Here is a 57,671-nt window from a genome sequence, read left to right on the forward strand (position 1 = left end):
GAGCTCGAACATAAGCACGCATTTTTCTTTTTGTGATATTAAGTTTTGGTTGTTGACATGGGGGAGTCCACATAAGCTTTTGCACTACATGCAATGCAATGGTGACCCAGGAAAGTGGGCCACCAGCAGTGATGATACCGTTATCATCAATTAATTCACTTGCCCATACCGCATTCGCCTTTGGGAATCGTTGCTTTAATTCATCATGTAACCACCACGTGGTAGTGCATTTTCGGTTATTAAGTAAGCCCGCCTCTCCAAGTGCAAATACACCGCTACAAGAGCCACACATGAGCGCTCCTTTTTTATATTGTGTAGCCAACCATGAGCAGGTAAGCTTATCTGTAGTGGTTTGGGGTGGGTGTCCTTGACCATTTGGAATAAACCCCGGTACCAACACTGCATCGCAATGCTTAATTGAAGCAAAATCAGAGTCGACCTCAAAATTACGCCCATGCCCGTCAGTTATCGGCTGCCCATCATGATTCGCCAAAATCACGTTTGGGTGCCACTCCACCTTCGAAAGTGCTCCATCTCCAGACTTCTGCACAAAATGCAAACCACTTAATGCAAAGATATCAACCATGCCCATTAGCCCTGATGGTAAGGCGTTATTCACTGAAAGAATCACAATTGTCGTCACCCATACACTCCAAACAAGTAATGGCAAATATTGCATGCATGATGTCTTTTTTGTCACTACTGGTCAAGCTGCGCCAAACCCTACAATGGCACCTCGATTTCAACATAAGGGGAATCTATGAAAACTTTCAATCCTATGCGTAAAGCAAGTATTTATCTAACTGTATTTCTATTCATTTTAATGAATGCGTCTATATCACGCTCAGAAGTACCAAAACAGGAGACTATCATGAAAGAAGCAACCTATATTCCATTTGAGGCCAAGTCTGGACAAGACAAAGAGCTAACTGCTTTTCTAAAGGAAGGCGCAACACTGGTCGCGCAAACTGAACCCAATACATTGTATTGGTATGCGCTTAAAAAAGACGATGGCAGTTTCGGAATTTTTGATTTTTTTCCAAATGAAGCGGGCCGGTCAGAGCACTTTGCAGGGAAAGTAGCAGCCGCATTAAATGCCAATGCAGATACGCTCGTAGCGCATGGTTGGGATAAGGGGGTTGTTGCTAATATTTCTAACTTTAGCGTTTTATCCTATAAAGAACCTGACACAGACTTAGAAAATGCAACAAGCGCAACTTATATATTGTTAAAAGCCCAACCAGGAAAAGAGCAAGAATTACAGCAGCTATTAATCGGAGCCGCACCTGTTGTCGCAGAAACTGAACCAAAAACGTTGTTATGGACATCACTTAAATTAGATAGCAACACTTTTGGTATTTTTGATACCTTTACCGATGAGAGTGGAAGAGAAGCTCACTTTGCCGGGAAAGTTGCTGCTGCCCTCAAGGCCCAAGCGGATGATCTTGTCGTTGGCGGCTGGGATAACGGTGTTCTAAACAACATTCATAATTTTGAGATTATTGCAGAAGCTGGCAAATAATTTTGGTCTTCTAGCTTGTTTGCTCACAATTAGCCTAATCGGGTAGCCGGAGGTATCTAGCCTCCAGCCCCCACAACACCCTGCATGCGGCTCCGCACAGGGCGTTTCATTTAGGGTAGTGAAGCGCAACTTATGGCCAAGGTAGGTCATGAGTAAATCGTGATTAACGCGGTCAAAGAACTTAGACAGATCAACATCCACGGCGAAACGACGTCCCGTTTTGATAATGCTGATTACCCGCTTCACGGCTTGCTGCCCATTTCGATGTGGCCTGAACCCAAAACTATTATCTGAGAAGGTTGGGTCGAAAATAGGCGTAAGGACTTGGGCAATCGCTTGTTGGATAACACGGTCAACGATAGTTGGGATCCCTAATTGACGTTTTCCGCCATCAGGTTTGTCAATCTCAACGCGTTTCACCGGTGAAGGTTGGTATTGGCCTGAGCGAAGCTCAGTCATAACACGTTTCCAGTTTCCGGCGTTTGCCCAAGCGGGGAAGTCATCAATGGTCATGCCATCAATGCCAGCGGCCCCTTTGTTGGCTCGAACCTGCTTCCATGCCGACACAAGATTGGAAGGCTGGAGAAAAAGTTCGAGTTGATCTGCGCTAAAGGCTGGCTGCTCATCAGTACGCTGAGTCACGTCACTACCGGACGGCATTCGTGTGTTCAAGTCTGACAAGGCTCCTCCTTTATTCTAAATGTTTCTTGGCGCGTTGTGCAGCAACTTGGCCGTGTCCCAGCCATTACGCTGGGCATTTGGCTACTATGCCGTCTGCTGACTTCTGCTCTATCACCGCCACAGTTACCTGTAACAGCGCTATCGGTTTGCATCGAATTCGCTCGCAGTGGATGATGCGTTTCCTCTGCGCCAAGGCACTTGTATACCAGAGCCTTACTGGTATTCACCGATCGCTCTTAGAGCAGATCTCCCCAGATAAGAGCATGAACTGTCTCTGCACTGCTGCATCATTTACGGTGGCCGTTAGATCACATGGTTTCGTTGTCTTGTGCCAACTCACCTTCAGCCTACGCCTCATATGATGTTCTTGTTCATCAGCTCGCAGATTTGCTAGCGGCTTCCTCCAGACTATCTCTCACGATTTAGCCCTTGCCATTCGCTAGTAGTTCGCGTTGAATAACAGTGTGTTAAACAACGGTGATCTTCCTACAGAGGACTTTCACCTCATTAGTTCATGCCCATGCTGGGCGTACACAAGGCGCTAAAGTTCGCTTCCTTCGGTCTCTCGGACGCATACATGTGGGGCGGCTTCGCCATTATGCCCCACGCGCCTGCGCCCTTCATTGAAAAGCTATGAAGTGTAGAATCATTTAAGAGGACTTTTTATGAAACTCTACCCTTATCAAACGATACAAACTGTAAACCTACCAACTCTTTTGTTCGCAGCTAGAGCTCTTGGTATTTTCGCCTATATATTTTCTTTTTTTACTGTTCTACTATGGGGCGCAGCTTTCGCTGTCGATCCTAGAGTCAGAGAAACTTGTTTACTTGTTAGCATAGGCACATTTTCCGCTACTATTTGCTTTTTAGTTATTAGCGGGTTATGCGCTGCCGTTGTTTCTTGCGAACAAAAATACACTCAAGGATAGAACGCTACACAACAAACCAAGCCAGCGGGATACAAGCACATACGTTCCCGTAACTTCGCTTTGTATTTTGGCCTACGTATTTTTCCTATAAGCAGGGTGTTAGCCTCCCCATCAAAGAAGTTGAACAACAATGAATGAAAAAATACTGAGCCTCGGTGAGAAGTGCCTTAGGCTATCCCAGAATGTTCTTTTCTTTTCTTTTATTTGATTCAATGCGTTAAGTGGTATCTACCGAATGTACAAATCGTGTTAGCGTAGAATCTAGGAAATATGTCAAACAAGACAAGGAAAGTTATATGTTTTATAAAGCGTCGCTATTTTCACTCTGCTTACTGTCTGCCGGCTCCTTTGCCGATACCATTTATGGCACGGTAGAGCTTACGCACTTAACACCCACTCAAGCAGAAAGTACGTGGCAAAGAGAAAATCAAGTTGTGCCTCGCTATCCAATGAAGCTAGCACAAAAAAGCATTGCAGGGTGCGGCATTTTTAAAGTTAACGTTGATGCTGAAGGTACCACTAAGAGCATTACATTAGTTAACTCGGTACCTAAAAGGGTTATCGAAAAACCTGCTGCTAGAGTCATAGAGGAATGGGACTGGACGCTGGTAGAAGGAAAGTCGGCTGCGAGCGAAGAAAAGCTGATTCGATTAGATTTTTGTTTGGGCGCAAGCTCTGAAGAAGAAGCCCATCAACTGTGTAAGCAACAAGCCAGCATGGCGTGCGAGTAGCGCTTTAATGCCCTTTTCAAAGAGCATTGTTTGCTTACCAGCAGTATTTCGAAAGAGGTCTGCCCGTTGGAATTAAAAACCATTGGTTTGTTTGTTATTACTGCACTTGCTGAAATTATTGGGTGCTATCTGCCCTATTTATGGTTGAAAGAAGATAAGTCCATATGGTTGTTAGTACCAGCGGCTATATCGCTCGCGCTTTTTGCTTGGCTGTTATCACTTCACCCAACCGCTGCCGGGCGCGTATACGCGGCTTACGGTGGTGTTTATATTTTTATGGCTATTATGTGGCTTTGGCTTGTTGATGGTGTGAAGCCAACGTTATGGGACTTGGTGGGCACCTTTGTCGCTTTGATTGGTATGGCGATAATTATGTTCGCACCAAGAAGTCATGGATAAAAGTCTTGCTTTCAATAAATAACGAAGAAAACGCGATGAAGATTACCTTTGTGACAAGTACGAACCTACCAAGGGCTGCTGAGTTTACCTTTAATAACATGCGCGATTATTACGCTCAGTTTGCGCCTGATTGGGACGCCGAAAAAGTGCTTGGGGTTACCGCAGAGCTCATTAATTACGACATTCAAGTAGACAGCGAAACGGTGGGGGTTATGCGCCTTCAATACGACGGTAACACCTGTATATTGCGCGACCTTCAGCTCATACCCAACTCACAGAATAAAGGCATAGGTAGTGCTGCCATTGAAGAAGCAGAAAGACTAGCGTTAGAGGCCAATACTAACTCGCTTGACTTACGAGTATTCAAAGTTAGCCCTGCAGTTTCGCTTTATAAAAAAGTGGGATTTATCATTAAAAGTGAAGACGACCGCTTTTTTAACATGACTAAACCCTTAGGCACTTAACATACGGGCTTGTACCGCCGTCTATTCAGGATGTACCTAAAAGCCAAAGCACATGAAGATTATTATTGATGATCTCACCGGAGGAGAAGTGCTAGCGCTTTTAGAAGAGCATCTGTCTGATATGTATGCTACATCGCCACCTGAGAGCGTACATGCATTAGATGTTAAAGCACTAAAAGCTTCGAACATTACTTTTTTTAGTGGCAGGAAGCAGCAACAGCTTGCGGGCTGCGTCGCTATTAAAACCCTTGATACACATAGCGTCGAGCTAAAATCTATGCGCACAGCCAAACCGTTTAGAGGGTGCGGTGTAGCGTCTCAGTTATTACTTTTTGCCCTAGAACATGCGAAAATGAAAGGGTTTAGTTCGGTAAGTTTAGAAACAGGAACGCAAGACTACTTTTTAGCGGCCAGAACCCTATACAAAAAGTTTGGTTTTGTTGATTGCGGTCCATTTGGCAGTTACTCATTCGATCCCAACAGCCACTTTATGACCCGAGCGCTTTAATTTAGTATTTTAAGAGAATTCCACATGTCGTTACCTCCTTGCCCGCATTGCCAATCAGAATATGTATACGAAGATCAGCCTCTACTTATTTGCCCTGAATGTGGACACGAGTGGAACCCGAACGAGGTAGAAGAGGAAGTCTCAGCAAAAGACTTCAACGGAACACCGTTAGTAGCCGGCGACAAAATTACGCTAGCAAAAGATTTAAAGGTAAAAGGCAGTTCATTGGTACTTAAAATCGGCACCAAAGCCGTTATCCGACACGTGAAAGACGCCAAAGACCACCAGCTAGATTGTAAAGTAGACGGCGCGGGTGAAATGATGCTGACTGCGCAGTTTGTTAAAAAGGCATAGACGGCCTTTATTGAAAAGCTGTTCCTCCTGTCGGTGCGCTCGCCTTTTTGTTGTTTAGCGGGCGCGCTAGCTATCCCCTGCAATTTCCTGTTAAAAGTTTGCGACTTCGTTGATAATGGTTTCAGTAAGCAAGCTAATCGCTTTCGATGACACTTTCTGAGGGTTAACTAAACAAACACCCACATGCCCAAGCTCGGGTAAACTTTCCGAATTAGATAAAACGTGTAGACCAGGCGGCACCGAACTTTTTGCAAGAACGGTTATGCCCAGCCCTTCGTTAATGGCCGTTTGTATGCCGTTTAAGTCAGCAATGGTATACACCACCTGCCACGGTTTTTTGATAGCCGATAACAGATTGGTTGCTCGCTTGCGGTAAATACACGGCGACGGTGCAGCAATAATAGGCAATTTAGCAGGCACGCTATTTACAAAGCGCTGACTCCCCACCCATACCAGTTGATCTGAAATAATGTAGCCATCTTGCTGAGGATCTGGTGTTTCTTGTAGCGAAAGAATTAAATCGAACTGGCTTTTAAGGGGCTCACTAAGTAAGTCTTTACTTAGCGCACAATGCACCTCTAGCGATATTTCCGGGTAGGTTTGCGTGAACCGTCGAATGATTTTAGGCATAAGCGTTGTGCTAAATTCGCTGGGAATGCCTAACCGAATATTTCCCGTAACCTGCGGCTTGCCGAATTCGGCCATCGCCTGGTCGTTAAGTGCCACTATCTTTTCACCATACGACAATAAGCGACTACCAGCGCCAGTTAGTGCCAAGCGATTTTTGTCGCGGGAAAATAGCTTTTCCCCAATCATTTCTTCTAGTTTTTTTATCTGTAAGCTAATGGCAGGCTGTGTGCGCTGAAGCTGCTCGGCACATTGTGTATAGCTACCCGTCTGTGCAATAAGTACGAACGAACGCAGAAAATCTATCGATAAGTTTTTCATTACTTTGCTTTACACCTCTTTGTTAGCTTTGCCTGCTGTTTTGCCTTGTTAGTGCCAGAACTGCTCACAAGGCTATTTAATAAAGTTATAATGCCATATTTTTTATTAATTTTATTTATTCTTTTTACGCTCCTAGTATCAGATACAAAATAATGACATTTAGGAGCCAGCATGAACCCACTTAACCAGCACCTTCACGAACAAGACCCAGATATCGCAGCATTTATTGCGCAAGAAAACAAACGCCAAGAACACCACATTGAACTGATCGCATCGGAGAACTACACCAGCAAAGCTGTTATGCAGGCGCAAGGCAGTCAGCTAACTAATAAGTATGCAGAAGGCTATCCAGGCAAGCGCTATTACGGTGGCTGCGAGGCGGTGGACAAAGTAGAACAGCTTGCTATCGACAGAGCTAAAGCATTGTTTGAAGCTGACTATGTGAATGTGCAGCCTCACTCTGGCTCTCAAGCGAATACTGCAGTTTATATGGCGCTATTAAACCCTGGCGATACCATTCTTGGGTTGAGCCTTGATCACGGTGGGCACCTTACACACGGTGCAAAGCCTAACTTTTCGGGAAAACTATACAACGCGATTCAGTATGGCTTGAACACAGAAACTGGTGAAATTGATTATGACCAAGTAGAAGCCTTGGCTAAAGAACACAAACCAAAAATGATTGTAGCGGGCTTTTCCGCTTACTCTCGCGTGGTCGACTGGCAGAAGTTTAGAGACATCGCTGATAGTGTAGGCGCGTATTTACTTGTAGATATGGCACATGTTGCAGGCCTTGTTGCGGCCGGTGTTTATCCCTCGCCAATTAACGCCGCACACGTCGTTACTACTACTACCCATAAAACACTGCGTGGCCCTCGTGGCGGGCTTATTATGTGTAAAGCAAACCCCGAGCTTGAAAAGAAATTCAATTCATTAATTTTCCCTGGCATTCAGGGTGGCCCACTTATGCACGTTATTGCCGCAAAAGCGGTAGCGCTTCAAGAAGCCATGACAGCAGAGTTCCGCGCTTATCAAAAGCAGGTAGTTATTAATGCACAAGCTATGGCTAATGTATTTATGAAGCGTGGCTTTGACGTCGTATCTAATGGAACCGACAACCACATGTTCCTGCTAAGTCTTGTAAGCAAAGGAATGACGGGGAAAGAAGCCGACGCGATATTAAATAGCGTGAATATAACGGTAAATAAGAACACAGTACCCAACGACCCGCAGTCACCATTCGTTACCAGTGGCATTCGAATTGGTACACCTGCGGTCACTTCACGCAATTTTAGTGAAGAAGACTGTGCTCAATTAGCCCATTGGATTTGTGATGTGTTAACAGCGCCAGAAGACAATGCAGTAGTACAGCAAGTGATAGATAAAGTGGCAACGCTAACAGCGGCTCGCCCCGTTTATACTAAGTAAAACCTAGTACTATACCGAGCGAACTCGTGCGTTGCAGGTAGCCACCATTACCCGCCACACGAGTTTGGCTCGCTCGTTAAAATTGCTGATTCTTGCTGCCCCCAAAGATGAAGTTCGCGCTCAATATCGTAAGCATTGTGCCAGTGGATAGTTTGCGGCGCTTCTTTTGGACAGCCCCACATTGCCGCACTCATAAGTGAAAGCAGCACGATACGCTTACCCCATGATAAAAGGGTTGAAGGAAATGGTTTTTTGCCACGCACCAGGCTGCGAACTCCTCAAACGATATCATCTACTGTATAGATGAGTATTGCGCTTGGGCTCGCATAAGTGCGCGTATTTTAAATAGTTTACTAACGCGAAACTTGCGCAGCACCTAAAGTGCTTTGCGCTCTCGTTACGGTAGGAAGTGGCTAGCTAAACCACTTCCACCATATAAACACCATTAGAAACCCAAATAGATAGATTAGGCCTAAATAGCTAAGTAGCTTCACTACCACGTTTGGTGCCGCGTCTTGATGAAGCTTGGTTTGTGCCACGAGCTTATGGTTAAGCCAGGCAAACATTGGAGTAGTAATAAAGGCCAGCGTCATCGCAAAGCCTAACATTGCCAATAGCGCAGATTTAAAGAACAACACAATAATAAAACTCGCCACTGCCATGAACAGTAAGACCGGCGTTACCAGCGTATTTCGTGCGTTTTTGTCTTTGTTAAAAAGAAGCGCTATTGCTTCAGCAACCACCCTCGCATACCCATCGTAAACGGTTAGCGCCGAGCCAAATATGCACAAAAATGCAACCAGTGCGATAAGCCAATGCGCCCACTGTCCAATGGTTGATGAGTACATACTAATTAGCTGATGGGAAAAGCCGATGCCGCTGGTACTTACCTCTGTACCGCTGCCATACAAAATTAATGCACCTAAGCCCAAAAACAACAATGCGAGTAGCACCGTCACAACATAACCTAAATTAAAATCGAACAGGGCCGACTTTGGCGTTACGGCTTGCCCTTTGCACTGGCGCTTTAACCAAAGTGATGTAATGGACGATATTTCAATAGGCGCGGGCATCCACCCCATTGTGACTACTAAAAAGCCTAATGTAGCGAGCGTCCAAGGCGAAGGCGGTGCCACGGCAGGTGCTGGTGAAGCAGAATAATTGCTTAGTGCCACCACGAATACGGCGACAGTCGCCACAACAAGCACGCCCATTATGCCTTTGGCGATATTGTCCAATCCTTCAAAATGCCCAGCGAGTAAAATGATTAAAATAAGTGCCAAAACCACTGAAGCGGACAGCGTTATGGCGATATCGAAAGGAATAAAATACGACAATAAGCTTGCAGCAAACAACAACAGCGCTGCAGCATTAACCACCGACGCAATGGCATTCAAACCCAAGGCAACGGCTAAATATCGTCGCCCCATTCCCAAGTACCCTTGCTGAAGGGTTTGTTTTGTGCTGATGGTATAGCTAACGCCTGCTCTAAAGAATGGGTATTTGAGTAAGTTAACTACCAATATAAGCAGCGCTAACTGCCAACCAAACTTCGCCCCCGCTTGAGTTGATGCCACTAAGTGACTACCGCCTACCGCCGCTGTTGCCATAAGCACACCCGGGCCGAGCAATTTTAATAGTGCAATACAACGGGCAAAAAACGATGTTTCAGCTGAATACGACAAGGCAACCTCTAAATGGGCATTTCAAAATAGCCGTTAACCATATCAGTAATATAATAAACAGAAAAGAGAGTACGTGCTCATCTGAAAGGCTTATGGTGTAAGCAGCTGTACCCAGTTTACGCGAGCTATTTCGCCGGAGATTTTAATAGGTATACAAAGCGCCGGTAAATACCCCCTACATCAGTATTATGTGCACTGAAGTATATAGATTATTTTTGTTATCGCACTGCCCTTTTAGTTTAATTTACTATGCCTTTGGCGTTTAGCCAGCGGGGGCTTTTATATAGCCCCTTAGGCCTGAAACGCCAGCTAACGTCTGTCAAAATTCACTTTTTTCTGCGGATGCTGATAGTAGCCTTCTTTTAGAAGGCGTTTAAAGCGGGTCAGTTTTCCGTCCAGCGTTAACTCTTCTAACCCTTTATTAAATAGCGACAAAATAAGCTGACTGTCACTTTCGCCTTTAGGCACTAACAGATGCGTGGTTACAGTTGAGATAAACGGCTTAATGGGCATCACATCTCTGCGGTCGCCACTATCGAAATCACGCTGAAGCAAGTACCATCCGGTTAACTCATCAATGGGAAAAACGTCAATTTTACCGTCAATCAGCGCCTGTAAATTGTCTTTGTCTGTGGCACTTTCCACAACATTACTGCTGCTTTTAATGTAAGCGGCAAGTTCATCGTTGTATAAATACCCTTCTGTTACGCCCATCTTTAGGTCTTTTAAGTCGCTTAATTCAGCCCAAGTATCAGGGCCCTTTTCAGCATTAACATAAAACACCAAACTTTCCGCACTAATAGGGTTACTGTGGAAAAACTCACTTTCCCGGGCGCGCACAAAATTGCCGTATGAGATGGCGTCGTATTCGCCTTTCAGCGTTGCTTCAAGCGCCTCTTCCCAAGGTAAAGATACAAACTCAACCACAACGCCCGTTTCTAAGAACGCATCAGCGATAATGTGATTGATATAACCGTCGTGCTGCATGTCAGTTGACGTATAAGGGGCATACTCTGTGGTCGCTATTCGCAGTTTCATCCACGCATGGGCAAAACTTTGCATTGGAACTAGCGCTAGTATAAATGTCGCTATTAATAGTAATCGCATGTCAAAGTCCTGTTAGTGATTAGAAGTAAATACCAAGGTTTATGTTCAGGCGGTGGGTAGTTTCTTGTCTACCACCTAAGTCGAGTCCCACGCCCGGACCGCCTGAGAACCACATGTTTTTGCCTTGGATACTATCTACATATACAAACAATTTATCCCAGCCAAAGCTACAGCCATTTATCCACTGCGACGAGTTTTTCCCTTCACTTCCTTCACCTTTTGCCACGCTGTACTCTGAGTAACAAGTAAGTGATTCTATGTGAGTAAACTTATAAGGCACAGAGTACACAAGGTTTGCTGAATAGGTTTTACCGTCGGCCGCGGCTAAGAACGGGAAGGTGAAAGAGGATAGCGCTATGCGATCATTTGCTTGCCCTTCTGGTGCAGCCAAATCGTATTCATAATCGATATACTGCAGTTCGACCTTGAGGTCGCCTTGGGTATGACGCATATGCACGGCATAGGCATTCATATCACCATCGTCCAGGGTATCCAGGTTTAAGATGTTGCCGTATTGGTAAGACACGCCAATATCGGTAGTGCCTCCGCGAATAAAGTTTGCCGTGTAGTTAGCGCGTAAATTATATTGGCCGTCTTCTTTATTTCGATATTCACCGTCGTCCGCCACGTCGAACGAATAGCGCCCAAACTCAGCGGCATCGTTGTACTCGTCGTTCATAAAATAGGCGGCTTGAAAATCCCAGTTGCCCCAATCATGGTTTATTTTAACCCCAGCATCGTAATCATCTTCGAAGCCAAGATAATAATTTACCGAGAACCAAAAGTTGTTACTGGCAAAGGGCTGCAAACCAAACGGTGTTTGGGTTATACCTGCGGTAATTTCGGTTTGCTCATCGAAATGATAAGTCAGGTCGGCGAACCTTACTGTGTTGAAATCGGTGTTTTCGTACCATCGATATTCGGCTTTATAGCTAAATTGATCTGACTCACCCGACACGCCAAGTTTGAATGATTCAAATTCGAAACCATCTCTAAACTCGGGAATTTGCCAGTCTTGATGCCCGTAGTTAACCCTAACATGACCGCTTAAATTAAAGGGAAGTTCGTCAGCATTTGCGAAGCTTGAGGTGCACGAGGCTATTGAAACTAAAGAAAATGCGGATAGTAGCTTGTTCATTACTGTTCCTGTATTGAATTTTTGGCGGGAACCCTTTGCTAAAAAATGCCTCTAAGAAACACGAGGGGCGTTCAAGCGCTCAGGTGTATCGCGCACCAAAATAAATCCTTCAGTACTAACAATACTGAGCAAACCTTAAAAAAAGATCATTTGTTAAAGTCACACTTCTGTGAAGTGACTCATGGAAAGTGAAGTGCTATGTATGCGCGGTAGATGCAGAAAATTTTACTGTAAACGTCAGGTCTTATCTACTAATTGGTCGCCACTTGTACAGCGAATAGGGGAATATGTGAACATAGCGTGCCAGCTTTACGACTACATCGAAATTGCCTGTATGTATGGGCTTGAAGTGAGCGTGGTGTTAAAAGACGGGAATACGATAAACGGTACAGCACTGACCACAGTTATCGATAGACACAATGACGTGGCCACAGAGTGTATCCAAATGTCCATCGACAAAACCAAGCAAAATATTGCGCTTAATGAAATCGCTCAACTTCACGCAATAACTGACAACCCGCATTTCAGCTCAGTCAGCTTTTAGGTAGTATGCGCAGCTAACTTAGCTTAACTTTCAAAGTGAGCCTGATTTATGACGCTAAACCTCTCGGCCATTACTTTTTTTGTAGACGACTACGACAGTGCCATTGAGTACTTCACCACGGTTTTAAACTTTACCTTAACCGAAGACAAAGTAACCGGCGAAAACTCGCGTTTTGTTCTGGTAACCCCACCTCACAGCGCTACGAGCTTGTTGTTGGCGCAAGCGAAAAATGACACAGAAATGGCACTCATTGGCAGGCAAGCCGCCGATAAAGTATTTTTAATTTTGAATACTGACGACTTCTGGCGCGACTACAATGCCATGCAAAGCAAAGGGGTGGCGTTTTTAGAAACCCCTCGAGAAGAAGTGTATGGTACGGTAGCCATCTTTAGAGATAAGTTTGGCAATAAGTGGGATTTGATCCAAACCACCTAATTGCACTTTATATAAGTACGCCTTGTCGTTGTGATATTTTTTCTGCAAGGCTTTAAGTGAATAGTGTAAGGAAGTAGAGGAGAAGTAGCACGTGCAGGCCATGAAGCGTTCCATTATTGCTGATGTTGTTGCAATAGCGGCAATAGCACTGTTGGTCACTACGACGTTTTATTGGATAGAAGCAAGGCGCGAAGTCATAATTCTCTGCGATAATTTTACGCCTGGCGTATCGAAAAAGAGTGTCGAACGCCAGCTAGATACTGCAAACTTATTGTTGTGGGATACAGAGTTTGTTGCAAATGGCAGCAAAATTGAAGCATATAGCCCTCTACACTTAGGCATTATGAAATGCAGTGTAGAGTTTAATAAGCAAGATATTGTTGTATTCTCTATTGTTGAGTAATCAAACTCCCTAACAGCTTCCTCTACTTTTTGCGTTCTATGTGAACCAGGTTGGTGCAACGTTTACATCGACGCAACACCCTATTCACCGGTGCGCTAAAAGTCGTAAAGGCAAACTTACCTTCCGCCATTTATCGCACCGAGTTAACTTTTCATCTAGCTGTAACCCACTGCGTTGTAAACGTATAATTACGAAGTGTCTTCTTAACGCAAACTTTTTCTTATGCAAAAAACAAAACACAGTGTCATCGAGGATGTTTTCGCCCTGATAAGTGCCGGCTTGTTTGTTGCTTTTGGCGTATATTTATTTCAGTCTCAAGACTTAATGGTAGGTGGCGCGGCAGGCTTAGCGCTGTTAGGTACTTATGCCGTAGATATAGACTTCGGCTTGCTATTCTTTCTGATTAACTTACCGTTTTACACCCTAGCTTGGACGCAAATTAGCAAGCGTTTCACCATTAACACCTTTATATCCGTCACCACGGTTTCTGTACTAACTGAGCAAATTCCAGCGTTTGTGGATATTAGCCACGTAAATCCATTTTTCGCGGCGGTATTTGGCGGTATTTTAATTGGTGTAGGTATGCTGATGATGTTTCGTCATAGCTCAAGCCTTGGTGGCGTTGGTATTATGGCGTTCTATTTACAACAGCGTTTCAATATTAGAGCCGGTACATTCCAGCTAACCGTAGATAGCTGTATATTACTTAGTGCTCTGTTTTTCATCGCTTGGCCTTTAGTGCTAATTTCAATTTTAGCGGCATTTTGTTTGAACATGGTTATTTCGCTTAACCATAGACCAGAGCGTTACTTCCCAGTGCAAGGCGAATCTGAATCAAAAAAGGCAAACGCTGAGTCAAACAACGCCGATACCAATCACATGGAAAATCGTGCTGAAAACAGCCTAGAACAGTGCTTAGACAGCGAGCTTCGCGCACAAAACGGCTAAATTTACTCAGCCAGTCTTTGCCATTCGGTCATAAATTTTCGCTGTTACTCCCCTCAAAAAGAGACAGCAGCGATGATTAGGGCAACAAATAAAAAGCCCGGTTAGGCACAACCTAACCGGGCTTTCTTGTATCTTTTATTTGTATTCCTAGACGCCTACAACAAACCTATTGCTTCTTCTGAACAGGTCTTGACGGTCGACTTACTACTCCACGGTTCACTCTTGGACGAGAAAACGAAGTACGCATACAAACCTCACTTATGAGTTGTTGCTCAGCACAGTTGGAGGCGAAACATTCACCGCAATCCCGCAACCAAGCCGATACAGTATAGGCTCAAAATGGGGGTAAAAGTCTCATTCTTTTAATGAATAGTGCTTTATTAAAACTTATATGCGGTCTAGCCAAACTGGCACTGCTTTGATAACTAAAGGTATTTTACAATGCGCGGCACGCGTTGAGAAACGCGGGTCATTAATTCGTAGTCGATAGTGTCAGCATTAGCCGCAACTTCCTGAATTGGCACATTATGCCCCCAGAGTTCAACTTCATCGCCCACCGCGACGTTGTCGATATGAGTTACATCGATTGTGATCATGTCCATAGAAACGCGGCCAGCTAAATAGGCGCGTTTACCTCTAATCATTACCGGCGTACCGTTTTTGCAGTGTCTTGGATAGCCATCGGCATAACCAATGCCAACGGTTGCAATTTTGCTGGGCTTACTTGCTACCCAGGTTTGACCATAACCAATTCCCTCACCTGCAGGTATGGTTCGTACCGCTAATACACTGGAGCGAAGTGTCATGGCAGGGTAGATTTCAATGTCGAGATTTTGTGAGGTAGAAACGGCACCGCCATAAACCCCCACACCTAAACGGTTCCAAGCATTTCGACTTGCAGGCCAGTTTACCGTGGCGGGAGAATTAGCCACGCTGGATGGCAAGTCCAATTTACTCGCTACTTGATTGAACGCATCGATTTGCGTGTTGGTAAAGTTATTATCTAAATCGTCAGCGCACGCAAAGTGCGTAGCAATAACCGTTTGCTCGCTAAGTAAATGATTGTACTTATCAGCAATCCCTTCGATATCGGAAAGGGCAAAACCCAACCGGTGCATGCCGCTATCCACTTTAAGCCAAATATGCGGGCGCTGCTGTTCGGGGCAGCTTTCTAACCACGTAAGCTGTTCTTCGCAGTGCATAACTAATATACAGTTATGCTGAAATGCCATTTGGCACTCTTTTGCCTGATGTGCCCCTTCTAACACCACAATAGGCGCAGAAATTCCCGCGTCGCGAAGCGCAATGGCTTCTTCAATTATTGCTACGGCAAAACGCGAAGAAACATGCTGAAGAATGCGCGCAACATTTACTGCTCCATGACCATAAGCATCGGCCTTTACTACCGCCATAGACTGACTTGAGGGCGCTAAAGCAGCAAGGGCTTTAAAATTATGTAAAAGGGCATCAGCATGAATGATAGCTTGCGTTTGTCGGCTCACAGAAAAACACGTTCCTTAAATGTTTAATGAGAAAGAATATCGAAAGCCAAAGTGTACCACGAGAAACGTATTAGCTGCGCAGGATTAATAATGAAAAACGTACCATCTAACGCAAGGTTTCTTATGGCATAAAATACCGTTATGCTTTGCGCTAGCTCATTATCACAATTTCGTTGCCCCAAGGTTTTCAATGTCTTCGCACAATTCTTCTACTTCAGAATCATCCGCCAACGCCAGTATTAAAAATACAGTCAGTACTGACATTCAAGCGGCAGGTAATAAACCTACTGTTAACGAATTAGCCCAGTCACTGAATAAAATTGTTTCAGAAGGCAGAAACCCAGACACCCTCGATATAGACACGCTAAGCACAGAAGGCATTCTTGCCCGCATTAACAACGAAGACGCGAAAGTGGCAAACGCAGTTACCTCGCAAATTCCGCAAATTGGAAAAGCGGTGGATGCTGCAACCATTAGCATTAAAAATGGTGGCAGGCTTATTTATATAGGCGCGGGAACCAGCGGCAGGCTGGGCATACTTGATGCGGTAGAGTGCCGCCCCACGTTTAGCGTGCCTGATGAACTGGTTGTTGGCGTGATAGCTGGCGGTGAAAAAGCCATTCAGCACGCCGTAGAAGGTGCAGAAGATGACGTCGACGCGGGGCGTGCTGATCTTGTAGCGCTGTCCTTAAACCACAACGATACCGTTATTGGTATTTCGGCAAGCGGTCGTACACCCTATGTAAGTGGCGCACTGGAATATGCCCGTTCGCTTGGCTGCTTTACCGGCGCTATTGCATGTAGCCCTAACGCCGCTATTTTTACCCATGCTGATGTAGCTATATGCCCAGTTGTTGGCCCTGAGGCACTTACTGGCAGTACGCGCATGAAGTCGGGTACGGCGCAAAAGCTAATTCTTAATATGATTAGCACCAGCACAATGATTAAGCTGGGGAAAACCTATCAAAACTTAATGGTAGATGTGAATGCCACTAACGAAAAACTAAAAGCCCGTGCGCTTCGCATTGTTATGCAGGCTACGGACTGCAGTGAAAATGCTGCTTTAGCAGCGCTTAGTGCGTGTAACAACAAAGCTAAAGTTGCTATTTTAATGGTATTAACGGGGCAATCTGCCGAGCAGGCCGCCGCTCAATTAGATGCTAGCGGTGGATATTTACGTTCCGCCGTGAATAAAAGCGAATAAGCACGGTAGCCTAATGCTATGAAAGTTTTAACTTCGGTCACATTTAACAAGGTTTTTAGACGCCTAACGTCGAGCGCATTCATTGCAGTACTTTCTCTAGCACTAATTAGCTTATCGCTTAACGGCTGTGCACAGCAAAGCTTATCTACACATGTATATACAAGCGATGCAGGTGGCAACGCGAAGCAGCCTACACTAGGGGATAAGCAGCCTGTATCAAGCACTAAGCAGTTTACTGTTGGCGCTGAACGCTATTCGAAATACCTGCCCTTGCTAGCAGGTAAACGGGTTAGTTTGGTGGTAAACCAAAGCGCGTTGGTTTCGAGCCACAGCGCATTGCCTTCTAGCATGGTTGAGCCTGAAGAGCGCGAATCGAGCAACAGCTTGGCTGCACAAAAAAATAAGATAAAGACAAGCCAGCGCAATCAGCATCTGCTTGATGCCCTACTTCAACGCAGTGTTAATGTTGTAAGTATTATGTCACCGGAGCACGGATTTAGAGGAGAAAAAGGCGCTGGCGAAAAGGTAGATAGCAATATTGATGCTAAAACCGGTATACCTATTCACTCCCTTTACGGCCCAACCAAAAAGCCTACCCCCGACATGTTGGATGGCATCGATGTGATTGTTTTCGATATTCAGGATGTAGGCGTACGCTTTTATACCTATTTAAGCACCTTGCACTATGTGTTGGAGGCGGCCTTTGCGCGTAATATCGACGTTATCGTGTTAGATAGGCCAAATCCTAACGGCCGTTATGTTGACGGCCCAGTACTTCAATCTGAATTTTCGTCGTTCATTGGCTTGCATCCTATTCCCGTCTTACACGGTATGACCTTGAGCGAACTTGCTCAAATGATTGTGGGGGAACAGTGGTTAGATATTGACGTGAGCAGTTATGACAACGCTAAGCTTACCGTTGTCCCAGTGCAGGATTATCAACGCACTGCACATTATTCATTGCCCGTAGCCCCTAGTCCTAATCTGCCAAACGATTTATCGATACGCCTTTACCCAACGCTGTGCTTTTTTGAGGGCACCGACGTGAGTATAGGTCGCGGCACTGACTTTCCCTTCCAACTTATTGGCCACCCGTTTGTTGAGTTTGGTAAAACCAAGATACCGGTAAATGCAAATAGTGCAGCGCCCCACCCCAAACATGAAAATACTCTGCTAAGTGCACATGTCTTTTCTTATGCTGATCCTACGATCTTGGAAGGCTCTGACTCTAAGCAAACAACTCACAAGCGCTCACCAATTAGTGGCTTGGATATCGCTACATTGATAGACGCCTATTCTCGTTTTTCTGAATATAACAAGATGGTCAGCGCCAGTGATGCCTCTGAAGAAACTTTCTTTACTCGCCCAGATTTCTTCGACAAATTAGCGGGTACCGATGCGCTACGATATCAAATTCAAGCCGGTAAAACGCCTGCAGAAATTCGTCAGAGTTGGCAGAAAGAGTTAAGCAAATTTAGAGAAAAACGAAAAGCATACCTGCTTTACGAAGACACGGATTGATATACAGATAAACGCCTTTAGCCTTGAGGATTTGAGGTTTCTTATCAAGGTAAATGTGGAGGAAGCGTTAGCGATGCCAAACTTAACATACAAAATGTAAGTAAATACTCACACCCAAATAAATACAGGTTTATTGGAGGCTAAAAAAGTTAGTAAAAACTAACCTTCTTCATTTTTTGTTTTTACCAAAGCTGCGAGCTGAGCTTCAGCGGTGGCTTTTTGATGTTTAAGCTCATCTCTGTTTTCGCCTTCACTATCAGCTAGTTTTGCATCAATATCGGCGATCGTCTGCATCAGCGTTTCTTTACTTTTTTCTTTTTGCTCGGCCTCTTCAGCCTTGTCAAAAATAACGTCTTCAGGAGATGCTTCTTCTTGTTTAGTGTGTCCAGGCGATTTAGCTATCATTTTCAAGCCGTCGGGCTGGGGACGTTGATTCATAAAGCTAGGAGAAATAATTTCAATATCGGCATTATGCAAAGCGTCGAGTACGGCTTTGTGAAGCCGTGAGCGCGCGCTCAGCAAACTCTTCACTTCAGTTAGTAGACCTGAAATGCGATAACTTACTGAAAAGTCGCCTAGCCCAACCACTTGTACAAATGGCTCTGACAGCTGGGCATTTTCAGCTGCCACAAGTAAGTGCTTTTCAATAATGCTGTGATGAATATCGTAACCTAAGCTGATATCCACACTAACAATTGCGCCAGACGCTCTGGTCACAGAAATGGGCGAATTCACCATCAGTGTATTGGCAAAGGCAATAAGCTCTCTGCTCTCAGTCTGAATTTCAACATCGAGCAAGCCCATTTCGGTAACACGACCGCTGTAGCCTTCTACCTTGATAAAGTCACCCACTTTAAACGGACGGTTTACACGAAGTACAATCCCTGCCATCAAATTCCCTACCATGGTGGTAGAAGAAAAGGCAATCACACCTGATATAAGTACGCCGATAAGTGCAATAACCTGATTTCTAGTACTCTCACTTACAGGGAGCGTCATCGCAATTACGACAGCTCCAATGATAGTAAGTACCAACATTCCTACTTGGCGAGGTAACTTCTGCTCACTAGTAAGATGGCTCTGCTTGGCTAGCAGAAGGTAGTGCAGTGCGATGAGCGCACTTATTACCAATACAATAGCGACTAGGAGCGGAACAAAAGGGAACAACGCACTTAATACCGAATCGACTAATGAAGTTTTCGTAGCGCCTGATGTATTTGTTGTATTCACGGTATTTCCTTTTGAAATGGCTTTTGAATTGGCTTTTGAAATGGCTTTTGGCTTGGCTCTTAGTTCGCACTTAAATGGGCAATATCTTTGGTTTTGGTCTCTGCTTTCGCGTGGCCACCTATTTCAACGAAACAGGTGAACGTCCCTCAGCGAGCGCGCTACCAAGTAATACATCTACCAAAGCATTAAGACCATAGCTCGTAACGTGCTGATTTTCTTTGTCACTTTGCTGTGTAATGTTCACCGCATAACTAAATGTAGCAACAGCAACATCGGCTAGCTCTTTCACGTCATGCGCTTTATATGGCATGCGCAGTGGAGCAAAGACCACGGTTTTATTCTGTGCTTTCGCAGCAACCATTATTTTTTTGCTAAATGCCATCACCTCAGTCTCGCTTGCGCGTTGTTTCACATGCTCAGGTAAATCGAAACCTGCTAATTCATAGTTAGCATGGAGCGGACTAATATTACCAACCACCAGCACGTCAGCTTGTTTTAATAAATTCATTGCTAATTGGGTTTTAGGTAGCGCAGTTAACGGCAAACACGCAAACTCCAGAGTCTTATTGTTAAAGTTGGAACGTGCGCGTGTAAGCGCAGCTTCGAATGCTAAACATCTTGCTGCGTCTGGCATAAGCGCCAACCAGCGATTTGAAGTTATTGGCAACTCATCCTTCCCGAAGAGTACAGATACCGAAGATTTAGAAAGCGCTTTCTCGATTTTAATTTCTCTATTTTTCAAACTGTTAGGGTTATTCATTGAAGCATTTTCTTTCGCTTCATTGAGCCACCATGACATGGGCTTGGAAATAAAACTTTGCAAAGCAAAGCGCTGTTTTGCCTTAATAATACGATTATGAGACGCTTTCAAGAATGCGCTTTCTGAAATTCGATATGCTGCATTATCCATAAGTAACGCGAACTTTTTTATGTCGTCTTGGGTTCTTATGGTGAACGGCATAAGCGCAATGTCAGCACCTGCGCTGAATGCACTGACTAATGCTTCTTCATGGGAGAAAAACTGAGTAATACCTGCCATGTCTAACGCGTCAGTAACGATAAGGCCTTGATATCCTAATTGGTTGCGAAGCAAATTGCTTAGTATCTTCTTCGACAAAGTAGCAGGAACTATTTGTGACTTACCATGCTTATCAATAATTGTCGTATCGTCTAAAGACGGGTACTGAATGTGTGCACTCATTACCATTGCAGGAGGCGTTGCGCTATTAATGATATTCGCAAAAGGAAGGATGTCACCCGCCATAGCTTGCGCTTTGCTATGCGTTACTTGCGGCAAGCCACTGTGGCTATCTACATGGGTATCACCATGGCCTGGAAAATGTTTGATAGCACTCATTACACCTGTACTTTGCATAGCACTGACAAATGTCTGCCCGAGTGCGGCTACCTGCTCTGGATTTTCCGAAAAGCTGCGTACGTTAATAACGGGGTTCTTCGGCTCGCTATTTACATCAACCGACGGCGCAAAATTGGTGTTTATTCCCAGCGGTAAAAGCGTTTGCCCAATATGCGATGCCACACTTTGCGCAAATGCGCTGCCTCGCTGATGAAACGTGGCGCCAATGGCCATGTTTCCCGCAAACGGCGAGAGCATGTCTGAAGGCAACCTTGCTACTCTGCCCCCTTCTTGATCGACAGCAATAAACAACGGCTGACTACCTGCTTTTACCATATGCTGCTGCATGGTGTAATTGAGCGTAATTAACTGCTCGGTATTTTGAATGTTCTCTGAAAACAAAATAACACCGCCGATGTTGTGCGTACTAAGCACATTTAAAAGTGACGGTGGAATTACGGTCATGGGCGTACGGCAGCGCGAAGACGGCGTATTGTCTTCACAGAAATAGCGAAAATCCAAAATGATTTTTTGCCCGAGCATGTTTTTTACAGCGCGAATTGTTTCGGCATCAGCGCTGGGCTTAGGATTATTCGAAGCGTTAGCACTTCCAGATTGAGCGGTTGCGCTAGCAGTAAACAGTGAAGCACTTAATAAAATGAGTATGCCTGACAAGATAGCGCTAAGGCCCATCAATGAAGCACGTTTTTTACAAATAACTTGCTGGAATAACAATGTTTATCTAATCCTTGGTAACACGAAGCACAATACGGTACGCTAGCATAAATGAGAGAAGCACGTTCGCCAACTTTGAACTGCAATCACACATTCTCTTACGCAAATAGACATACCTATAGGGAAGGTAGAGCGTAGTAACTTATCAAAGCTCAACAAGTCCTAGGCACACATAAATTTAAGTTTGGAAAGAAGTATGGATTGGATGTCAGTCATCCCCCCTCTTGTGGCTATTGCCGTCGTCTTTTGGAAAAAAGAAGTCATACTCGCATTAGCGCTGGCTGTTTTGTGCGCGGAAGCGTTAATTTTGGTAAATGCTGATATCGCTAGCAGCTATATGGCGCCCATTAATGCCATAGAGCGCGTGGTTGATACCGCCGCGAGCCCGGGCAATACACGGGTGCTTATTTTCTCTGTACTAGTGGGCGCGTTGCTCGCATTTATACGTGACTCTGGCGGAGTAACGGCAACGGTCAACTTTCTAGTAAACAAAGGGGTAGCGAAGAGTCGCAAACAAGTTGGCGGCTTGACCATGTTCACTGGCATCGCTGTATTCATAGAATCAAACTTAAGTGTGCTCACTGCCGGCATATTCGCCCGAGGTCTGTTTGACCGTTTCGGCATGAGCCGCGCGCGCTTAGCCTACATCATCGACTCCACCAGCGCGCCCGTTTGTATTTTGATTTTATTGAACGGCTGGGGGGCATTTATACTCAGCCTGCTCGATGCATACGAGCTACCAGCTTCGTCAGCCTCAATTTTATGGGGCAGCGTGTTTTTTAACTTTTACGCTATCTTCACCTTACTTATTGTGGCCTACACTATTTCCGCTGACAAAGTGCACGGCCCCATGGCTGAGGAAGAAAAAGCACTCACGCATGTAGAGGTTAACCAAACTACGGAACCTGCCACCAAGGCACGTTTTATGTTGGTACCGCTAATAATAATGGTATTAAGCATGGTTGGCTTCATGTTCTGGACAGGTAATGGGGTATTGTCTGAAGGCAGTGGGAGCAAATCTGTACTTTACGCTACGGCTCTTGCCACTGCCATTGCCTATGGTCTGCTCTTAATCCACAAGCGTTTTACCCACAAGGAAGCGGTAGAAATTGGTTTTAAAGGGATGGGTGAACTACTTCCTCTAGTAACCATAGTGTTACTGTCGTTAACCTTAGGCAATAGCCTTAAGGTGCTTGGAACAGGCGTGTTTGTCGCGGGCATAGTGGGAGAGTATCTTCCTTTAGTGCTTATTGTTCCCATGCTATTTATTGCCGGAGCGATCATGTCGTTTACCACAGGCACGTCATGGGGCACATTCGCCATCCTAATTCCTATTGGTGTGCCGCTGATTCAAAGTTTAGGGTTACCCCCTTCACTGGTCATTGGCGCTATTTTGGGGGGCGGCATATTTGGTGATCACTGTTCACCTATTTCCGACACTACTGCCGTATCTTCGCTAGCAGCAGGTACTGACGTATTAACGCACGTTAAAACTCAGTTTCCCTACGCACTATTTGCGGGCGCACTTACGCTTATTGCCTATTTTGTAGCAAGCTTGGTCATGCTTGGTTAATGCCGTTGATTAAAGTTTGCTGGAAGTCAGTTGCTAATCGCAAAGGTTTAGCAATGTCTGTAACAAGGAGTTTGTAATGAAAAAGCGGATAGCTAACATCGGGTTTATCTCGGTAATAGTGGCATTTATTTCAGTAGTGGCAGCGTGTTCCCATGCGCCAAATCCCCCTGCTGATAGTGCTAGCAACAATACAGTAGGGCTTAGCCAACAGGCCGTTGCCATGCCTGACAGCTACAGTGCCGATGCTGCAATGCAGGTACTCCAAGAAGGTGGTAACGCAATTGATGCTGCTATTACGGCACAGTTTGTCTTGGCTGTTACTCTACCTGAGGCGGGCAACGTAGGCGGTGGCGGCTTTATGACAATAAAGTTTGAAGATAACACCGACTTTTTAGATTACCGTGAAATGGCACCTGAAAATGCGCATCGCGATATGTATCTTGACAAGCAAGGTAACGTAAAACCGTATGAGTCTTTGTTTGGGGCTAAAGCGTCTGGCATTCCTGGTACCGTTGCTGGTATGTGGGCCGCGCACAAAAAATACGGCACATTGGATTGGGAGCGTCTACTCGCACCAGCCGTTGATTTAGCCGAGCAAGGTTTTGTGGTTCACGAGAAGCTGGCCAATAACATTGATCACTATATTGAGCGTACCAAAGAAGCATCTATCAATAACAACTTTAGCGAGTATTTTGCACACGCTAAAGCAGGCACTACCTTCAAACAGCCAGAGCTAGCGAAAACGCTTAAAGCTATTCAGCAACAGGGAAAGGATGGCTTTTATAAAGGCGATGTAGCAAAGCATATTGTTGATTTTATGCAGCAAAACGGCGGCCTTATTACCTATGAAGACTTACTGGCTTACAAAGCAGTGTGGCGCAAACCTCTTCACCTAAACTGGCAAGGTTATGAGCTGGTGACCGCACCTCCTCCAAGCTCTGGTGGTGTTGCCGTTGCCCAGTGGATCGGCATGCTAGAAGCCTATGACGCAACGCACGATTTGCCAGCGCAAAACAGTACTGAATACATTCACGTTATGTCAGAAATTGGTAAGCGCGTGTTTGCCGATCGCGCTGAATACATGGGCGATCCTGATTTTGTTAGTGTTCCGGTAAAAGCGCTCACTGACGCTAACTATATTACTCAACGCGCAGCAGATATTCAGCCTACCAGTATTTCTGATACCCCAAGCGTTAAGCCTGGTTTAAAAGAAAGCGAAGATACAACACACTTCTCCATTATGGACAGATGGGGTAACGCTGTTGCCAATACAACGACCATCAACCTCACTTTTGGTAGCGGTGTTGTTGTGACTGGCGCTGGCTTTTTGTTGAATGATGAAATGGACGATTTTAGTGCTAAGCCTGGCGTGCCTAACTTCTTTGGCGCAGTGGGTGGTGAGGCAAATGCTATTGAACCTTACAAGCGCATGCTGTCTTCTATGACGCCAACGCTGGTTACTAAAGACGACCAAGTGGTTCTGGTAACAGGCTCTCCTGGCGGCACTACCATTATTTCGTCGGTCACACAGTCGCTATTGAATGCCCTGCTTTACGATATGAGCGCTGAAGAAGCCGTGAACTCACCACGTTTTCATCACCAGCTATTGCCCAAAGACACCATTCGTATGCACGACGGGTTTACAGAGGCAACGGTAAATGAGCTTAAAGCGATGGGCTATACCATAGATAACCGTCGCTTTGGTGATGTGCATTTAATTAAACGCACTAAAGAGGGTGTAGAAGCCGCATCTGAAAAAAGCGGCCGGGGTAAAAGCCTAGTACAACCGTATTAGAACAGCCATATTAGCACAGCCGTATTAGCACAGGGCTGTTAGCTGATCCACATTAGCTGAGCTCCATTAGCGTAGCTTTGAGGGCTCAGCTAATGTGGATCAGCCTTGAACAAAGTACAAGCTGAAAACTACAGCAACAGCGTGGCGTCGATAGGCACGTACTTAGACGCCACTTTTTGAATACTTTCAGCCGTTAATGCAGGAACACCGTACACCGTTACGGTTTTCCCTTTTGCTTTAAGGGCGTTTACAAGAATATCGAAATCGCCGTCGCCCGACACCAGAATAACTTCGTCAACATCGTCGGCGTGTTCAAGTGCATCTACCGTAATGCCCACATCCCAGTCGCCTTTCGCCGAGCCGTCAGCACGTTGAATGAAAGGCTTTAACTTTACTTCAAACCCAATAGCACGAAGAATGTTTTGAAATTCACGTTGTTTGCTGTCACCCCTGTCTATGGCATATGCAAAAGCATGAGCTATATCCAAATTGTAGGTAAGTTCACGCCAAAACTGGTTGTAATTAAAGTTACGTTTGTACGCCTGACGGCAGGTGTAATACACGTTTTGTACGTCTACCAGCACTAATGCTTTATTCAAAACCACTCTCTTTATCGATTTAATCGGTTATTGTTTTCTGATGTTATAGCCTTTTGATAATAAGCCCAAAAACCTGATGATGAAGTTTATGCGCAAAGAGCAACTGACACCGATTATTATGAAGCGAAAAGCTGACAAATATCTGCGAACGCTTTGAACTCTAACGCGTTGCCGAAAGGGTCTTTGAAAAACATGGTGGCTTGTTCACCCGGCTTACCTTTAAAACGAATGTAAGGTGCGATAACAAACTCGGTATCGGCAGCCTCTAATTTACTTGCCAGTGCTTGCCAATCGTCCATGGTTAGCACAACGCCAAAGTGCGGCACCGGCACAGCATGATCGTCTACCCCGTTATAGGCAGGCGGCGACGGCATAGCCTCTACACAATGGGTCACTAATTGATGGCCGAAGAAGTTCCAATCTATCCACTGGGTGTCACTGCGGCCCTTTTCACAACCCAACAACTCACCGTAAAACGCTTCTGCGTCGGTTAAATTAGTGACCGGAATGGCAAGATGAAAAGGTTGAACCATGAAAACTCCTGTTATAAAAACTTCTTAAGCAACGACAGCTTAAACTTAGAAAACGGCGCATAACGAAAGAACACGTCAAGGGCGAATGAACGTTTCATTACCGTTTTAATATGGCTGAATGTATCAAAACCTGCTTGGCCATGATAGCTACCCATGCCGCTATTTCCTACGCCACCAAACGGTAACTCAGGGTTAGTCATAAACAGCATAGTGTCGTTAGTACACACACTGCCTGAACTGGTTTTGCTGATAATATTATCAAGCACATCGTCCTTATCACTAAATGCATAAAGTGCGAGTGGCTTAGGCCTGCTGTTCACGAACTTAATGCCCGCCTCCATGTTGTCGACAGTGATAATAGGTAGAATAGGGCCGAAGATCTCTTCTTTCATTAGCGGGCTATCTAGCGATGGCTCCAGTACAAGGGTAGGCGCCATTGCTGGACGAGATTCATCTAGCTCGCCGCCATACACCACATTGACGTTTTCAAGGTAACTTTCAAGACGCTTTAAGTGACGATGATTAACGATATTGCCGTAATCTCGTGACGATAAAGGTGCTTTGCCGTATTGCTTTTTCAGCTCTTTTTTAACCGCATCAATAAGCTTTTGCTCAAAGCCCTTTTCAACAATGACATAGTCAGGCGCAATACAAGTTTGGCCCGCATTCATCCATTTACCCCACACTAAACGGCGCGCGGTGACAGCAAGGTTTGTGTTTTTATCAACAAAACAGGGGCTCTTACCGCCAAGCTCAAGGGTTACTGGCGTTAAATGTTTGGCCGCGGCGCTCATGACAATTTTGCCCACCACTTCACCACCGGTGTAAAAAATATGGTCCCATTTGCAGGCAAGTAGCGCCGTCGCTTCATCTTTACCGCCTTCTATTACGGCAACGCATGAATTATCCATATATTGGGGGATAAGCTTAGCCACCAGCGACGAGGTTTCTTCAGCCAATTCAGAGGGTTTCAATACCGCACAGTTGCCCGCTGCAATAGCGGCGATGTAAGGGGCAAGCAATAACTGAAGCGGATAATTCCACGCTCCGATAATAAGCACAGTGCCAAGCGGCTCAGGCTTGCGAAAGCTCTTACCTGGCCATGCCACCATGGGCGTTGATACTTTGCGTGGTTTTGCCCATTTATCCAAATGCTTAAGCGTATGCTTGATATCAGAAAGCAGAAACCCTTGTTCCGCTACCATGGCTTCGGTCTTACATTTGCCTAAATCATTTTTAAGGGCCTGTAAAATGTCGTGCTGGTTGTCTTTCAGTAAAGTTTCTAATGCCTTTAACTGGCTTTTACGCCACTCCAAGGACTTGGTTCTCCCTGTATCGAAACTGTCGTTAAGCTTGTGAACAACGTCAACGAAACACACGCCAGTTTCCACTGCGTGAAGAGAAGGTCTATTTGGCATAAGAAGGCTCCGATAGCATAACACCCACTGCAACAATTCTATGGCTCATCTTAAGATTGTTGTCGGGCAAAGCAGCGCAATAATTAACTGATACTATCTTATATTAATAGGGATGTTCGAAGACAACGCAACTAAATTGTTAATTAATGTTTAATGAGCTCGTATTTTAGGGCAAGTGGCTGACGTCACACTTAAGGAGTATAAACAGTTAACGTTGAAGCAATAACAAGATTATATAAAAGTAAAAGGTCGAAAAATTACAAAAAAAGCCCAGTGAACACTGGGCTTTTAAACATTTAATGTGAAACTATTACGCGTCGTATGGGCTGCGTAAAACGATAGTTTCGTTTCTGTCAGGGCCTGTTGAAACGATATCAACCGGCACACCTGTTAGCTCTTCAAGACGCTTAATGTAGTTTTTCGCAGCTTGTGGAAGCGCTTCAAACTCAGTTACACCAAAGGTGTTGTCTGTCCAACCCGGCATTTCTTCATAAACAGGCGTCACTTTTTCGTAACCGTCAGCCGCCATAGGAGGAACGTCTTTCACGTTGCCGTCTGCATCTTTGTAGCCTACACAAATTTGAAGGCTTTCAAGACCGTCTAGCACGTCAAGCTTGGTTAAACAGAAACCTGTAATAGAGTTGATTTGTACTGCGCGTTTCATCGCAACTGCATCGAACCAACCCGTGCGGCGCTTACGACCTGTGGTCGCGCCAAACTCGTGACCTTTAACACCTAAGTGTTGGCCTACTTCACATTCTAGTTCAGTAGGGAAAGGGCCTGAGCCTACACGCGTAGTGTATGCTTTAACAATACCCAGTACGTAATCTAGCTTAAGTGGGCCAAAGCCAGCACCCGTTGCTACACCACCAACGGTAGTGTTTGACGACGTAACATAAGGATAAGTACCGTGATCGATGTCTAGAAGTGTACCTTGTGCACCTTCAAACATAATAGGCAAGCCAGCATTGTGTGCTTTGTCTAGTTCGTCAGTTACATCAACAACCATTGCTTTAAGAATGTCAGCAACTTCCATTGCACCTTTTAAGGTTTCATCAAAGTCTACTGCTTCTTCGCCATAGTACTGAGTAAGCGTGAAGTTATGCACGTCTAGCACTTCTTTTAGCTTTGCTGCGAAGTCTTCTGCATTAAACAAGTCACCAACGCGTAATCCACGACGGGCTACTTTATCTTCATACGCTGGACCGATACCACGACCAGTTGTACCAATTGCTTTTGCGCCGCGGGCTTTTTCGCGCGCTACGTCTAGTGCAATGTGATAAGGAAGAATAAGCGGACAAGCTTCACTAATCTTTAATCGCTCGCGCACTGGAACGCCACGCTCTTCAAGCATAGTCATTTCTTTCATTAGTGCGTCAGGGCTAAGCACAACACCGTTACCAATAATACAGGTAACATTTTCGCGTAGGATGCCTGATGGGATTAAGTGAAGTACGGTTTTTTCACCGTCGATTACTAGAGTGTGACCTGCATTGTGTCCGCCTTGGTAACGAACAACATATTTTGCGCGATCAGTGAGTAGGTCTACGACCTTGCCTTTACCCTCGTCACCCCATTGAGTGCCGAGTACCACAACGTTCTTTGCCATGAATCATATGTGTAAGAAAATTAGGCGGGGATTCTACAAAATTCTAGGGCAAGGATCATCTCTTTTTCGAACAAAAATACGACTATTTTATTTTTATTTTTGAAATCACAAAGATGCCCCACTTACGCTCGAGCCTTTTTGAAGTAAGGCTTGGTTTCTTATTTTTCGGCACAAACATTCTAAGATACTAATTTTTAAAGTTTTCTAAACATTACCTAGTATAAAAGCTGAACAGACGGTCTACCCCAGTCTGCACTACGCCCATTTATATAACGTTTTGCTATTATTCGCGGGCATTGGATGTTTAAAAGATAATGAGGTATTCAAAGGGCTGAAAATATACCTTTGAATGTTGAATACAGGTTTAAGAGCACACTTTTCAGTCAACGGTAAAGTCGTGCTCCTTTTCGAACTATGTATTATGGTAAAGCGTGTGACGATGGTTGATGAGGTCCGTTTTCACACCGCTTCACGCCTCTTAATGCCTAGATCTGGGCGCTAACTCAACTGAAATAAAACAGCAGTAGTGCGCCTATTATCACAAGGGTTCCGCCAGTTTGACGTAGTTGATTACTGGGCTGTTGGCTTATCTGAAGTAAATAATTGCGCCATTTATTTGGAAAAAGAAGCGGCCCTATTCCTTCTATAATAAGTACCAACGCTAAAGCGGGTAGTAGCCACTCCATAAAACTATCCTCAAATAATTGTGACGTTAATATTTACGTATGTTTAAAGCAACGACTTACGCTTTCTGATTCAGTGCGGTTAAATCAATGTACTCAGGGGTGTGGTACAGACCAAAACCAAATCGTAAGCAGTTTCCTCTAAAATCGGTAAGGATATGGTGCTCTTTAAGCGCTGAAGCAAGGGCTTTTGTTTCATCGGCACTATCTAATTCAAAGGTAAGGAAATGCCCCCGGTGTGCTTCATCACTTACTGCTAGATGTTTTTCGTTTAGCAAGGGATGGTTGCAGGTAGCAAGTTTCTCTAGAAATGTGCGCTGCATGCCCATTACGTATTCGTTAACTGTGGCTACATCAATGCCATTATCGTCGAACATACGAAGTACGGCTCTTAATCTGTAGAGCGCGGTAAAATCCATGGTCGCACCAGCAAAGCGCATTCCATCTAGACTATATTGAACGCTGTCTTTGCCGCCAACCTTGCGAGGCTTATCTAGCTCGCCGAACTCTGCAAACCAGCCTGTATATGCAGGTCTTAACTCACAGCCCACGGGGACGTGCGCAAAACATGCGCCCTCCCCTGCCTGAGCATATTTATAACTACCGGCAAGATAAAAGGCACGGTGGGCAATGTTCGCTATATCGGTAGGCTTTGCCATAAACCCGTGATAGCCATCAACCACAATAAGGGTATTGTCGTTAGTTACGCTATTTACGATATCTGTGACATCGTTCACCACGTATCCGGAATTAAAAAACACCTGACTAAAGAAAACCAGCTCGGGATCGTGTTCGGCAATGGCGGCCTTAAAGCGCGACGCAAACGTATCGTAGGGTTTAGTAGGTACGGTAATAAGTTCTATCGCACCCTGCTCTTGCATCCTACTCGCTTGGCGCTGAAAACTGTGAAACTCGCTGTCTGTCGACACGACTTTATAAGGTGCAGCACTATCTATGCAGCTCATACTACGATAAAGCAATTCATGGGTATTAGGCGCAAAAACGATTTGCTGTGGTGCTCCAGTGTTCAGTATGTTGCTAATGCGCTGCTGTAGCTCTGGCACCAAAGTTTGGAAGAAATATCCCCATTTTTCGTCAACATACTTAGCGCTGTCATCCCAGTAGTTGAGCATTGCATCACGTGTGCAGTCGGGCCAAAAGTAGTGGCTGTGACACGCATAATGCTGTTTACCTTTGTTCGCATTAAGAAACCCCGTATAAAAATGCTGATATGCCATGCTTTACTGCCTACTTTAGAAACCGAATAAACCCTATCAAAATTCTATCTTTTTCGCATGAATCTGCGCCTGCAACAAAACATTTATTTACAAATTAAGTGTAAATAGTTTTGCCCACCTCATCCCGCTTAATAATATTTCCTATATATCTATATCCACTGCAAATCTTGAGAACTCTGCTATATCATATAGGGGTGAGTTATTTAGTTCTTCGAGTTAGCAAGCTTGGTCTGTTCCACGCAGACAAACATTAAAGGTATTTTATGCGTTTTCCTAAATACGGAAATTATTCATTGGATGTTTCAGGTAACGTACTTGAGGTGTTTGCAACCGGGGCGTGGAACCTGAAAACGACAGAGTTTTTTATAGAAGAAATGCATGAACTTATCGCTAAGTTCGACAATAAGCCTTGGGCTGCCCTAATGGACGGACGCCGCTGGGTGCTTTCTACGCCTGAATGCCAAACCCGTTTAGCAGAAGCAATAAAGGTGAACATTTCGCGAGGGCTCACACGCTCAGCTTACGTGCTGGATACCGGAATGGTTAGGTGGACCCAGTTAGAACGAACCCACCCATCTAAGCACCGTGACGCTGAATCAGCTAACTACGAGCGCGATTATTTTCAAAAGTATTTCGAAGCACTTAATTGGCTGCACAAAGAAGGGTTCTCCCCTATTCTCTCGCCTAAGTAAATACAGCAATCGAAGTAGAAATACATACGGTGACACTCGTCAGCATGCGTTCTCCGTCACCTGCAAGTACCAGCACGAAACTCGTACAGTCAATTTATCAAAGTCAGACTCGACTCATTGTCCCCTACGACAGCCGCTAAAATGCTGACGTTGTTAGTACAATAAGCTGTAAACTTTTCGGCGGTATTCCGACTTCAACGGGTCGCCGTCGGCAAGCGCATTCACCATATCCATCATTAGCTTTCTGGCGTCGCCAAACCCAAGTTCTTTCTTTAACACACTATAAAGAAGCTCTAGTGCATCTTGTGCTTTGTTCGCTTGCTGCAACTGTACCGCTAAATCAACTTTAAGCTGCAAGTCGTCTGGGTTCGCTTCTACCGCTGCTTGAAGCTGACGAATTTCAGGCGTGTCGGCGGCTTGTTCTGCCAATTCAATTTTTCCCGCTAAGCTCTTATAGCGAGAGTCTTGATCAACCAACTTAATTTCTTCCAATAACGCTTTGGCTGTATCGATAGATCCGGTCTCGATATAGCAATCAATAAGCATATATTTAGCGTTTACGTTATCTGGGTTGAGCGCTAGGGCTTCTTTAGCTGCGGGCAGTGCCTCTGCATAATCACCTTGCTGAATCGCTTTGCCAGCAGTGGCAAGTAGATCGTCTTCAGGATTAGGCAAATATTTAGCGAGCATTTCGCGGATTTGCTGCTCAGGTTGCACACCCGCAAAGCCGTCTACAGGCTGACCATTTTGCACCACCATCACCGTTGGTAGACTTCTAATACCAAACTGTGCAGCGACTTCTTGCTGGGCTTCGCAGTCTACTTTAGCCAGGATCAAGTGCTGGCTATATTCGCCCGCCAGCTTTTCCAAAATAGGCATAAGGTCTTTACAGGGCTCGCACCAATCTGCCCAAAAATCGATTAGCACCAGCTTATCTTGCGACGCTTCAATAATGATTTGTTGAAAGTTTTCTACCGTAATATCTACGATGGTTGCTTGGCTATTCGCAACGAGATTTTCCATAACGCAGGCCTTTAATTTTTTGTATTGAGTGGAATATGGGGCAGACGGCCTGAAATTACAAGGTTAAGGTAGGCTATCTTTGGTCACCGCGCCTTGCACTAGGAAGCGCCTCTTAATTCGCCACTTTGTTGTATCTTCGCCAGTGAGCACGCATGTTTGCGAAAACTCATTCTCTTTTTGTCGTATTCACGACAATCTATTTCAGAATAGAATGTTAACGTAGTGTAAACTACTGCTACTAAGTCACTCTACTTCTATAAAATACATGCTTATGGCCGAGAGGGTTTTATGTCTACACAAACAAGCGCTGACACGCATTTTGCTTCATTCAAAGAGTTTTACCCGTTTTATTTAAATGAACATAGAGATAGTACATGCCGCACGCTTCATTTTATCGGCTCGTGGCTGGTTCTCGGCGTTATAGCACTAGCAGTATTTATGGCTAGCTGGTCGCTACTGTGGTTTATTCCGCTAGTAGGTTACGGTTTCGCTTGGGTAGGTCATTTCTTCTTTGAGAAAAATCGCCCTGCGACATTTAAACACCCGCTATACAGCCTAATGGGCGACTGGGTCATGTTTAAAGATATTCTTGTGGGCAAAATTAGCCTTAAAGGCGAATAAAGTTCAAGTGACTTAAAGGGCGGCCAGCCCTCTATTAATAATGACAACCGCCATTGCTAGCGCCCTGCGTTGTTAAACGTCGCGCTTCATGGTGGATATGTACTTTTAACGGACAATCCAGCCTCTTTACCGCACACGCTTTACAGACAAGAAACGAAAGCGATATGGTTAGAGACAACGTTCGCAGGTTGCTACATTTGCGTTAGGATTTACGCTAGGCATATGACAGCGAACATTCTACCTATCGCGCTCAGCGCAAAAAACAATAACAAAAGGAACAACTATGTTTGCGTCTCGTTTCGCCTTTCGACCAGTACGAAAAGGCTTATGTGTTACCTCGACTGCATTATCACTATTGGTTTTAGGTATAAGTCAGGCCAATGCATTGCAGGAATCTGCCTCTGATTCGACTAGCTTAAATGCGCTGACATACGATGACACCTTTAACTTAGAATTTGTGGCCAACCCACAGTTTCTTAATAAGGATACGGTAATTTATTCTCGTCAGAGCATGGATGTCATGACTGACGGAAGACAAAGCCGACTTTGGCAAGTAAATATTAAATCCGGTGAGCATCGCCCGTTTATTGGTGTAGATGAAAACTTGTCACAGGCTACCTTATCGCCCAACGGTAAAATGGTGGCATATACAAAATCGGTCAACGGCCGCGCACAAATCCATCTCTATTACTTAGATACCATGCAGTCTGTGCGCTTGACCAACACCGGCGAAGCACCTCGTCAGTTAACCTGGTCTCATGACAGCAAAACCTTAGCCTTCACCCAGTTTACCGAAGAAAAGCAAAAGCCATTGTTTACCGGCATGCCGAGCAAGCCTAAAGGAGCAAAGTGGGCTGACCAGGGCACCTATATTGATGCGGTGCAGTATAGAGGTGACGGAAGAGGCTACTTGCGTGAAGGCTTTGACCAGATATTTGTTCTGCCTGTTGAAGGCGGTACGCCGCGTCAGTTAACAACTGGAAAATTCCCTAGCGGCGGCACCCTTTCTTTCTCTAAAGAGAATGACTGGATTTATTTTGCCACACCACAACGAGAAGACTACGCGCTGCACCCTTTGTTTAGCGACATCTATAAAGTGAATGTGAATACAGCGGCAGTTGAACAAGTTACCGATATCGAAGGGCCTGAAGGTAGACCAACCTTGAGTCCCGACGGAAAATACCTTGCATTTACTCAGCTCAACGACAGAAAGCTTTCTTATCAGAATGGCGACCTTGTGGTACTTGAGCTTGAAAGTGGTGACATCAGCCGTTTAACTACGTCACTAGATAGAAGCTTAGGCAAATTTGAGTGGCGCAAAGACAGCCGAGGATTAATCTTTTCTTACCTTGATCACGGCGAAACTAAACTTGCTGCAGTGAGCCTGAAAGGCGATGTGAAACCTATCGACGTTAGCATAGGTGGACAAGCTTTTGGACGCCCTTACACGTCGGGCGACTTCGCAGTTAGTGATAAAGGCGATATTGTTTACACCACGGCAAGCCGCACTGTGCCTGGCGACCTGGCGCTTTATAGAAAAGGCAAAGACGATACGCAACTCACCGATTTAAACAGCGATGCACTTGGTCATAAAACACTGGCAGAAGTACAAGACCTTTCCGTAGTATCAAGTGTGGACGAGCTGCCTATCGACGCATGGATCGCTTTGCCACCAGGATTTGATAGCAGCAAAAAATACCCGCTAATTTTAGAAATTCATGGCGGCCCACATGCAGCCTACGGCCCTCACTTTGCCATGGAAATTCAGCTAATGGCCGCGCAAGGTTATGTCGTGGTATGGGCTAACCCAAGGGGCAGCAGCTCTTACGGTGAAGACTTTGGTAATTTGATCCACCATAACTACCCATCAGAAGATTATAACGACCTAATGGATGTGGTAGACGCGGTTGTTAAGCAAGGCTATATAGATTCAGAGAATCTGTTTATTACTGGCGGCTCAGGCGGCGGAACCCTTACCGCATGGTCTATTGGTAAAACTGACCGCTTTAGTGCAGCTGTTGTGGCGAAGCCGGTTATTAACTGGATGAGCTTTTCATTGACTGCCGACGCATACCCGTACTTTAGCAACTACTGGATGGCAGATATGCCGTGGACAATTGCGGATAAACTCTGGCAGCGTAGCCCTTTGAGCTTAGTGGGCAACGTAGTAACACCCACTATGCTGCTAACCGGTGAAGCCGATCACCGTACTCCAATTAGCGAGACAGAGCAGTATTATCAAGCGTTGAAGTTACAAGGTGTAGATGCTGCAATGGTGCGAATTCCAGGGGCTTCACACGGCATTGCAAGCCGCCCTTCTCGCTTAATACAGAAAGTAGGAAATATTGTGGCGTGGTTTGAACGCTACAAGAAGAATAGCGACGGCGAATAAGTCAATACGAGACCCGATGTCCTTATAAATAAAAAAGGCGCTTACTTCATTTTACAATAGCAATGAAGCGGCGCCTTTTCTCATTCTACGTCTTATACCAGAATTTGAAAGGGAACAGCCATTCCTGCATTCCCACGCTTCGCTATGAAGCTTGCCAGCGCCTTCTGAGTGAGCACTTATCTATGCGGACTGGTATTATGCTATTTGGTTAGCTTTAATACTTTGCCGTTCGGTGCATCGGTCAGTAAGTAAATGGCACCTTCTGGGCCAACTTCAACGTCGCGAATACGGGCGTGATTGTCTCGAACATATTCAAACTGCTCTGCGGGCTTTCCATCTTCTACTTTTATGCGACGAAGGTGAGTAAACTTCAACGACCCCACCAGTACATCCCCGTTCCATTCTTTGAACATTTCACCTTGGTAGAACGTTAGGCCGCTTGGCGCAATTGATGGGTCCCAATACACCCAAGGCTGCTTCATGCCATCCATATGGGTTTTGTCGCTGATAATGTCGCCACTATAGTCAACACCATAGGTAATCACAGGCCAACCGTAGTTTGCACCGCGTTCAAGGATATTGATTTCATCACCACCTTTCGGGCCATGCTCCATCGCCCATACCGCACCAGTTTCAGGATGAATAGTAACGCCTTGCACGTTGCGGTGACCATAGCTGAATATTTCAGGGGCTTTGCCGTCTGTGAATGGGTTATCTTCTACTGCGCTGCCGTCACGGTTTATGCGTACAATTTTACCGAAGTGGTTATCGGTGTTCTGCGCTTCTTTCATGTACTTGTAGCGGTCGCCCATGGTGATGTACAAGTGCTTTTTAGCATCGAACGCTAAACGACAGCCAAAGTGAAAGCCGTTATCCACAATTGAGTCGGCACTAAAGATAACGTCAACATTTTCAAGGCCTGAGTCGGTAAGCTTAGCCTTTGCAACACTGCTACTGCTGCCCGGCTTGCCCTCAACCTCACTCGCTTTGCTGTAACAGAAGTAGATAGTGTTGTTGCTGGCAAAATCCGGGTCGATAGCGATGTCCAACATACCACCTTGGTTTTGCGCAACCACCTTAGGCACATTACCTAGACGTCCTGACAACTTACCGTCTTTTGATAAACGCTGAATGCCACCTTCACGTTCCGTAACTAGCAGATCGCCATTTGGCAAAAATGCCATTCCCCAAGGATGAACAAGCCCTTCAGCGAGCGTGGTTACGGTAATATCGCTGTCGGTGATTTCATGCGCTTCGCCATGTTTATGATCTCCGTGAGCTAAAGCGGATTGGCTGATCGTAAGCGCCAATACACAAGTAAGTGACTGCGCTAGCGCGCTCACAGGTTTGAATGGTACAGCTAAAATAGTTGATGGTTTCATCGCTAGGAGCCTCATTTTAAAAAGCCGTGTGCGCGTTCACACAGGCTTCTTCTATTATTCTTAGTGGAAGGCAGTATACAAAAAAGGGCACAGCGCTGCTGTACCCTTTGTGATAATTTTACTTGCTTATGCGATAAAGGTGACTGGCCGATTAAGCCTATGTTAAATCACTGTCACCGCACTTATATAGCGATTTACTTCGGTAATGTTGCACGAAGCATCCACGCAGTTTTTTCATGAACGCGCATACGATCGCCAATTAACGCTGCAGATGACTCATCGTCTGCGTCTTGCGCTAGCTTTAACGATTCACGGCAGGTTTTCACAACTTGCTCATGACCATGAGTTAACAATCTCACCATTTCCGTCGCTTCAGGTACACCTTCCACTTCTTCAATTGAACTAAGCTCAGCGAACGACTTATATGTGCCCGGTGCAGCAACACCTAGAGTACGAATACGCTCTGCAATTTCGTCTACCGCTTCAGCAAGCTCTGTGTAATGCTCTTCAAACATTAGGTGCAATTCACGGAACTGCGGACCTTCTACGTTCCAATGAAAATTATGCGTTTGAAGGTACAAAGTGTAAGAGTCGGCCAATAACTTCTTAAGGCCTTCTGCTACTGCGTTACGATCGCTCTCAGAAATACCAATATCAATCTTGCTCATGTCACACTCCTTAACGTTAAAACCCTTTTTAGATTTACCTTCAGTCCATTCATCGGCGCTGAAAAATCTTGGTTTAAATAATATAAGTTAATAGTACTACAGAAATTTTGATTTAGATTAACGGTTTAGTTGATTGCATTCATCGCATTAATCGATGACTTTATACATTCTGCCTCAGCCACTCTATTAATGGTGGTGATGGTGGCTTTCGCCCGCTTCTTTTTTAACAGGTAGCAAAACTGGTAGTTCACTCCCATCGCTAAATGTGAGGGTTAGTGCTACTTCGCTGCCCTCTTCTAATCCTTTGGTCAGCCCCATCAACATGATATGACGGCCGCCTGATTCAAAAGAGGCCATTTCGCCCGCTTTTATTATAACGCCGTCAGTTAGCTCACGCATTTTCATCACGTCTTCCTCCATCACCGTTGTGTGGATTTGCGCTTCACTTGCTACATCGTTTGATACTGAAACAGACGTCAGTGTTTTATCGCTGTCACTATGATTATGCAAAGTAAAGTACACTGCGCCGGTTTTTGCCAAAGCAAAGGTCGCTCTGGCATAACCATTCATTACCATTACTTCTGATTGCTTACTGGCGTGCTTGTGCTGCTCTTTTGGCATGTGATGGTTATCATGGTCATTGCCATGCGCGTAAATAGTCGCAGACATGCTTAAAGAAAATAAGCCAGTTACGATAACTAACGGTTTAAGTGATTTGGAAAAAAATGACATACAGTCTGCTCCGAATGAATACTCGTAAGCAAGTGTACGTAAGATTGGCATAGGAAAAAAGAAAAATGGTGCCGACTGCCGGAATCGAACTGGCGACCTACTGATTACAAGTCAGTTGCTCTACCAACTGAGCTAAGTCGGCACACTTTAAAAACCGCTGCCTAGACAGCGGATGCGTATTCTAGCGATAAACGCGTGGGTGTCAACCTTTTAATCGCGTTGCTTCACCAACTAATTTTGGGAAGTACTCAAGTGGTAAATATTTGCTCAATGCCATGAGCTTTTCACCCAAGCTTTCATAACTATTCGTGGTGACATTGATGTGTCCCATCTTGCGCTTTTCACGAACAGATTTTCCGTACCAGTGAAGATGACTACCATCGATGCTTAGCAAATCGCGCGAGAAGCTGCTGCAACCAATAATGTTGACCATAGCGCTTGGGCCAATGGCTGACGTGTCACCAAGAGGCAATCCACAGACTGCACGTAAGTGATTTTCAAACTGGCTGGTTACAGCGCCCGACTGGCTCCAGTGCCCGGAGTTATGTACACGAGGAGCAAGTTCGTTTACAAGTAGCTTGTCGCCTACTTGGAATAGTTCCACAGCCAGCACACCGACGTAGTTCATACCCTCAGCAAGTTTCACAAAAATATCGTGAGCCTGGGCCTGAAGTGCATCATCAACGTTAGTCGCTGGCGCAACCGACACATGAAGTTGACCTTGGTGATGCAAATTTTCAGCAAGTGGATAGGTGCGTACGTCGCCATTAGCATTGCGTACACCGATTAATGACAACTCTCTGTCGAAAGCCACCATTTTTTCAACCACTAAAGGCACAGTCTGCAAATCTAATCCCTGAAGCGCATTTTTTAGTTCAGGTAAGTCAGCCTCATCACTTAAACGCCATTGACCGTATCCGTCATAGCCATCGCGGCTAGCCTTAAGAATGAGTTTGCTACCCAGCTGCTTTACGCAATCGTCTAACTGGGCAAGGTCGGTAACTATTTGGTGCTCACAATTTGCCACCTGCATGCTTTCAAGCAGCTTTTTCTCACGTACGCGATCGGCGCCAACAAGAATGCTGTCAATATTTGGCATCAACTTGTTTGTTTTCGCCGCGTCTTCAAGAAGCCTTTCAGGTACATGCTCAAATTCTACTGTAAGAGCATCTGCACCTTCTAGTGCTTGAGCAAGTGAGATTTCAAGAGGGGTTTTGCTAACTGGATGTACAACGGTATCGTTGTTTACGTCCACAGCTTGAACGTCAATACCTAACGGGCTTCCCGCCAGGTACATCATTTGAGCAAGTTGGCCTGCGCCGTAAACGACTACTCTCATTCATCTAGCTCCAACGTATTGCTTGAAGCAAGTACCGTATCAGTTTGCGATTTTCTAAAAGCGATAACGGCATTGCGTACGCTTTCGTCTTGCAGCGCAACAACTTGTGCCGCGAGAAGACCCGCATTTGCTGCACCAGCCTCACCTATTGCCAGTGTACCTACCGCAACACCTTTCGGCATTTGAACGATAGAAAGCAGTGAGTCTAATCCGTTGAGCGCCTTTGATTTAACCGGGCAGCCAAACACAGGTAAATGCGTGTGTGCAGCAATCATACCCGGTAAGTGAGCTGCGCCGCCTGCGCCAGCAATGATTGCGCTAAAACCTTCATCTGCAGCGCTTTCTGCAAACTCTACTAGCAAGTTGGGTGTACGGTGCGCCGACACCACCTTCGCTTCAAATTCAACACCAAACGACTTCAGCATTTTTGCGGCCTGCTGCATAGTAGGCCAGTCTGAAGTTGAACCCATTACAATCGCGACTTTTGCCATCTAGAGATCCTCGGGGTAGGTAAAGTGGACAACCTTGGAAAGGCCGCGATTGTAGCGTAAAACCGTTCAAAATCCCACCGTAAATGGCGTCAATTATAGCGCCACTCGCTTAAGGGTTGTTGAGGCTACTCTCTTATAAGGGTGATCTATCTCTTCGCTGTCAGTCGTATTAACTATAATTAATTTATGTAGAAAAGTTGCCTGACTACACGGATTAACGAACGCTTTTATTTCCACATTTTGCGACGTTGACCATGAACGGGCGTTAGAGGTTATTGATGACAGATAAACACGAACCCGACGTACTTGATGAGGTGATAGAAGAAGTACAAGACGTGGTCTCTGACTTCTTAAATCGCGAAGCCGCTCCCGGCATATTGTTAATGGGTGCAACGATTCTTGCGCTCATTATTGCTAATTCACCCCTAGATACGCTTTACGATCATTTAATCAGTATGCCGGTACAAATATCAGCCGGTACGTGGGCTATCGATAAGCCATTATTGCTGTGGATTAACGACGGGTTAATGGCGGTGTTCTTTTTTCACGTGGGTCTGGAACTGAAGCGGGAAATCTGCGAAGGTGAATTGGCCAACCCCAAAGATATTATCTTACCCGCAGCGGGTGCTGTAGGTGGTATGGCACTACCCGCCTTGATATATGTAGGCATCAACTGGGACAACCCCGTAGCCATTGCAGGGTGGGCAATTCCCGCCGCTACTGACATCGCGTTTGCGTTAGGTATTTTGGCGCTACTAGGTAGTCGAGTACCTACGAGCCTGAAAGTTTTCTTAGTCACCCTAGCTATTATTGACGATATCGGTGCTATCGTAATTATTGCCCTGTTTTACACCGAGCACATTACCGCGGGTGCGCTGTATATTGCTGCAGGTTGCTTATTGCTGTTGTGGCAAATGAATAAACGCAATGTGGTAGATATTCCGCCTTATGTTTTTGTGGGAATCATTCTGTGGGTAGCCATGTTGAAGTCAGGCGTTCACGCCACACTGGCAGGTGTCGTACTTGCTGGCTTTATTCCTATGCGGGATGAGAAAGACGAATCTTATTCTCCGGTAACGCGACTAGAGCACGGTTTGAATGGCTCGGTGAGTTTCGCAATCCTACCTTTATTCGCCTTCGCTAACGCCGGCATAAGTTTTGGTAACATCAGTCCGGAGGGTATTTTCCATCCTGTTACCTTTGGGATCTTTCTTGGCTTGGTTGTGGGTAAACAAATTGGCGTATTCGGTTTTTGCTACTTAATGGTGAAGTTAAAGCTGGCTAAGTTACCAGAGGATCTTAACTTCAAGCATATCTATGGCTGTGCGCTACTTTGCGGCGTTGGCTTTACAATGAGCTTATTTATTGGGGGACTGGCCTTTGCACAGACAGGTATCAATCAAATTTTTGACGAGCGTGTGGGCATTTTAACCGGCTCTCTTGTCTCGGCGTGCTTAGGGTATATTGTACTGCGATTCGTTAGCGAAGCGCCGAGCGATAACACTGATGTAGCCTCAAACGCTAGCAAGTTCACGGGCAATACAGTCAAATAGAACCTGCTTGCGAATAGGCTTACTTAAATGCGCATTCATGCCTGCTTCTAAGCAGGCATTTTTGTCTTCGATAAACGCATTGGCGGTTAAGGCGATGATCCTGACCGAGTCCTTATTTCTGCCTTCACTTCGAATAAGTTTCGATGCTGTATGACCATCCATGATCGGCATTTGGCAATCCATTAAAATTACGTCGAAATCGTGCCTCTTCTCGGCCTTAACAGCATCTTGCCCGTTTTTCGTTCTAATACATTTGATGTTGGACGATTTGAGCATGTCCATGACGATTTCAGCATTAATGTCGTTGTCTTCAGCCAACAAAACCCGTAATCCATCAGGTAGTGACGGAATCACCTCACTTTCTGCATGCTCTTTTTCTTCACTTACTGTGGCAGGAATGTGGAAGGTAAAGCTTGTTCCTTTACCCAGTTCACTTTCAACATAAAGCTCACCACCAAGAAGCTCAACCAAACCTTTAGAAATGGCCAAACCTAATCCTGTGCCACCAAAATTCCGAGTAGTGGACGGATCGGCTTGCTCAAACTTATCAAAAATAAGGTGTAGTTTGTTGGGAGCAATGCCTATTCCCGTATCGGTAACCGAAATTTTAAGTCCTTGGTGGGCATAGCTGACGTTAACCGTCACAACACCATCGCTGGTGAACTTAATCGCGTTACTAAGTAAGTTATTGATGATTTGGCTCACCTTCCCTGCATCAATGTTCAGTGCGTTAGGTACGCCCTGATTAATATACAAAGCAATATCGTACCCTTTTACTTGCGCAGCGTGACGGTAGAGGTCACAAGAAGCTTCAAGTAACTCGCGAATGGCACAGCTTTGAATATCGGTAAGCATTTTACCCGATTCAATCTTCGACCAATCTAAGATACTGTCTAGGATGATAAGTAAATTGCTAGCAGAGCGTGAAATTGTTTTGGCTCTAGCCGAAACATTTTCCGGCAACTCATTCTCGAGCATCAATTCACATGAGCCAATAATGCCGTTCATTGGCGTTCTAATCTCGTGACTCATGTTGGCGAGAAACTGCGTTTTCGCCACATTCGCGGCTTCCGCTTCTTTAAGCGCTAACGCAAGGTGCTCGGTTTTCTCTTCTATGCGCTTTTCCAAAGACTGATTCAATTCCCCTAGCTCGACATTCAGGCTTTGCTCTACTTCTCTTGCAACCTTTAGCTCTTCAAATGCATCGAGCAATCGGGCTTCTAAACTCACGAACTCATCGCTTAGCGACGAGAGCTCTTGAATGTGCAGTGCCCTTTGTGGTGCTTTAACAACTTCTTTTTGTGTAGGGTCGAATTCGGCAATATAGCGAACAAGGCGACGAATAGGCGCGCCGACCATTTTTGCGACTACGTATCCGGTGAATGTTCCAAATGCAGATAATGCCAATAGCAGCAGTAAGTCTTTTAGCAAATAATTACTCATTGATGCCATTAACAGTCGTTTGTCGAAGTAATAGCTAACTTTCCAGCTAGCAAAAGGCATATCTTTCGCTAACCTCAACCATGTTTTCCCCTGAGGCCCGTTCTCCACCTCAACAGCACAATCAGGTTCACAAATATAAAAAGGTGCTTTAGTGAGTGGCTTCATCTTCAGGCCTTTAGATGCATAGATAACTTCGCCTTTTTGATCCTCAATGAGCATCAAAAAACCACCTAAGCTTAAGTTATCAATAGCAGAAAAGCTCTTTAACGATAAAGAGCCCTCTACAATACCTTTTGGAGTGCCATCTGCATCTGTAATAGGAGCTGACAAGGCTACAATTGGATCGTTACCAAAACCTCGGCCTTGAAATACATTTGAAAGGAATGGTTTACCTGTCTGCATGACTTCAAAGAAATACGGCCTGTAAGCCACATTTGACAAGCCGCTTTGTCTTGCCTTATCCAACAGGCTAGGCGGGTAAGCGTGGGTAAGATCGCCATTGTCATCTGCAATGAGGAAGGTCAAAAATTCTGGATTGTGCGATGCCAACACCCGCAAATTTGTCACCGCTGCATTATCGAAATCGCTGTTTGATACCTCGCTAGATAACACTTGCGCTGCACTAATAATGGCACTTTGGTGTTGCTGAATAAAATTCGAAAGTTGGAACTCCAGCACATTCACCCGCTGCGACATGTAACTGTGAATTTGTCTTTCTTGCTGTTGTTGAAACAGACTTACCGACAAATAAATTACTGCCATGGAAGCAACGAAGAAGCAACCGGAAAAGAAGTACCCAAAAAGAAAGTGCAGCGTAACCCGCTCGGACTTACTTGATGTTTGTCGCTTAAGCCCGTGGACTGCCAAATACGAAAAGTGTCCGGTTACAAGACCAAATACACCGCTTACCCAGGTGACCAGCACACCCGAAAACAGCATATTTGCGTTATCGCCATCATAAAGAGAATGCTCTAAAACGAGAATGGGCAGAAAGACAATAGACCAAAAGCCTGCGCCTACTTTTATCACCTGTTTAAGCGACTTGTTATAGCCAAAAAAGCTAAGCACGATAGGCAGTAGAGTAAGGCTTTCTTTTCCAACTATGCTCCCGTCGTTAAGCCATAAGGGAAGGCTGACAACCAGTGCAATAGGAATGGAAATAAAAGGAGAAAACCGAAGTGAAGCGTAGACTGCCGCACCTATGCCAAATGTAGCTATCCCTGTGCTATCAAAGGGTGGGTTGAGAGCATTAAGACCCGCACCTAACACACATACAAGCAGTGCTTGAAGGGCCAGAGACCATGAAAAAGAAAATGAAATACTGCCAATTTTCAACGCATGTCTCCGGCGGATAGATTTAGTGTTGAGCCATGTAATCTAGGGTAAAGTTCGTTAGAAGCTTCACGCCTAATTTCATGCCTTCATCATCAACATAAAATTCCGGTGTGTGATGAGCAGGGCTATCTTCTTCAGACACGTCCAATGGCTTACCGCCTACCCAAACATATAAACCTGGAATTTGTTCTTGGAAAAATGAAAAGTCTTCCGCCCCCGTGACCGGTTTAGAAAGCAGCGTATTTTCAACGCCTGCGGTACGCTGCATAGTAGGCAGCATGGCTTTTGTAAGCTCTGGGTCGTTGTACGTAATGGGGTAATAGTAATCTAGCGGTAGCGTAAGTTCTGCTTCTGCGCCCATACTTTCAGCAATAGCCTTTACTTTGCGCGGAAGCGACTCGTAAATGTGATCGCGAGCGGCTTCATTGAGCGTACGAATTGTGCCAACCATTTCTACTTCATTTGGAATGATGTTTGAACGGTTACCGCCGTGAATAGAGCCAATAGACACCACCGCTGCATCGTCAATCAATTTCAACTCACGACTTACTATGGTCTGAATTGACATGATCATTTGCGCAGCGGTAACCACTGGATCAACACTCTTCCAAGGATAAGCGCCGTGGGCTTGCTTACCGTGAATAACAATTTTAAATGGGTCTACCGCGGCCATGGTGCCACCCGCGTTATAACGCACTTTACCCACATCGGTATTAGCATTGATATGCAGGCCAAAAATAGCGTCTACATCAGGGTTCTTAAGTACACCTTCAGCGACCATAACTTCCGCACCGCCTTTTTCTCCAGCGGGTGCGCCCTCTTCTGCTGGCTGAAAGATAAACTTCACTTTACCTTTCAGGTCGCCCTTAATTTCGGTAAGAATTTTTGCCGCGCCCATGAGCATTGCCATGTGAGTATCGTGACCACAGGCGTGCATAACCGGCACTTCTTTTCCGTTGTATTCGCCCATCTGCTTTGAGCGGTAGGACAAATCGTTTTGCTCTTTTACAGGAAGTCCGTCCATGTCTGCACGTAATGCAACGACAGGGCCTGGCTTGCCCGAGTCTAAAATAGCTACCACACCCGTTTTTGCCACACCGGTCTGCACTTCTAAACCTAGGCTTTCAAGGTAGTCAGCAACATATTCAGCGGTTTTAAACTCGCGATTCGATAATTCAGGAAATTCATGAAAGTGATGACGCCATTTAATTACATCAGGCTCGACTTTATTCGCTAATTCATCAACATTGATCTGAGCGGCATTAGCAGCTGACACAGAGGCCAACCCTGCAAATGCGAGTGACAGCAATTTCTGGTACATAACTATTATTTCCTTTGGTGTTTTTTAGACAGAGTAAATCATCTCAAGGGAGAACACACCACTGAACTAACGATTGCTGTTAAAAATCAATAAGCAAACGAAAATACCCCATTCACAAGACTGAGGGTATTAGACGGAAGTATAAGAAAAGTGCTTTATCGATGCAGGGAATAAAAAAGGCGCCGAGTGGCGCCTTTTCTTTAAATATCAACTTATTACTAAGTTTCTATTAACTCTTTTGTCTACGCATTGCGTCAAAGAACTCATCGTTTGTCTTGGTCATCGACAACTTACTGATAAGGAAGTCCATTGCGTCAATTTCTGACATTTCGTGAACGATTTTGCGAAGGATCCACATTTTCTGTAGTTCATCTTGCGCTGTAAGCAGTTCTTCACGTCGGGTACCAGAGCGGTTGAAGTCGATAGCCGGGAATACACGTTTTTCCGCGATTTTGCGATTAAGGTGTAATTCCATGTTACCTGTACCTTTAAACTCTTCGTAGATAACTTCGTCCATTTTAGAGCCGGTATCGATAAGCGCTGTTGCGATAATCGTTAAGCTTCCGCCTTCTTCAACATTACGGGCAGCACCAAAGAAGCGCTTAGGCTTGTGAAGAGCATTCGCATCAACACCACCGGTAAGTACTTTACCTGATGATGGGATAACCGTGTTGTAAGCGCGAGCAAGACGAGTAATCGAGTCAAGCAGGATAACCACGTCTTTTTTGTGTTCAACAAGACGCTTGGCTTTCTCGATAACCATTTCAGCAACTTGTACGTGACGACTTGCTGGCTCATCGAAGGTTGAAGCAACGACTTCACCTTGAACAAGGCGATGCATCTCGGTTACTTCTTCCGGACGCTCATCAATAAGTAATACCATTAACTCACAATCTGGGTGGTTAGCAGCAATTGACTGAGCAATATTCTGAAGAAGAAGCGTTTTACCGGCCTTAGGTGGCGCTACGATAAGACCACGCTGGCCTTTACCGATTGGCGACGCCAAATCTAGTACACGAGCCGTAATGTCTTCTGTTGAGCCATTACCACGTTCCATGCGCAAGCGATCTGCTGCGTGAAGTGGTGTAAGGTTTTCAAAAAGGATTTTATTACGTGAATTTTCAGGCTTGTCGAAGTTAACTTCGCGGATTTTTAGTAGGGCGAAGTATCGTTCACTGTCTTTCGGTGGACGAATTTTCCCGGCAATCGTATCACCGGTACGCAAGTTAAAGCGTCGAATTTGGCTTGGCGATACATAAATATCGTCTGGTCCTGCAAGATACGAAGAGTCAGCTGAGCGTAAGAAGCCGAAACCGTCCTGTAAAATTTCTAGTACCCCATCACCAAAGATGTCTTCACCGCTTTTTGCGTGTGTCTTTAGGATTGAGAAAATGATGTCTTGTTTTCTGGCGCGCGCCATGTTTTCCAGGCCCATCTCCTCGGCCAGGTTAACCAACTCGCTTATTGGTTTGTTCTTTAATTCAGTTAAATTCATACTGGTGGGTCTTTGTGCTTGAACTTCGCTTACAGGACTTAAAGTCACTCTGTTCTAGTTTAGATTTGATATCACCCTGATGTGGGCGTAAGCAGAACGCTGCTCGGATGAGCGCTGAAGAAAAGTTAGCACTATATTTAATCAACGTCCAGCGTTTTACCGCCGAAATGTTAAATAATTTGTGGCTTGCTCTTCTAGAATGAAACGTTAGTCCCTGTGGCGTAAATAAAAACCGGTGCTTCGTTAGCACCGGTTTTCAATTTGAAATCAATTAAAGGTTTTCGTTAAGAAACTCTGTTAATTGAGCTTTAGATAGCGCGCCTACTTTAGTTGCAGCAACGTTACCGTTTTTGAAAAGTAGCAATGTAGGAATACCACGAATACCATATTTAGGTGGAGTTTCGTTATTTTCATCGACATTCAACTTGCCAACTGTTAACTTGCCATCAAACTCGGTCGCAACTTCTTCCAAGATTGGTGCGATCATTTTACACGGGCCACACCATTCAGCCCAGAAGTCAACCAGTACAGGACCTTCAGCATTGATAACATCTGCTTCGAATTTATCGTCAGATAACTGGATAATTTTGTCGCTCATTCTTTTCTCCATTATTGGTCTGTCGCTGATTTGTCTCAGCCTGACCATAAGTGTTATATAGAAACTGTTTTTTAATGCAAGCACTGATAAGCTATAAGCTATGCCTACTCACTTAACTGATACTCACTTTTCTGACCTGCCGATTAACGGCAAGGTTGTTGACGCCTTGGCGGCAGCTAATTTTTCACATTGTACACCAATTCAAGCACTTGCACTGCCTCCTTTATTGGAAGGTCACGACATTGCAGGTCAGGCTCAAACCGGAACCGGTAAAACCATTGCCTTTTTGGTAGCTACATTTCACTATTTGCTAAGCAAAGCAGAAAATGCAGATAACAGCAAATCAAATGGCCCTCGCGCAATTATCATGGCGCCGACCAGAGAGCTCGCCGTTCAAATTTATAACGACGCCAAACTGCTTAGTGAGCATACTGGATTGTCGCTTGGTTTGATTTATGGGGGCGAAGGTTACCAAAGTCAACGTGAAACTTTGGAAGAAGGGGTAGATATTATAATTGGTACGACAGGACGCATACTGGATTACTACAAACAGAATGTGTTCACACTGAAGAATATTCAGGTTGCCGTACTTGATGAAGCCGACCGCATGTTCGATTTAGGCTTTATAAAAGATATCCGCTTTTTATTCCGCCGCATGCCACCGGCAAGCGAACGTTTGAGCATGCTATTTTCAGCTACACTTAGCTACCGTGTGCAAGAGCTTGCTTACGAGCACATGAACAACCCTACCCACGTACAGGTAGCGCCAGAACAAACAACTGCAACTCGCGTTTCTCAAGAGCTATTTTATCCGTCTGATGACGACAAGATGCTGCTTCTTCTTACGCTGCTTGAAGAAGAATGGCCAGAAAAGGCCATTGTTTTTGCCAACACTAAAAATAGCTGTGAGAAAGTTACCGACTGGCTTACCGCAGATGGCCATCGCGTGGGCTTGCTTAGCGGCGATGTACCACAGAAGAAACGCCTTGGGATCTTAGAAGATTTCACCAAAGGCAATCTTGATATTTTAGTCGCAACCGACGTTGCAGCGCGCGGTCTTCATATCGACGCGGTAACGCACGTATTCAACTACGACTTACCTGACGACGCCGAAGACTATGTACACCGTATTGGTCGTACTGGCCGTGCAGGACAAAGTGGTGTTGCAATTAGTTTCGCGTGCGAAAAATACGCACTAAACTTACCTGCTATTGAGCAATACATTCAAAAGGCAATACCGGTTACCGATTACGACCGCAGTGCTCTACTTGATGATGTAACGCCTCCAAAACCACGTAGAAGACGTACGCCTAACAACCGCAATTCTTCACGTCGTGGAAACGGAAGAGGCCGTGGAAAGCCTCAAAACCGAAACAACAGAGCGCAACAGTGAGGCGTAAAGGTACTCAATAAGAATCGAGGTTTTATGCAGGCAGAACTCCAGCACGACGCACAAACCTACGGCGAGTATTACGCCGCCGTAGATTTAGGCTCTAACAGCTTTCACATGGTGATTGTTCACGTTGTTAACGGCAGTGTGCAAATAATAGGGAAAATTAAACAGAAAGTGCGCCTAGCAGCAGGTTTAGATGATGAGCTAGCACTTGATGACGTAAGCATGGAACGCGGCTGGCAATGCCTGCAAGTATTCTCGGAACGCCTGCAGGATATCCCCCCTTCTAATATTAAAATTGTAGCGACCGCTACATTGCGACTGGCAACCAATGCGCATGTATTCATTCGCAAGGCAGAAGAGATTCTCAATCACAAACTTGAAGTGATTAGCGGTGAAGAAGAAGCGCGACAAATTTATCTTGGCGTAGCCTACACATCCGCCAACCAAGGCAATAGCTTAGTCATAGATATTGGCGGTGCCAGCACAGAAATCATTATCGGCAACGACATGCAGCCTATCCATCTTAAGAGTTTGGATATGGGCTGTGTAACGTTTATGGAACGCTATTTCACCGGCGGCACTATCACCGAAGACAATTTCGACAATGCCAAAAAAGCCGCACACGCGCTTATTACCGATGTGTCTAGCGCGTTTTTGTGTTTTGATTGGGAGAATTGTTTAGGTGCATCTGGCACGCCGCAAGCCATTACTGAGATTCTTGTAGCACAGGGTATTAGTGATGCTATCCGCTTAGACTATTTGTATCATTTAGAAAAGCAATGTATTGAATGCGGCAGCATTAAAACCCTTGATATCGACGGATTGGAAGATAACAGAAAAGCTATTTTCCCGTCTGGTTTAGCGATCCTCATCAGCTTATTTGAAGCGCTAAATATTAAGCACATGAATATTTCTGGTGGTGCGCTTCGAGAAGGACTGATCTACGGAATGCTAGATAACGTTACCGAGAATGATCGTCGCCAGCAGACCCTTAATCAGGCAAAACATCGTTATCATGTAGATGCTAGTCACGCGAATTCGGTTAGTCACGTAGCGCTTACTTTATGCCATCAACTTTGTGCACAACAGAACATTTGTCATTTAGATACCGAAACCATTTTAGGTGCAGCCGCACAGCTTCATGAAATAGGTCTTCACATTGAATATAAGCGCCATCATGAGCATGGTGAATACATATTAAGTCACATTGATTTGCCTGGCTTCACGCGCCTTCAGCGCGCCGCCATCCGCGATTTAGTTGCTCAGCATAGGTTAAACATAAAGCCAGACGTATTTGAAAAGTACCACGAAGACTACCGTCCAATGCTAAAAGGCTTATTGCGAATTTTACGTATCGCAGTGGTGTTATGTCTGCGTCGTCAGAATAAACATATACCAGAGGTAACGTTGCAGTGCGAAGAAAGTAAGTGGACACTTACTTTCCCTGAAGGCTGGCTGAAATCGCATCCTTTGATCAACGCAGAGCTAGCAAATGAATGCTGGCTTCAGCATAAAGCTGGCTGCGAACTCGTTTGTAAGTAACCACTTACATACAGATAGAATGCGTTAAATATGTATACCGATAAACGGAAAAAAACATGAAAAAAAAGCCGTGCATTGCACGGCCTTTTTGTTGTCGAACCTTTGGTTGTTGGTATTACTTGTCGTTTTGCTTCGCTAAAAGCGCAGCAGCTTGCGGAGCGAAATAAGTCAGAATCCCGTCTGCGCCAGCGCGCTTAAACGCTAATAACGATTCTAGGATTACCGCGTCTTCATTTAGCCAACCATTAGCAAAAGCAGCTTGATGCATAGCGTACTCGCCACTTACTTGATAGGCGAATGTCGGTACTTTAAATTCGTCTTTACAACGACGCACAACATCTAAATACGGCATACCTGGCTTCACCATTACCATGTCAGCGCCCTCTTCTATATCAAGCGCAATTTCGTGGAGTGCTTCATCGGTGTTGGCAGGATCCATTTGATAGGTTTTCTTGTTGCCGCCCTTTATATTTGCAGCTGAGCCGACGGCATCACGAAATGGACCGTAGTACGCAGACGCGTATTTAGCAGAATAAGCCATAATACACGTATTGATGTGACCTGCTTCTTCAAGTGCTTTTCGGATACTGCCAATGCGCCCATCCATCATGTCAGAAGGCGCAACAATATCAGCGCCAGCTTCAGCATGCGATAACGCTTGCTTAATGAGCACCTCGACTGTTTCGTCGTTCATCACATAACCAGTTTCGTCTAAGAGGCCATCTTGACCATGAGACGTAAATGGATCTAATGCGATATCAGACATCAGCATTACTTCAGGAAACGCCTTTTTAAGCGCTCTCATAGCTTGCTGAGCAAGTCCTTCAGGATTGAACGCTTCGCTTGCACACTCGGTTTTAAGAGACATAGGTGTCACAGGGAAAAGCGCAATCGTTCTAATGCCCAGCTCTACCCATTTCGCCGTTTCTTGCACTAGCAAATCGATAGAAAGTCTTTCCACACCAGGCATAGAAGGTACGGCTTCTCGTGCGTTCTCACCGGGTAGTACAAAAACAGGGTAAATGAGATCGTCAGTGGTTAAACGGTGCTCTGCCACAAGCCCTCTTAAAGCATCTTTGGCGCGTAGTCTGCGCATTCTTCTTTGAGGGAAAGGTGAAGATGTCATAGTTTTTCCTGTAAATGTTTATGTATTACTGTATTGCGGCCCGCAGCCTTGGCTTCGTAAAGGCATTCGTCGGCGAACTTGAAAAGATTTTGCGCGTGCTCTTCATCAATAATAATGGTTGTAGAAACGCCCGCGCTTGCAGTTAGCTTAATGGTTTCCCCTTCGTAATCAAGTGGGGTCGACGCAAGGCTATCTCGCATATTTTCGGCAACGTGAAAAGCGCCTTCAAGATCGGTATTAGGCAATATAATGGCAAACTCTTCACCACCTATGCGACACAAGTCATCTGTAGGGCGATGGATGTGCTTCTGAAAGACATTGGTGACGTGAATTAAGCAAGCGTCACCACCATCATGTCCGTGTTGATCATTAATTTGCTTAAAATGATCCACGTCAACAATGATGAGAGATAATGGTGTTTGCTCACGTCTACTGCGTCGCCCTTCAGAACGCAGACGCTTATCGAAATGTCGACGGTTGTGCGCTCCCGTGAGCGGATCTATTGCATTTAACCTTTCCAATTCTTGGTTAACTTCAGACAATTCGCGTAACGTAATTTCTAGCTCTAACGTGCGTTCTTGTACTTTATACTCCAGGTCATCTTGATAACGCTTTTGTACTTCAAGTAAATTCTCTTTGGCCGTATTTGCCTGTTTTTCCTGCTCTAGCGCGAACTGCTGCGCCTCAATGAGATCATCGCGACTGTGGCTATAATTAATCGCTAAGATAAGTGCCAAGATGAGCGTTTCAACCGCGCCACCAATGATCAGCAGGTTATTTGACGAAATAGGCAATTGAATAATATTAACGTTATCAAGGCTCGCACTTAGTCCACTAATTAATAGAAAACCCCAAGCAATGGTAAAATAACGTGCTACGACCACCCCTTTGAGCGTTAGCCAAATACCTAACCCAAGAGTAAAAATAACGATGAGGCTAAGCAGTAACAGGAACGCCTTTATCATGAACGAGTAAGGCAAGATAAGGCCGAGGATTATACTTAACCCGCACACCCAACTGATTGCCTGTGTGATTTTATCTAGCTTTACGCTGTGGGCTCTAATAGGTAGTAGGCTTCGCGTAAACATCGCCGCAAACATAATAGTCGCGTTAGCAAACACAAGAATTGCTTTACCTTGAAACCATGTGCTTCCCGGCCACATATAGGAGAAGCCGTAGCCGTGTAACGTCGCCAATATAAGCGCCAAACTCATTACATAGCCAGAGTAATAAAGGAACGACACGTTACTTGTCGTTACCGTTAAAAATGCGTTACTCACGCCCATTGCTACCAAGATGCCAAAAAATATCCCCAATGCCAGGTTACGGCTTGATGTATAGGCAATAAACTCTGTTTCTTCCCATATACGAATAGGAAGGCGTACGCTGCCAGAGGTTTGTACTCGAATAATCACCCGCTGCGACTGAGCGCTTACTGGTAGGGGGAATAGTGGCTTCACATGAGAAACAGGCCGGTTGTCAAAGTGCAGGCCATCGCCACCTGAATAAGTAGCAATAGGCGTGCTGCCTATTTGGCTGTAAATCGCAACGTCTAAACTATCTAAAAGGGGATAGTCGACGTGCAATAGAAATCGACTTTCATTGCTTTGCGTTGGCGCAATGACCATTGAAAACCAATGTACGTTTGTGTTCATACCCAAGTTAATGGGTGAAGATATTGGTGTCCAGTCGGTAAGCGGCGTTTGAGTAATGGTAGTAAAATCGAGCGCATTGCCATTATCTACATTGAGATAAGTAAGCTGCGAGAATCGTGGTGTTGCACTGGTGTTAGGAGACAAACTAAACAACACAGACACAAATGCAACGACGGCCACTAGGGTGATAAGAATAAGACCCGCATCATACTTGCGCATCGCTTTCAGATTTGTCTGCATATAAACCTATGTTTAGCTGAGAGAAAACAACTCACAGCTATTAGCATAACTGCTAATACGTAATTTATCAGTCTCAACTTGCAGATATTCGCCTAATTGTTTAGCGATATGGGGTAGAAAAGCAGGTTCGTTATTACGTTTTCTCGGTCGAAGGGTTTTGGGAAACAGATAAGGCGCATCAGTTTCAAGAATAAGACGGTTTAAAGGTATAGACTTCACGGCTTCGCGTAGTGCTTCGCCTCGCTTCTCATCACATACCCAGCCAGTAATACCAATATAAAGCCCCAGCGCAAGGTAGTGCTGAACCTGCTCTGCATTCCCAGTAAAACAGTGGGCAATACCACCTTTTATACGAGGCATATACTCGGTTAATAACGCGACTTGTTCGTCAAACGCATCCCTTTCATGTAAATACACGGGTAAGTCTAATGCAGCCGCAATGTCTAACTGGGCTTCGAACACTGCCAATTGAACGGGCTGTGGTGAGAAGTTGCGATTAAAATCCAGACCACATTCACCAATTGCAACACACCCTTTCTGTTTTGCAAGTTCGCGTAACCGCTTGTAATCACTTGGTGTGACATCTTTCGCATTGTGAGGATGGACACCGATAGTGTAACAGCACTGGGTTGGATACTTATTATATAGCGCTACTGCGGCGTCCCATTCACTGGGGTGCGTGGTGATAATGCAGAGTTTTTCTACACCTGCATCTTGTGCTCGTTGTATAACTTCATCGGCGTCAAATCGCTTATCAAGCAAGTTGACGCCAGCATCAAACCAAGGCATTTATTTTACGCGTTTTACTTTCATACGCTTGTTAAGCCCTTCTACACTTAAGAAAAATGCACCCAATAAGCCCCTTTCTACGGCTACCGACTGACCTTCCTTAAGCTTCATGTAGGTTCCATCAGTTTGCTGCCATACAGAACCATCGCTGAAAGTTATAACATGCTTATCACGCACATTCTTCTTGATTGAAGCGATAGTGACCGCAATCTCAGAAGCTTCGTCAGACAAATCTCGCTTATGTTCAAGTCCAAAGTCATTCTTAGGTTCAGAGGCTTGAACTTGTCCCTGAGCGACAGGCGCTGGGCGAGGCTTCATCTGATTACCATTGTTGCTCTTGTAGGCCTGTAGTTGCTCAATCTGAGCGTCTGAACCTTCGTACTTGTTGAGTGATTTCGCGACGCTGTCATAGCACATAAGTCGCTTTAAACTATTGTCCGTGTTGCGACATTTCTCCAATGCATCAGCAACTGTCTCAGCTTGTACATTAAACGCCCCAAACGCGCACAGAATAGTGGCAAGAGATAGCAGTCGGGTTTTCATTTTTATTCCTTTCTTTTTTTAACATCTATGTGTTGTCTGTTGTTTCAGTAGATGTATCGTCTTTTGGTGTTTTACCCGCGTAAAATCCCCCAACAATAACCCCTACTTCAAACAGCAACCACATTGGAATAGCTAATAATGTTTGAGAGATAACATCTGGCGGTGTTAGCAACATGCCAACCACGAATGCACCAACAACCACGTACGGGCGCTTGGCTCGTAAAGACTTAGCATCCGTTACCCCAGTCCAGCACATTAAGATAATGGCTATCGGTATCTCGAATGAGACCCCAAATGCAAAGAACAGTTTCAAGACGAAGTTCAAATAACTGGATATATCTGTACTTACCGTTACACCTTCAGGTGCTACGCTTGTAAAAAACGCGAACGCTATTGGAAATACCACAAAGTAGGCAAACGCCATTCCTGCGTAAAACAGCAGCGTACTGGAAAGTAGTAAAGGCGCTACCAGGCGCTTTTCATTTCTGTACAAACCCGGAGCCACAAACCCCCATACTTGATAGAGCACATAGGGAATCGCAATAAAAAACGATAACACCAGTGTAAGTTTAAACGGAGCAAAGAAAGGTGATGCAACGTCGGTTGCAATCATGCTCGCATTTTCAGGTAAGGCTTCAAGCAATGGCATCGCCAATAGCTTATAAAGGTCTTGCGCAAACGCCGCAAGACAAATGAAGACGATAAGTACGCTCAAAAGGGCTTTGAGAATACGGCTACGCAATTCAATTAAATGAGAAATAAGGTTATTAGCGTCAGACATCTATTGCTTTTTATAAGGTTCTTGAACCGACTCTGCAGCTTTTTTTAGCTCATCGACGCTTTGTTCAAGTTCAGGTGAAAGATCTTTAAGCCCTTGCTGCTCTGCTTTTTTCAAATTTTCATGCAACTCGTGCACGCGCAACTGATGCTCAACTTCTTGCTTAAAGCCCGTTGCTACATTACGCACGCTACGAATTGTATTTATAGTTGAGCGCATGGCACCCGGTAATCTTTCTGGCCCTAAAATAAGCAACGCCAGTACACCGATAACCAATAGCTCCCAAAAGCCGATATCGAACATTAGGATTTTTCTTTAACGTCGCTCTGCGTCTTAGTTGAAACAGGCTCTGCTGCTGACTTTTCTTCAACTTGCTTCTTTTGTTCAAAGTCTGCGTCTTTGTCTTCTTCGGTGACTGCTTTTTTGAAGCCTTTGATTGCGCCGCCTAAATCAGTACCTATACCTTTAAGACGCTTCGTACCAAATAAAAGCACCACAATAACCAGTATGATCAGCAACTGCCAAACACTAATACCACCCATAAAAATAATCTCCCTTACATCGATTGGCACAGTATGCCATTGCCTGCTGATGCTTTCACCTGAATATTTACTTCAATGAATAAAGATTGACGTTTTGGTTGGGACAATCCATGCTCTGTATATCCCCAATGCGAATGGTCGAAACATTCAACTATGCTAATTTTTACAAGGAGTTAGTGAGCAATGCTATGCCTTACCGTGGTCTATTGCCATTTATTGCTCGCTTTACCTGTTGCACCTGACTCAGCTGCTGACACGTTGAACTCCCCCGTAAATGCGACCAGTGTAGGTATAACCTATCGGGACATTGCTCGGCCAGAATATACGCTTTCTAACCGCGCTAACTCGACAAAAGAAAGTACACACTCCTTGCCTCCTTCAATACCTCATGAGCAATGGTTTGATATTTGGCAGCGTAGCTTCACCGACACTATGGACTTCACCGTAAAACAGCTTGATGGTTTGTTTGAAAGTTCAGATGAAATAGGTGCTTCAGGACAGAAGGAAGCCAGAGCCGAAGGCCGTGTTCAACTTGCATGGGAGCCAAGAAGTGGCATGCTCTCGGATACGGATTTGCGCTTCAGGGTAAGAGTTCGCCTACCGGCTTTAAAAGAACGCGTTGATTTACTATTGAGTGATAACGACGACGAGACACAGAACAACACAATACGAGCTGCGAGGGATACCGGCAATAACAACCGCGATCGAACGACCATCGCGCTTCGCTTTCGTCCTGAGCAAGACTCTCACTACT

Annotated in this window: 55 protein-coding genes and 1 tRNA gene (1 of these 56 running past the window's edge); 22 read left to right on the forward strand and 34 right to left on the reverse strand. The window is 45.1% G+C overall.

What is annotated here, in order from left to right:
- The coding region (locus WA381_RS16750) for a DJ-1/PfpI family protein (RefSeq protein ID WP_336138616.1) at positions 1–643 on the reverse strand (643 nt) is incomplete at its 3' end.
- A 117-nt stretch (positions 644–760) separates the two neighbouring features.
- Between WA381_RS16750 and WA381_RS21015 the strand changes: the two genes are divergently transcribed.
- Entirely contained in the window at positions 761–1,522 is a 762-nt protein-coding gene (locus tag WA381_RS21015) for a putative quinol monooxygenase (RefSeq protein ID WP_231506394.1), read from the forward strand.
- On the opposite strand, the gene WA381_RS16760 is transcribed toward WA381_RS21015, so the two are convergent.
- The gene (locus tag WA381_RS16760; protein ID WP_231506392.1) at positions 1,475–2,203 is read right to left on the reverse strand and encodes a reverse transcriptase domain-containing protein; all 729 of its coding nucleotides are present in this window, start codon (positions 2,201–2,203) and stop codon (positions 1,475–1,477) included. The genes WA381_RS21015 and WA381_RS16760 overlap by 48 nt on opposite strands.
- Positions 2,204–3,428: 1,225 nt before the next feature.
- Between WA381_RS16760 and WA381_RS16765 the strand changes: the two genes are divergently transcribed.
- Genes WA381_RS16765 through WA381_RS16785 form a run of 5 tightly spaced genes read left to right on the forward strand, consistent with a single transcriptional unit; the run spans position 3,429 to position 5,588 of the window.
- Positions 3,429–3,863 (forward strand): energy transducer TonB, encoded by a 435-nt coding sequence (locus tag WA381_RS16765; RefSeq protein ID WP_156085893.1) that lies wholly within the window; start codon positions 3,429–3,431, stop codon positions 3,861–3,863.
- A 30-nt stretch (positions 3,864–3,893) separates the two neighbouring features.
- Positions 3,894–4,262, forward strand: coding sequence for a YnfA family protein (locus WA381_RS16770; protein WP_156085892.1), 369 nt, complete (start codon positions 3,894–3,896; stop codon positions 4,260–4,262).
- 35 nt (positions 4,263–4,297) lie between these two features.
- Entirely contained in the window at positions 4,298–4,726 is a 429-nt protein-coding gene (locus tag WA381_RS16775; RefSeq protein ID WP_197044378.1) for a GNAT family N-acetyltransferase, read from the forward strand.
- Between the two features lie 52 nt (positions 4,727–4,778).
- Complete coding sequence (locus WA381_RS16780; RefSeq protein WP_156085890.1) at positions 4,779–5,234, forward strand: GNAT family N-acetyltransferase; 456 nt, start codon at positions 4,779–4,781, stop codon at positions 5,232–5,234.
- Positions 5,235–5,258: 24 nt separating this feature from the next.
- Positions 5,259–5,588, forward strand: a complete 330-nt coding sequence (locus WA381_RS16785; RefSeq protein WP_014948132.1) for a zinc ribbon domain-containing protein YjdM — start codon at positions 5,259–5,261, stop codon at positions 5,586–5,588.
- 90 nt (positions 5,589–5,678) lie between these two features.
- On the opposite strand, the gene WA381_RS16790 is transcribed toward WA381_RS16785, so the two are convergent.
- Entirely contained in the window at positions 5,679–6,536 is an 858-nt protein-coding gene (locus WA381_RS16790; protein ID WP_156085889.1) for a LysR family transcriptional regulator, read from the reverse strand.
- A 171-nt stretch (positions 6,537–6,707) separates the two neighbouring features.
- Here WA381_RS16790 and glyA point away from each other — a divergent pair, with 171 nt between their 5' ends.
- Complete coding sequence (glyA, locus tag WA381_RS16795; protein WP_156085888.1) at positions 6,708–7,964, forward strand: serine hydroxymethyltransferase; 1,257 nt, start codon at positions 6,708–6,710, stop codon at positions 7,962–7,964.
- 47 nt (positions 7,965–8,011) lie between these two features.
- Here glyA and WA381_RS16800 read toward each other — a convergent pair whose 3' ends face one another.
- From WA381_RS16800 to WA381_RS16815, 4 genes are all read right to left on the reverse strand, one after another.
- On the reverse strand, positions 8,012–8,227 hold the full coding sequence (locus tag WA381_RS16800; RefSeq protein WP_231506390.1) for a hypothetical protein: 216 nt from the start codon (positions 8,225–8,227) through the stop codon (positions 8,012–8,014).
- Between the two features lie 150 nt (positions 8,228–8,377).
- Entirely contained in the window at positions 8,378–9,649 is a 1,272-nt protein-coding gene (locus WA381_RS16805; RefSeq protein ID WP_156085887.1) for an NRAMP family divalent metal transporter, read from the reverse strand.
- Between the two features lie 309 nt (positions 9,650–9,958).
- Positions 9,959–10,756 (reverse strand): substrate-binding periplasmic protein, encoded by a 798-nt coding sequence (locus WA381_RS16810; RefSeq protein WP_014975545.1) that lies wholly within the window; start codon positions 10,754–10,756, stop codon positions 9,959–9,961.
- A gap of 19 nt (positions 10,757–10,775) precedes the next feature.
- On the reverse strand, positions 10,776–11,894 hold the full coding sequence (locus tag WA381_RS16815) for a porin (protein WP_156085886.1): 1,119 nt from the start codon (positions 11,892–11,894) through the stop codon (positions 10,776–10,778).
- A 289-nt stretch (positions 11,895–12,183) separates the two neighbouring features.
- Between WA381_RS16815 and WA381_RS16820 the strand changes: the two genes are divergently transcribed.
- From WA381_RS16820 to WA381_RS16835, 4 genes are all read left to right on the forward strand, one after another.
- The gene (locus tag WA381_RS16820; protein ID WP_156085885.1) at positions 12,184–12,438 is read left to right on the forward strand and encodes a Rho-binding antiterminator; all 255 of its coding nucleotides are present in this window, start codon (positions 12,184–12,186) and stop codon (positions 12,436–12,438) included.
- A gap of 48 nt (positions 12,439–12,486) precedes the next feature.
- Positions 12,487–12,873 (forward strand): VOC family protein, encoded by a 387-nt coding sequence (locus WA381_RS16825; protein WP_156085884.1) that lies wholly within the window; start codon positions 12,487–12,489, stop codon positions 12,871–12,873.
- A 91-nt stretch (positions 12,874–12,964) separates the two neighbouring features.
- Complete coding sequence (locus WA381_RS16830) at positions 12,965–13,276, forward strand: hypothetical protein (protein WP_156085883.1); 312 nt, start codon at positions 12,965–12,967, stop codon at positions 13,274–13,276.
- A gap of 222 nt (positions 13,277–13,498) precedes the next feature.
- Positions 13,499–14,224, forward strand: coding sequence for a YitT family protein (locus WA381_RS16835; protein ID WP_156085882.1), 726 nt, complete (start codon positions 13,499–13,501; stop codon positions 14,222–14,224).
- 425 nt (positions 14,225–14,649) lie between these two features.
- On the opposite strand, the gene alr is transcribed toward WA381_RS16835, so the two are convergent.
- Positions 14,650–15,726 carry an alanine racemase gene (alr, locus tag WA381_RS16840; protein WP_156085881.1) on the reverse strand — a complete coding sequence of 359 codons (1,077 nt, stop codon included), beginning with the start codon at positions 15,724–15,726 and terminating at the stop codon, positions 14,650–14,652.
- Positions 15,727–15,916: 190 nt separating this feature from the next.
- Between alr and murQ the strand changes: the two genes are divergently transcribed.
- Together murQ and WA381_RS16850 are read left to right on the forward strand one after the other, a co-directional pair.
- Positions 15,917–16,930 carry an N-acetylmuramic acid 6-phosphate etherase gene (gene murQ / locus WA381_RS16845; RefSeq protein WP_156085880.1) on the forward strand — a complete coding sequence of 338 codons (1,014 nt, stop codon included), beginning with the start codon at positions 15,917–15,919 and terminating at the stop codon, positions 16,928–16,930.
- A gap of 18 nt (positions 16,931–16,948) precedes the next feature.
- Positions 16,949–18,451: an exo-beta-N-acetylmuramidase NamZ family protein gene (locus WA381_RS16850; protein ID WP_156085879.1), complete on the forward strand. Its 1,503-nt coding sequence runs from the start codon at positions 16,949–16,951 to the stop codon at positions 18,449–18,451.
- A gap of 159 nt (positions 18,452–18,610) precedes the next feature.
- On the opposite strand, the gene WA381_RS16855 is transcribed toward WA381_RS16850, so the two are convergent.
- Entirely contained in the window at positions 18,611–19,681 is a 1,071-nt protein-coding gene (locus tag WA381_RS16855; RefSeq protein ID WP_156085878.1) for a mechanosensitive ion channel family protein, read from the reverse strand.
- Positions 19,682–19,799: 118 nt separating this feature from the next.
- Positions 19,800–21,773, reverse strand: a complete 1,974-nt coding sequence (locus WA381_RS16860; RefSeq protein WP_156085877.1) for a glycoside hydrolase family 3 N-terminal domain-containing protein — start codon at positions 21,771–21,773, stop codon at positions 19,800–19,802.
- Positions 21,774–21,969: 196 nt separating this feature from the next.
- Here WA381_RS16860 and WA381_RS16865 point away from each other — a divergent pair, with 196 nt between their 5' ends.
- Complete coding sequence (locus WA381_RS16865; RefSeq protein WP_014975536.1) at positions 21,970–23,346, forward strand: Na+/H+ antiporter NhaC family protein; 1,377 nt, start codon at positions 21,970–21,972, stop codon at positions 23,344–23,346.
- A gap of 76 nt (positions 23,347–23,422) precedes the next feature.
- Positions 23,423–25,141 (forward strand): gamma-glutamyltransferase, encoded by a 1,719-nt coding sequence (gene ggt / locus WA381_RS16870; protein ID WP_156085876.1) that lies wholly within the window; start codon positions 23,423–23,425, stop codon positions 25,139–25,141.
- Positions 25,142–25,269: 128 nt separating this feature from the next.
- Here ggt and WA381_RS16875 read toward each other — a convergent pair whose 3' ends face one another.
- The 6 genes from WA381_RS16875 to WA381_RS16900 all read right to left on the reverse strand — a co-directional run bounded on the left by WA381_RS16875 (position 25,270) and on the right by WA381_RS16900 (position 31,221).
- On the reverse strand, positions 25,270–25,740 hold the full coding sequence (locus WA381_RS16875) for a LabA-like NYN domain-containing protein (protein ID WP_156085875.1): 471 nt from the start codon (positions 25,738–25,740) through the stop codon (positions 25,270–25,272).
- 116 nt (positions 25,741–25,856) lie between these two features.
- On the reverse strand, positions 25,857–26,273 hold the full coding sequence (locus tag WA381_RS16880) for a VOC family protein (protein WP_061094106.1): 417 nt from the start codon (positions 26,271–26,273) through the stop codon (positions 25,857–25,859).
- A gap of 11 nt (positions 26,274–26,284) precedes the next feature.
- Positions 26,285–27,691, reverse strand: coding sequence for an aldehyde dehydrogenase family protein (locus tag WA381_RS16885; RefSeq protein ID WP_156085874.1), 1,407 nt, complete (start codon positions 27,689–27,691; stop codon positions 26,285–26,287).
- 310 nt (positions 27,692–28,001) lie between these two features.
- Positions 28,002–29,300 (reverse strand): adenylosuccinate synthase, encoded by a 1,299-nt coding sequence (locus WA381_RS16890; RefSeq protein ID WP_156085873.1) that lies wholly within the window; start codon positions 29,298–29,300, stop codon positions 28,002–28,004.
- 503 nt (positions 29,301–29,803) lie between these two features.
- The gene (locus tag WA381_RS16895; RefSeq protein WP_156085872.1) at positions 29,804–29,986 is read right to left on the reverse strand and encodes a DUF2065 domain-containing protein; all 183 of its coding nucleotides are present in this window, start codon (positions 29,984–29,986) and stop codon (positions 29,804–29,806) included.
- 56 nt (positions 29,987–30,042) lie between these two features.
- Positions 30,043–31,221: an aminotransferase class V-fold PLP-dependent enzyme gene (locus WA381_RS16900; protein WP_156085871.1), complete on the reverse strand. Its 1,179-nt coding sequence runs from the start codon at positions 31,219–31,221 to the stop codon at positions 30,043–30,045.
- Between the two features lie 263 nt (positions 31,222–31,484).
- On the opposite strand from WA381_RS16900, the gene WA381_RS16905 reads away from it, so the two are divergent.
- Positions 31,485–31,913 (forward strand): hypothetical protein, encoded by a 429-nt coding sequence (locus tag WA381_RS16905; RefSeq protein WP_156085870.1) that lies wholly within the window; start codon positions 31,485–31,487, stop codon positions 31,911–31,913.
- A 153-nt stretch (positions 31,914–32,066) separates the two neighbouring features.
- Here WA381_RS16905 and trxA (WA381_RS16910) read toward each other — a convergent pair whose 3' ends face one another.
- Entirely contained in the window at positions 32,067–32,936 is an 870-nt protein-coding gene (trxA, locus tag WA381_RS16910) for a thioredoxin (RefSeq protein ID WP_014948105.1), read from the reverse strand.
- A gap of 288 nt (positions 32,937–33,224) precedes the next feature.
- On the opposite strand from trxA (WA381_RS16910), the gene WA381_RS16915 reads away from it, so the two are divergent.
- The gene (locus WA381_RS16915) at positions 33,225–33,557 is read left to right on the forward strand and encodes a DUF962 domain-containing protein (RefSeq protein WP_014948104.1); all 333 of its coding nucleotides are present in this window, start codon (positions 33,225–33,227) and stop codon (positions 33,555–33,557) included.
- A gap of 283 nt (positions 33,558–33,840) precedes the next feature.
- Complete coding sequence (locus WA381_RS16920; RefSeq protein WP_156085869.1) at positions 33,841–35,949, forward strand: S9 family peptidase; 2,109 nt, start codon at positions 33,841–33,843, stop codon at positions 35,947–35,949.
- 200 nt (positions 35,950–36,149) lie between these two features.
- On the opposite strand, the gene WA381_RS16925 is transcribed toward WA381_RS16920, so the two are convergent.
- The 6 genes from WA381_RS16925 to purE all read right to left on the reverse strand — a co-directional run bounded on the left by WA381_RS16925 (position 36,150) and on the right by purE (position 40,561).
- Positions 36,150–37,331 carry a PQQ-dependent sugar dehydrogenase gene (locus WA381_RS16925; protein ID WP_131137143.1) on the reverse strand — a complete coding sequence of 394 codons (1,182 nt, stop codon included), beginning with the start codon at positions 37,329–37,331 and terminating at the stop codon, positions 36,150–36,152.
- A 194-nt stretch (positions 37,332–37,525) separates the two neighbouring features.
- Positions 37,526–37,999 carry a Dps family protein gene (locus WA381_RS16930; RefSeq protein ID WP_014948101.1) on the reverse strand — a complete coding sequence of 158 codons (474 nt, stop codon included), beginning with the start codon at positions 37,997–37,999 and terminating at the stop codon, positions 37,526–37,528.
- A gap of 186 nt (positions 38,000–38,185) precedes the next feature.
- Positions 38,186–38,731: a copper chaperone PCu(A)C gene (locus tag WA381_RS16935; protein WP_069943644.1), complete on the reverse strand. Its 546-nt coding sequence runs from the start codon at positions 38,729–38,731 to the stop codon at positions 38,186–38,188.
- A gap of 66 nt (positions 38,732–38,797) precedes the next feature.
- Positions 38,798–38,873: transfer RNA gene (locus tag WA381_RS16940), tRNA-Thr, on the reverse strand.
- Positions 38,874–38,933: 60 nt separating this feature from the next.
- Positions 38,934–40,070 carry a 5-(carboxyamino)imidazole ribonucleotide synthase gene (locus tag WA381_RS16945; protein WP_014978177.1) on the reverse strand — a complete coding sequence of 379 codons (1,137 nt, stop codon included), beginning with the start codon at positions 40,068–40,070 and terminating at the stop codon, positions 38,934–38,936.
- Positions 40,067–40,561, reverse strand: coding sequence for a 5-(carboxyamino)imidazole ribonucleotide mutase (gene purE / locus WA381_RS16950; protein WP_014948098.1), 495 nt, complete (start codon positions 40,559–40,561; stop codon positions 40,067–40,069). The genes WA381_RS16945 and purE overlap by 4 nt, the downstream gene beginning before the upstream one ends.
- A gap of 278 nt (positions 40,562–40,839) precedes the next feature.
- On the opposite strand from purE, the gene nhaA reads away from it, so the two are divergent.
- Positions 40,840–42,114, forward strand: coding sequence for a Na+/H+ antiporter NhaA (nhaA, locus tag WA381_RS16955; RefSeq protein ID WP_014948097.1), 1,275 nt, complete (start codon positions 40,840–40,842; stop codon positions 42,112–42,114).
- On the opposite strand, the gene WA381_RS16960 is transcribed toward nhaA, so the two are convergent.
- From WA381_RS16960 to trxA (WA381_RS16975), 4 genes are all read right to left on the reverse strand, one after another.
- The gene (locus WA381_RS16960; RefSeq protein WP_156085868.1) at positions 42,076–44,892 is read right to left on the reverse strand and encodes an ATP-binding protein; all 2,817 of its coding nucleotides are present in this window, start codon (positions 44,890–44,892) and stop codon (positions 42,076–42,078) included. The genes nhaA and WA381_RS16960 overlap by 39 nt on opposite strands.
- Positions 44,893–44,914: 22 nt before the next feature.
- Positions 44,915–46,213 carry an amidohydrolase gene (locus WA381_RS16965; protein WP_014948095.1) on the reverse strand — a complete coding sequence of 433 codons (1,299 nt, stop codon included), beginning with the start codon at positions 46,211–46,213 and terminating at the stop codon, positions 44,915–44,917.
- Positions 46,214–46,442: 229 nt separating this feature from the next.
- Positions 46,443–47,708: a transcription termination factor Rho gene (gene rho / locus WA381_RS16970; RefSeq protein ID WP_014948094.1), complete on the reverse strand. Its 1,266-nt coding sequence runs from the start codon at positions 47,706–47,708 to the stop codon at positions 46,443–46,445.
- 271 nt (positions 47,709–47,979) lie between these two features.
- On the reverse strand, positions 47,980–48,306 hold the full coding sequence (trxA, locus tag WA381_RS16975; RefSeq protein WP_012517074.1) for a thioredoxin TrxA: 327 nt from the start codon (positions 48,304–48,306) through the stop codon (positions 47,980–47,982).
- A gap of 100 nt (positions 48,307–48,406) precedes the next feature.
- On the opposite strand from trxA (WA381_RS16975), the gene rhlB reads away from it, so the two are divergent.
- Together rhlB and WA381_RS16985 are read left to right on the forward strand one after the other, a co-directional pair.
- Entirely contained in the window at positions 48,407–49,699 is a 1,293-nt protein-coding gene (gene rhlB / locus WA381_RS16980) for an ATP-dependent RNA helicase RhlB (RefSeq protein ID WP_014975523.1), read from the forward strand.
- A gap of 33 nt (positions 49,700–49,732) precedes the next feature.
- The gene (locus WA381_RS16985; RefSeq protein WP_101563389.1) at positions 49,733–51,244 is read left to right on the forward strand and encodes a Ppx/GppA phosphatase family protein; all 1,512 of its coding nucleotides are present in this window, start codon (positions 49,733–49,735) and stop codon (positions 51,242–51,244) included.
- 115 nt (positions 51,245–51,359) lie between these two features.
- Here WA381_RS16985 and hemB read toward each other — a convergent pair whose 3' ends face one another.
- The 7 genes from hemB to tatA are packed head-to-tail and all read right to left on the reverse strand — an operon-like array spanning position 51,360 to position 56,923.
- Positions 51,360–52,370, reverse strand: coding sequence for a porphobilinogen synthase (gene hemB, locus WA381_RS16990; protein WP_039225046.1), 1,011 nt, complete (start codon positions 52,368–52,370; stop codon positions 51,360–51,362).
- Positions 52,367–54,265 (reverse strand): sensor domain-containing diguanylate cyclase, encoded by a 1,899-nt coding sequence (locus WA381_RS16995; RefSeq protein WP_156085867.1) that lies wholly within the window; start codon positions 54,263–54,265, stop codon positions 52,367–52,369. Before WA381_RS16995 ends, hemB begins: the two co-directional genes overlap by 4 nt.
- A gap of 12 nt (positions 54,266–54,277) precedes the next feature.
- Entirely contained in the window at positions 54,278–55,054 is a 777-nt protein-coding gene (locus WA381_RS17000) for a TatD family hydrolase (protein WP_156085866.1), read from the reverse strand.
- A complete protein-coding gene (locus tag WA381_RS17005) occupies positions 55,055–55,597 on the reverse strand; it encodes a hypothetical protein (RefSeq protein WP_014948089.1) in 543 nt (180 codons plus the stop codon).
- Between the two features lie 25 nt (positions 55,598–55,622).
- Positions 55,623–56,378, reverse strand: coding sequence for a twin-arginine translocase subunit TatC (gene tatC, locus WA381_RS17010; protein ID WP_014948088.1), 756 nt, complete (start codon positions 56,376–56,378; stop codon positions 55,623–55,625).
- Positions 56,379–56,678 (reverse strand): Sec-independent protein translocase protein TatB, encoded by a 300-nt coding sequence (gene tatB / locus WA381_RS17015; RefSeq protein WP_014948087.1) that lies wholly within the window; start codon positions 56,676–56,678, stop codon positions 56,379–56,381. It abuts the gene before it with no gap.
- The gene (gene tatA, locus WA381_RS17020; RefSeq protein WP_230633705.1) at positions 56,678–56,923 is read right to left on the reverse strand and encodes a Sec-independent protein translocase subunit TatA; all 246 of its coding nucleotides are present in this window, start codon (positions 56,921–56,923) and stop codon (positions 56,678–56,680) included. The genes tatB and tatA overlap by 1 nt, the downstream gene beginning before the upstream one ends.
- A 177-nt stretch (positions 56,924–57,100) precedes the next feature.
- On the opposite strand from tatA, the gene WA381_RS17025 reads away from it, so the two are divergent.
- Positions 57,101–57,671, forward strand: the 5' portion of a protein-coding gene (locus tag WA381_RS17025) for a hypothetical protein (protein ID WP_156085865.1). 491 nt of this gene lie beyond the right edge of the window; only the first 571 of its 1,062 coding nucleotides appear in the window; its start codon is at positions 57,101–57,103; its stop codon lies beyond the right edge, outside the window.

Origin of the sequence: Alteromonas sp. CH_MED4-4 (genome assembly GCF_037029575.1) — a bacterium.
Taxonomy (GTDB): Bacteria; Pseudomonadota; Gammaproteobacteria; order Enterobacterales; family Alteromonadaceae; genus Alteromonas; species Alteromonas macleodii.

Excerpts from the sequence above, each read along its gene's own strand:
- WA381_RS21015 (WP_231506394.1), top strand. The coding sequence starts at position 761 with ATGAAAACTTTCAATCCTATGCGTAAAGCAAGTATTTATCTAACTGTA.
- WA381_RS16765 (WP_156085893.1), top strand. The coding sequence starts at position 3,429 with ATGTTTTATAAAGCGTCGCTATTTTCACTCTGCTTACTGTCTGCCGGC.
- WA381_RS16775 (WP_197044378.1), top strand. The coding sequence starts at position 4,298 with ATGAAGATTACCTTTGTGACAAGTACGAACCTACCAAGGGCTGCTGAG.
- WA381_RS16780 (WP_156085890.1), top strand. The coding sequence starts at position 4,779 with ATGAAGATTATTATTGATGATCTCACCGGAGGAGAAGTGCTAGCGCTT.
- WA381_RS16785 (WP_014948132.1), top strand. The coding sequence starts at position 5,259 with ATGTCGTTACCTCCTTGCCCGCATTGCCAATCAGAATATGTATACGAA.
- WA381_RS16790 (WP_156085889.1), bottom strand. The coding sequence starts at position 6,536 with ATGAAAAACTTATCGATAGATTTTCTGCGTTCGTTCGTACTTATTGCA.
- glyA (WP_156085888.1), top strand. The coding sequence starts at position 6,708 with ATGAACCCACTTAACCAGCACCTTCACGAACAAGACCCAGATATCGCA.
- WA381_RS16810 (WP_014975545.1), bottom strand. The coding sequence starts at position 10,756 with ATGCGATTACTATTAATAGCGACATTTATACTAGCGCTAGTTCCAATG.
- WA381_RS16815 (WP_156085886.1), bottom strand. The coding sequence starts at position 11,894 with ATGAACAAGCTACTATCCGCATTTTCTTTAGTTTCAATAGCCTCGTGC.
- WA381_RS16825 (WP_156085884.1), top strand. The coding sequence starts at position 12,487 with ATGACGCTAAACCTCTCGGCCATTACTTTTTTTGTAGACGACTACGAC.
- WA381_RS16835 (WP_156085882.1), top strand. The coding sequence starts at position 13,499 with ATGCAAAAAACAAAACACAGTGTCATCGAGGATGTTTTCGCCCTGATA.
- murQ (WP_156085880.1), top strand. The coding sequence starts at position 15,917 with ATGTCTTCGCACAATTCTTCTACTTCAGAATCATCCGCCAACGCCAGT.
- WA381_RS16850 (WP_156085879.1), top strand. The coding sequence starts at position 16,949 with ATGAAAGTTTTAACTTCGGTCACATTTAACAAGGTTTTTAGACGCCTA.
- WA381_RS16865 (WP_014975536.1), top strand. The coding sequence starts at position 21,970 with ATGGATTGGATGTCAGTCATCCCCCCTCTTGTGGCTATTGCCGTCGTC.
- ggt (WP_156085876.1), top strand. The coding sequence starts at position 23,423 with ATGAAAAAGCGGATAGCTAACATCGGGTTTATCTCGGTAATAGTGGCA.
- WA381_RS16880 (WP_061094106.1), bottom strand. The coding sequence starts at position 26,273 with ATGGTTCAACCTTTTCATCTTGCCATTCCGGTCACTAATTTAACCGAC.
- WA381_RS16885 (WP_156085874.1), bottom strand. The coding sequence starts at position 27,691 with ATGCCAAATAGACCTTCTCTTCACGCAGTGGAAACTGGCGTGTGTTTC.
- WA381_RS16890 (WP_156085873.1), bottom strand. The coding sequence starts at position 29,300 with ATGGCAAAGAACGTTGTGGTACTCGGCACTCAATGGGGTGACGAGGGT.
- WA381_RS16895 (WP_156085872.1), bottom strand. The coding sequence starts at position 29,986 with ATGGAGTGGCTACTACCCGCTTTAGCGTTGGTACTTATTATAGAAGGA.
- WA381_RS16900 (WP_156085871.1), bottom strand. The coding sequence starts at position 31,221 with ATGGCATATCAGCATTTTTATACGGGGTTTCTTAATGCGAACAAAGGT.
- WA381_RS16905 (WP_156085870.1), top strand. The coding sequence starts at position 31,485 with ATGCGTTTTCCTAAATACGGAAATTATTCATTGGATGTTTCAGGTAAC.
- trxA (WP_014948105.1), bottom strand. The coding sequence starts at position 32,936 with ATGGAAAATCTCGTTGCGAATAGCCAAGCAACCATCGTAGATATTACG.
- WA381_RS16915 (WP_014948104.1), top strand. The coding sequence starts at position 33,225 with ATGTCTACACAAACAAGCGCTGACACGCATTTTGCTTCATTCAAAGAG.
- WA381_RS16920 (WP_156085869.1), top strand. The coding sequence starts at position 33,841 with ATGTTTGCGTCTCGTTTCGCCTTTCGACCAGTACGAAAAGGCTTATGT.
- WA381_RS16925 (WP_131137143.1), bottom strand. The coding sequence starts at position 37,331 with ATGAAACCATCAACTATTTTAGCTGTACCATTCAAACCTGTGAGCGCG.
- WA381_RS16930 (WP_014948101.1), bottom strand. The coding sequence starts at position 37,999 with ATGAGCAAGATTGATATTGGTATTTCTGAGAGCGATCGTAACGCAGTA.
- WA381_RS16935 (WP_069943644.1), bottom strand. The coding sequence starts at position 38,731 with ATGTCATTTTTTTCCAAATCACTTAAACCGTTAGTTATCGTAACTGGC.
- WA381_RS16945 (WP_014978177.1), bottom strand. The coding sequence starts at position 40,070 with ATGAGAGTAGTCGTTTACGGCGCAGGCCAACTTGCTCAAATGATGTAC.
- purE (WP_014948098.1), bottom strand. The coding sequence starts at position 40,561 with ATGGCAAAAGTCGCGATTGTAATGGGTTCAACTTCAGACTGGCCTACT.
- nhaA (WP_014948097.1), top strand. The coding sequence starts at position 40,840 with ATGACAGATAAACACGAACCCGACGTACTTGATGAGGTGATAGAAGAA.
- WA381_RS16965 (WP_014948095.1), bottom strand. The coding sequence starts at position 46,213 with ATGTACCAGAAATTGCTGTCACTCGCATTTGCAGGGTTGGCCTCTGTG.
- rho (WP_014948094.1), bottom strand. The coding sequence starts at position 47,708 with ATGAATTTAACTGAATTAAAGAACAAACCAATAAGCGAGTTGGTTAAC.
- trxA (WP_012517074.1), bottom strand. The coding sequence starts at position 48,306 with ATGAGCGACAAAATTATCCAGTTATCTGACGATAAATTCGAAGCAGAT.
- rhlB (WP_014975523.1), top strand. The coding sequence starts at position 48,407 with ATGCCTACTCACTTAACTGATACTCACTTTTCTGACCTGCCGATTAAC.
- WA381_RS16985 (WP_101563389.1), top strand. The coding sequence starts at position 49,733 with ATGCAGGCAGAACTCCAGCACGACGCACAAACCTACGGCGAGTATTAC.
- hemB (WP_039225046.1), bottom strand. The coding sequence starts at position 52,370 with ATGACATCTTCACCTTTCCCTCAAAGAAGAATGCGCAGACTACGCGCC.
- WA381_RS16995 (WP_156085867.1), bottom strand. The coding sequence starts at position 54,265 with ATGCAGACAAATCTGAAAGCGATGCGCAAGTATGATGCGGGTCTTATT.
- WA381_RS17000 (WP_156085866.1), bottom strand. The coding sequence starts at position 55,054 with ATGCCTTGGTTTGATGCTGGCGTCAACTTGCTTGATAAGCGATTTGAC.
- WA381_RS17005 (WP_014948089.1), bottom strand. The coding sequence starts at position 55,597 with ATGAAAACCCGACTGCTATCTCTTGCCACTATTCTGTGCGCGTTTGGG.
- tatC (WP_014948088.1), bottom strand. The coding sequence starts at position 56,378 with ATGTCTGACGCTAATAACCTTATTTCTCATTTAATTGAATTGCGTAGC.
- tatB (WP_014948087.1), bottom strand. The coding sequence starts at position 56,678 with ATGTTCGATATCGGCTTTTGGGAGCTATTGGTTATCGGTGTACTGGCG.